This window comes from Streptomyces sp. NPDC026500 (assembly GCF_055567635.1).
In genome coordinates, this window is sequence record NZ_JBVHQB010000012.1 from 114,324 (window position 1) to 171,838 (window position 57,515).

The window sequence follows — 57,515 nt, forward strand, 5'->3', positions numbered from 1 at the left end:
CGGGCCCTGGCGGGAGCAGAGCCACAGCATCGTCCGGACCGTGTCGTTCGTGGAGGGAGGCACCTCCCACGCGGGCGAGGCCGGGGGCGGGAAGGGCTCCGGGCGGCTCACCGTGGCGTACGGCGGCTTCGAGCTGCCGCTCAGCGACTCGATGCTGGACCGGGCCTTCGAGTGCTGGGTGCACGCGGGGGACATCGCGGACGCCGTGGACTACCCGTACGAACCGCCCGCTCCCCGGCACCTCCACCGCATGATCGACCTGGCCGCGCGGATGCTGCCCGTCTCGCTCGCCGGGCGGCGCCGGGCCGGGCTGTCGGCCCCACCGGCCCGCCATCTCGTCGCGGCGGGCACTCCGGGGCGCAGCCTGCGCCTCGAGATCGAGGGCTCCGGGGGCGGCGAGTGGCTCATCCCGCTCGATTCGCCCGGCTCCGTCGGCTCCGCCGAGCGCGAGGTGGCCCATGTCGCACTGGACGGGGTGGAGTTCTGCCGCCTGGCCGCGGGCCATGTGTCCCCGGAGGAAGCGGCCGCCGGACAGGACGGCGACCGCGAGGCCATCAGGGACGTGCTGTTCGCGGCGGCGTCACTGAGCCGGATGTAACCCGGCCGCGGCGGCGAACCCACGACCGCCCGACACCCGTGCCGGTACGTCCCCCTACGCCCTTGCGGGGTCACGCGGTCACGCGAAAATGACCGTCCGGCGACCGTTCAGCAGGATGCGGCGTTCCGCGTGCCACTTCACCGCGCGGGCCAGCGCCTGACACTCCACGTCACGGCCGATGGCGACCAGCTGGTCGGGGGTGACGCCGTGGCCGACCCGCTCGACCTCCTGCTCGATGATCGGGCCCTCGTCGAGGTCGGCGGTCACGTAGTGCGCGGTGGCGCCGATGAGCTTGACCCCGCGGGCGTGCGCCTGGTGGTACGGCTTGGCGCCCTTGAAGCTCGGCAGGAAGGAGTGATGGATGTTGATGATGCGGCCGCTGAGCTGCTTGCACAGGTCGTCCGAGAGGACCTGCATATAGCGGGCGAGGACGACCAGCTCGACGCCCTTCTCGCGCACCAGCTCCAGCAGCTGCGCCTCGGCCTCGGCCTTGGTGTCCCTCGTCACCGCGATGTGGTGGAAGGGCACGTCGTACGACCCCACGAGCTCCGCGAAGTCCGTGTGGTTGGAGACCACTGCGGCGATGTCGACGGGCAGCGCACCGATCCGCGCGCGGAAGAGCAGGTCGTTCAGGCAGTGGCCGAACTTGCTGACCATGAGGACGACCCGCATCCGGTCCTCGGCCCGGTGGATCTGCCATTCCATGTGGAAGGCGTCACCGATCGCCGTGAAGCTGGCGCGCAGCTTTTCCACCGTCACCGGCGACTCCGCCGAGAAGTGGACGCGCATGAAGAACAGACCCGTGTCGGGGTCGCCGAACTGCTGACTGTCCTCGATGTTGCAGCCGGTCATGAACAAGTAGCTCGACACGGCGTGCACGATGCCCTGCTTGTCGGGGCAGGACAGGGTCAGGACGTACTGCTCGGCGGCGGGCGCGCTCCCGCGGACGGACGGCTCATTCATGCGGGACAGGGTCCCATACCAGGCCCCCGCGGCGGAGTGCCGTCCCGCCACGCGGACGCCATGGAGGCACCCCCCGACCGCCGGCCCCCGGTCGAACCGCTAGGCCGACCGCGTAAGGATCCTCAGGACCTCGAGGGTGCGCGGAGGCGCGTCCGGGTCCTCGCCGTCGCTCGACGCCAGCCGTACGTGCGCGGCGCGCGCGGCCTGCAAGGCGTCCGGCCACCCCTGGTGGTCGAGATAGGCGGAGACGGGCGCGTCCGGTCCGACCTGGTGCATGATCCGCAGGACCCGCAGGACGGCACTGTCCACGAGGGCCGCCTCCTGGGAGTCCCGGAAGATCGTGCCGACGTACTTCTCGGCCGACCAGTTGTCCAGCCAGGTGTCCTCGACCAGGCGGTACACGGCGTCGGTGACGTCGCCGTACCCGTCGACGCCGGCGAGCCAGACGTCTCGTTGGAAGGCGGGGTCGGAAAGCATGTGCAGCGCGGAGCGCACATTGCTGCGCCAGCGCCACCAAGGCATGTCGTTCAGTGGCATGCCGCCCATGGTGGATGAGCGACGCCCGCGGCGGGAAGAGTTCTCCGAGTCTTGCACGGTCACCGATCGTACGTTCCCTGTGAAAATCAGTTCATCGACCCCTGTAATTCACCTCTACGTCACCCGGTGTCGACCACGGGTCACACAAGGGTTTTTCGTGTGGCGGAATCGTGCATGTCCATGACCGGTAGGCGACGTACTCGCACCACCACCCCCCTTTCGCCCCGGCCCCGCAAGGCCAAGCTGCTGTACGCGAGCGCGCTGGTCGCGTGTGCGTCGGTTGCCGTCGGATGCGGGGTCGTCCCTGGTGCCACGGGGGGCTCCGGGGATGGCCCCGTCAAGGTGATGACCTGGGCGCCGGAGAAGACCAACGCAACGAACAAGCCCGGAATGCCGGCGTTGGCGAAGGCCTACGCGCGCTGGGTCAACGCCCACGGCGGCATCAACGGCCGTCAGCTGGAGGTCCTCACCTGCAACGATCACAACGACTCCGTCGCCGCCGCGCACTGCGCCGAGCGGGCGGCCGACGAGAAGGTCGTCGCGGTCGTGGGTTCCTACAGCCAGCACAGCCGCTCGTTCCTCGCCCCGCTGGAAAGCGCGGGCATCCCCTACATCGGGGGCTTCGGCGTCACCGACGACGAGTTCACCAGCCCCGTCTCCTACCCCGTCAACGGCGGCCAGCCCGCGCTGCTGGCGGGCCTCGGCGAGCAGCTCGGCAAGAGCTGTGGTCCTGTCTCGCTCATCCGCCCCGACACGATCGCGGGTGACGAGCTGCCGGTGCTGCTCAACTCCGGCCTGAGGGCGCTGGGCCACTCGCGGGCCGCCGACCAGCGGGCGGCCGAGGACGCCACCGAGTACTCCCGGCCGACGCGGCTGGCGCTTCAGCACGCGACCTCCGAGTCGGCCGAGCAAGGCTGTGTGGTTCCCGCGCTCGGCGACCGCACGAACACCTTCATCGACTCCTTCCGGCGCGACAGCGCGGACTACCCGAAGGTGCACACCGGAACCGTCATCAGCAACGTCGACCAGTCGCAGATCGACGCCACCGGCGGCAGGTCGGGCCCCTACGAGGGTTCGTACGTCACCGGCTGGTACCCGACCGCGAACGACGCGCGCTGGAACGCGATGCGCAGTGTGATCAAGGAGGAGGCCTTCGGCGACAACCGGATCGATCCTGCCGACGCCGGAGTGCAGACCACCTGGATCGCCTACACCGTGCTGAAGAAGGTCATCGAGTCCCTCGGCGCGGGCGAGGTCTCGTCGCTCACCGTCCGGCGCGAACTCGACAGCGGCCTCAAGGTGACCACGGGCGGGCTCACGCCGACGCTCAGCTGGCGCTTCGACGACCTGACCTCGACCGGCGACTTCGCGCGCCTCGTCAACGCCGATGTCACCTTCCAGGTCATTCGCGACGGTCAACTGACAGCGCAGCGAGACGGGTTCATCAACATGGCGAAGACGCTGGCGAAAGCGGAATAGCCGCCCCGACCAACCCGGAAACCGGGACCAGGGACCCGAGACCAGGGACCCAGAACTCGGAACCCGGAACAGCGCTCACAACAAAGCCCGGCCCCCTCGCCGTTCAGCGAAGGAGCCGGGCTTTCGTGTGGATCAGAGCTGGGTGCGCATCACAGCCGAGTGCGGGTCACAACTGAGTGCGGGTCACAGCTGGGTGCGGGTCCGCTGCGTCAGTCCGTACTTGGACGCGATGGCGTTCCACAGCCTCGCGGCCTTCTCCTTCTGCGTGGAGGCCGTGCCGCTGGCCTGGTTGCCCGCCAGGGTCTGCCCGGTGGTGCGGCCGTGGCCCTTGTGGCAGCCCTTCTTGTCGTTCTTGACCTGGTCGGCCCAGGCCGCGTAGTGGTTGTCGGCCGCCGCGGAGGCCTTCCAGCCGTTGGTGAGGGCGGCGGCCAGCTCGTCGTGGTTCGGCAGCTTGTCGACCGCGAGGGAGGAGAGCCGGGTGACCAGCTCGCCGCGCTGCTTGGCGGCGTCCCGCAGATCACTGGCCGCCTGGTCGAGGTTGTTGCACACCTTCACGTCCGCCACGGCGTTGATCACCGAGTCACGGCTGCTGGTGCTGTCCGCGAGGAGCTTGTCCAGCTCGACGGCCTGTGCCTTCACCGGGTCGCCGGCGGCCGCCGACGAACCCTGCGTGGCGGGCGCGGTCGCGGCCACCGTCTTGCCGGTGTCGTCGTTGCCGCCGCCTCCGCCGCCGCCACTGAGCAGGGCGCCCGCGCCGACACCGAGCACGATGATGCCGATGCCGACGGCCGCGATCACCGGGACGCGTGAGCCGCTGCGGCCACCGCCGCCCGCTTCGTCGCCGTCGGAGGGGCCACCACGCCGGGCGGCGGCCCGGCCACCGGGCGCGCCCGGAACGGACTGCGCGCCGTACAGGTCGCCCCCGCCGCGCGGGGCCTGCGGGGCGGCCGCGTCGATACGCGGCAGCATCTGCGTCGATCCGGCCACTTCCGGCTCACTGCGGAAGAGATTGTCGAACTCCGCAGGGGGCTGCCGCTCCTCCGGCGCCCCGGCGGGCATCCCGTAGGACCCGGACGGCTGCGCGGGCACGGGCGGGATGTACTGCGTGGCGTCGGCGTCCGAGCTGGCGGCGGACGGCAGCGATCCGGTGCCGGGAACGCCCTGCGGCGTCCGGCCGAGGTACTGCGTCGCTTCGGACCGGACCTCAGGCGGCAGCGCGCCGGGGCCCACCGGCGGTATGAACTGCGTCGCTCCCTCGTCGCCCCCCGGGGCGGCCGGTATGTACGGAATGTACCGAGTCGCCCCGTCTTCGCCTCCGGGCGGCAGCGACGCACCCTGCTGTCCTGCGTGCCCACCCTGCTGCTCATGGGCCCCGTAGTTGCCGTAGCCGTCGTATCCGGCAGCGGCTTGCGAGTCGTGCGCCCCCGGCGCATAGCCGTTCTGGGCGCCGTACGACGAGGACTGCGGGTTCTCGGGCGGCAGCGGTCCGGAGCCGGATCCCTGCTGCGCGTAGCCCTGCGCCTGCTGTGCGCCGTGCGGGTCCGACGCCGGCCAGCCCTGGGGCTCGGAGGACGCGGAGGCCTCCCACGACTGGGTGGCGTTCACGGGCGCCCCCCAGCCGTCACCGGGCTGCGGGGCCGGGGCGGCCGACTGGTCGGGGCCCCACTGTCCGCCCCAGGCGGGAGCACTCGCCGGGGTCACCCGGTCACCCGTCGTACCCGGCAGCAGCGGCTCGCCACCGTCGGAGGGCAGCACGATGCCTTCGCGCGCGGGCCGCGCCGAGGGCTCCTCGCCCTGTCCACTCTGCGTCACCGGGACTCCTACGAATGGGGGACCTTCGGAATCATCGGCTCACGCTACCGGGTCCCCACAACCCCGTGCTACGCAGCACCTGCAGTGACCCCCGCACCGTGTGACACGGGTAACGAAACCGTCCCCGAATGCGCTGTATCTCACCTCCTTCGCGCACGGCGCCCCCGTTTTCCCGGCGTTCACGCCAGTACAGGCCATATGTTCATGCGCGCGGACCCGAAGGTGCGGAAGAGAAATGATCACACCCGCGCCGGACCCCAGGCGATCGCGCCACCGCTCCGCGACGACTCCCCAGGCCCTCGCAACAAGCTCACGCCGGAGCGCGCGGGGCACGGCTCGCACGGGGCACGGCTCGCACGGGGCACGGCTCGCACGGGGCACGGTTCTCATGGGGCGCACGCGGCGTGCGCCCCCAGCGGGACGCACACCGGTCCGGCCCCGCCGGGCGGCGGACGCTCAACCCACCTGCCCCACGCGTGCGTTCACGCCGCCGCCTGCAACTCCATGCGCGCCCCGAACTCCCGCACCACGGCCTCGTCCTGGAACGGCTCCAGGCGCTGCTGCAGGTCCTCCAGGTACTCGGAGCCACGGTTGGAGCGGAGGGTGCCGAGCAGTTCGACGGCGCGCAGGCCGGTGTGGCAGGCCTGCTCCACCTCGCGCTGCTGGACCTGTGCCGTGGCCAGCAGGACGTAGCCGATGGCCCGGCGGCGGGCACGCGACTCGGGATGGCCGGCCAAGGACTCCTCGGCGCACCGCGCGGCGGCCTCGGCCTGGCCGAGGTCCCGGTGGCAGTGGGCCAACTCGTCGGCCAGATAGGCCTCGTCGAAGTGCGCGATCCACGTCGGGTCGTCCCCGGAGGCCTCGTCGGCGTTCTCCAGGGCCGTGACGGCCCGCCCGGACGCCACCTGCGCGGCGCGCGCGTCGCCCATCAGCGCGTGCCCGCGCGCCTCGGCGGCGTGGAACATCGACTCCGCCCGCGGCGTCACCCGCCCGCGCGCCCCCTCCTGGGCCGCGCGCGCCAACTGCGCGATCTCGCGCGGGTTGCCGAGCTGAGCGGCCAGGTGGCTCATGGACGCGGCGAGGACGTAACCGCCGTACCCGCGGTCGCCGGCCGCCTGAGCGAGCCGCAGCGCCTGGATGTAGTAGCGCTGGGCGAGCCCCGGTTGACCGGTGTCGATGGCCATGTAGCCGGCGAGTTCCGTCAACCGGCTCACGGCGGCGAACAGTTCGCGTCCGACCGCCTCCCGGTAGGAACCGGCGAGCAGCCCGGAGACCACGCTGTTCAGGTAGTGCACGACGACCGGGCGCACATGCCCGCTGCCGTACTGGTGGTCGAGCTCGACGAGGGCCTGCGTCATCGCGCGGACCGCCGCCACGTCCGAGAGCCCGACGCGCGGGCCCGCCGAGCGGGCGACCTGCGAGTCCGGCGACGAGATCAGCCAGTCGCGGCTCGGCTCGACGAGCGCGGAGGCGGCGACGGACGACCCGGACAGGAAGTCCCGTCGCCCCACGTCGCTGCGCCACAGCTCGCAGACCTGCTCGATGGCCCCCAGTATGGTCGGCGAGAACTGGAGACCGACGCCGGACGCCAGGTTCTTGCCGTTGGCCATGCCGATCTCGTCGATCGTGACCGTCCGGCCGAGCTTGCGGCCGAGCGCCTCGGCGATGATCGCCGGAGCCCGTCCCCTCGGCTGCTGACCGCGCAGCCAGCGCGCGACGGACGTCTTGTCGTAGCGCAGATCGAGTCCGTGCTCCGCGCCGCACATGTTGACCCGGCGGGCCAGCCCGGCGTTCGAGCAGCCCGCTTCCTGGATGAGTGCCTGCAGTCGTTCGTTCGGCTGCCTGGCGATGAGAGGCCTTGCGGCCATGGCGTACCCCCTGTGGCTGCGGTGCCTGCCCACGCACCGAGTTGACGTGTCCTCACCGGCCGAGCACCGAAAGAAGCCGGCCAGGAAGATCAATGCCCCGCAGACATGCCAAAGATGCGAGACATGTGAGGATTGCCGGGGTAAGGGCGGTTGCCCGACCCCACCCCTGATTACCCACTACCGGCTGCCGTTCCCCCTGCGCGCCCCCACACGTGCATCCATGCGCCCCAGGCGGGGAATCGATGCTCCTCCCCCGCGCGCGTGTCCCCCGTAACCCGAGGTGGACGCGGGAGTTGAGATCCACGTGGAAGAGACCATCGCAGGCACCGAGTCCGCACAGATCCCCCAGCAGCGTGGCGAATCGCTGCAGGAAGCCGCCGTGCGCTATGCCGAGGAACGCCACTGGGACGTGTTCCCCGGCACCTGGCTGGAAGTGGCCGGCGGGGTGCAGCTCTGTTCCTGCGGCGAGCCTGCCTGTCCCGTGCCCGGGGCGCATCCGGCGCGCGAGGACTGGGCGACCCAGGCGACGGGCAGTGCGACCGTCGCGCGGCGGCTCTGGTCGATGCAGCCGACGGCGTCGATCCTCCTGCCCACGGGGCGTACGTTCGACGCGATCGACGTGCCCGAGACGGCCGGGTTCCTGGCACTCGCCCGCATGGAGCGGATGGAGCTCACCCTCGGGCCGGTGACGTGCACACCGGACCGGCGCATGCACTTCTTCGTGCTTCCCGGCGCCGCGGCGAAAGTCCCCGATCTGGTACGGACGCTGGGCTGGCCGCCCGCCTCGCTCGACCTGGTCGCGCTCGGCGAGGGAGCCTATGTCGCCGCGCCGCCGACCCGGTTCGGCTCCCAGGGGGCCGTGCAGTGGGCCTGCCGGCCGACGCCCGCGAACCGCTGGCTGCCGGACGCGGAGGAGCTGATCTCGCCGCTGGCCTACGCCTGCGGACGGGATCGGTAGAGGTACGCAGGGTTTCGTGGAGGTCCGCAGAGATCGGCAAAGGTCCGCAGTGATCGGCGGATGCCGCGGAGGGCCGCAGTGATCAGCGGGGCTCCGTGGAGATCGACAGAGACTGGCAGGGACGGGTAGCAGGCGGCCGTGGGCCCTTAGGGTGCCTGTATGAGCGAGGGAGCGAAGGACGGCGGTGTGCCCGCCGTACGTGTGCGGGGGCTCTGGAAGCGGTTCGGGGAGCAGGTCGCCGTGGCCGGGATCGATCTGGAGCTTCCCGCGGGGCAGTTCATCGGACTCGTCGGGCCGAACGGGGCCGGCAAGACCACCACCCTGTCGATGGTGACCGGGCTGCTCAGGCCCGATCAGGGCACCGTCGAGGTCGTCGGTCACGACGTGTGGCGCGACCCGGCGGAGGTGAAGGCGCGGATCGGCGTGCTGCCCGAAGGGCTGCGGCTCTTCGAGCGGCTCTCGGGGCGCGAACTGCTCGGCTACACCGGCCGGTTGCGGGGTCTGCCCGGCGACGAGGTCGACAAGCGCGCCGCCCAGCTCCTCGACGTCCTCGACCTCGCGGGCGCGCAGCACAAACTCGTCGTCGACTACTCGACCGGCATGCGCAAGAAGATCGGTCTGGCCTGCGCCCTCCTCCACAACCCCGAAGTCCTCTTCCTCGACGAGCCGTTCGAGGGCGTCGACCCGGTCTCCGCGCAGATCATCCGCGGTGTACTGGAGCGGTACACCGCGTCCGGCGCCACCGTCGTCTTCTCCTCGCACGTGATGGAGCTGGTCGAGTCGCTGTGCGACTGGGTCGCCGTCATGGCCGCCGGACGCATCCGCGCGCACGGTCCGCTCGCCGACGTACGCGGCAGCGCGCCCTCGCTCCAGCAGGCCTTCCTGGAGCTGGTCGGCGCGCACGGCCGGGGCACCACGGCCGACCTGGACTGGCTGGGCGGCGGGGCTCCCCGGTGAGCGCCGGCACCGGTGTCTCCGCCGCGTCGATCACCCCCGTCGTCGTACGCCTGAAGCTGTCGCTCCTGCGCAACGGGCTGCGGCAGTCGGCCGGGCGGCGGGCCGCGTTCATCGTGTCCACGGTGCTCGTGCTGCTCTTCGCCGCGCTCCAACTGCTCGGCCTGATCGCGCTGCGCGGCAACGCGCACGCCGCCGCCGTCGGCGTCCTGCTCGTGGCGATCCTGGCGCTCGGCTGGGCCGTGATGCCGCTGTTCTTCCCCAGCGGCGACGAGACGCTCGATCCGACGCGGCTGGTGATGCTGCCGCTGCGGCCGCGGCCGCTCGTCCGGGCGCTGCTGGCCGCCTCCCTGGTCGGTGTCGGGCCGCTCTTCACGTTCTGTCTGCTGCTCGGTTCGGTGATCTCGGTCGCGCACGGGGCGGCGGCCTACGCGACGGCGGTGGTCGCCCTCGCGCTCGCCCTGCTGGTCTGTGTGGCACTCGCGCGGGCCGTCGCGGCCGCCAACATCCGGCTGCTGTCCAGCCGCAAGGGCCGCGATCTGGCGGTGCTCAGCGGCCTGGTCGTCGCCGTCGGCGCGCAGCTGGTCAACTTCGGCGCGCGGCGGCTCGGTTCGGCGGGCGGCCTGTCGAAGCTGGACCCGGCGACGGACGTCCTGCGCTGGATCCCGCCCGCGTCGGCGATCGGCGCCGTGGACTCGGTGAGCGACGGATCGTACGGGGCCGGCATCGCCCAACTCGCGCTGTGCGCGGCCGCCCTGGCGGGGCTGCTGGCGCTCTGGTCCCGTCATCTGACGCGGCTGATGACCTCGCCCGACGGGTCCACGCTCCAGGCAGCGGAGCCCGCCGGCCGGGAGCGCGGCTCGTCGGGGATCGCGCGGCTGCTCCCGGCCGGGCGTACCGGGACGGTCATGGAGCGCAGCCTGCGGTACGTGTGGCGCGATCCGAAGACCAAGGCGGCGTGGGTGACCTCGCTGGCCATCGGGCTGATCGTGCCGGTGTTCAACGCGCTCCAGGGCACCGGCTCGGTCTACTTCGCGTGCTTCGCGGCGGGGATGCTCGGGATCCAGATGTACAACCAGTTCGGGCAGGACACGTCCGCGTTCTGGATGGTCGCGCTGACGATCTCCTCGACCCGCGACGCGTACGTCGAACTGCGTGGGCGGGCGCTGGCCCTGCTGGTGATCACCCTGCCGTACGCGACGCTCGTGACCGCCGTGACGACCGGACTGCTCGGCGAGTGGGGGAAGTTGCCCGAGGTGCTCGGCCTGTCCTTCGCGCTGCTCGGCGCGATGCTGGCGACCGGCGCCTGGTCCTCGGCCCGCTTCCCGTACTCCATCCCCCAGGAGGGCTACAAGAACGTGGCCCCCGGTCAGGCCGGCCTCGCCTGGATCGCCATCTTCGGCGGCATGGTCTCGGCGGCCCTGCTCGCCGCCCCCGTCATCGCCCTCACGATCTGGCTGAACGTGAGCGCGGACGGGGACCGGTGGAGCTGGCTGCTGCTGCCCGCGGGGGCCGTCTACGGAGCGCTGATCACGCTTCTCGGGCTCCGGCTGGCGGCACCCCGGACGGCCCAGCGCCTGCCGGAGATCCTGGCGGCGGTCAGCAAGGGTTGAAACCTCCCCTCCCTGATGGGAGGGGATTCCTGGCTCAGGCCGCCTCCTGGAGCAGCGCTCCAGGAGGTCTTGCGCCCTCGACGCCAGCCGGGTCGAGACCGGCCCGGATGAGCATCACGCGTGCGGAGTTCTTGTCCCTGGGGGACACGGCTTTGCACGCGGTGCAGGTGTAGGTACGTTGCGACAGCGGCAGTGCGTGCTTGGTTCTCGCTCCGCACTGTGCGCAGTCCATGGTGGTGTGCGCGGGGTGCACGAGGCGGACGTCCCGCCCGTGCTTGCGGCCCATCTCGATCAGGGCCTTCTTGGTGGCGCCGATGGCTGCGTCGGCGGCCTTGCGGGCCATGGTCGACTTGGCGAGGAACTTCGGCCGGAAGTCCTCCACCGCGATGGCGTCGTGGTCGTGCACGACCTTCTTCGCCCTTCCCCAAGCTCTCCGACAAGCTCCGAGCAGGGGAGACCCCATTCGTCCGGTGTCCTGCCGCTGCCGGGCGACCTTCTTGTGCGCCTTGGCGCGCAGATGCTTCGCCTCGCGGTAGCCCTTCGACGCAGCCTGCCCCCTGGCTGGTCTGCGGCGGGCCGTCATCCGGTCGTACCGGGTCAGCTTCGCCCGGGCCTTCCTGCCGTGTTCGGGGTGGGGCAAATCGTGGGCGTCCGGCGTGGTGGTGGCGGTCTCCTTCACACCCCAGTCGATCCCGATCACCCGGCCGGTCTGCGGCAGCGGCCGGACTTCGGCGGGGACGACGAACGAGGCGTACCAGTGGCCGAGTCCTCGCAGCGGCTCTGCGGGCGCTCCGCGCCCCAGGAGACCGCACACGGCGACGCCCCACACGGCCGTCACGGGACGCGATTCCTCCCCGGCGTGAACGCCGGAACATCCTCGCAAGAGTCAGGTGAACGCGTGTCGGCGGCGCCGTTCCTGTCCCGCTCCGGCGTGCTCGGCCGGGCAGGTCCTAACCGGTGAGCACGCCGTCCAGGAACGGCTCGATGGCGGCGCGCCACGCCTCGGGCTGGTCGTAGTGCACGAGATGGCCGGCGTCGGCGACCTCCGCGTACTGGCCGCGCGGCAGGACCCGGACCATCTCCTGGGACTCCGCCCGGCCGAGTTCGCCGTCGAGTCCCCGTACGACCAGGGCGGGGCACCGGACCTGGGCGAGCTCCTCCCAGTGGGCGTCGTACACCCATGTCTGGCGGGACTTGAGCATCTGTTCCGGTTCGAAGACCGGGCGCCAGCCGTCGGACGACTCGTGCATCACCTCGGCGTAGAACTCGCCGCGGGAGGGATTGCGGCGCTCCACCCAGGGGTCGTCCTCGCCGAACCACTTCCGTACGTCGGCGAGCGTGGCGAAGGGGACGGGCCAGGCCTTGAACCAGTCCTCCCACTCGCGCTGCGAGGCGGCACCCAGTGCCGAGGCCCGCATGTCGCAGATGATCAGGGCGCGGACGAGATCGGGGCGTTTGGCGGCGAGCTGCCAGCCGGTCAACGCGCCCATCGCATGGCCGATGAGGACGGCCGGTCCGAGACCGAGCTGGTCGAGGGCGGCTTCGGCGTCCTCGACATAGACCTCACGGGTGTACTCGGCCTCCGGGGCCTTGTCGCTCTGGCCGTGTCCTCGCTGGTCGAGGGCGATGGCTCGGTGCCGCTCGGAGAGCCAGCGGGCGGTGGACGCCCAGTGCGAGGCGCGGCCCATGAGACCGTGCAGTAACAGCACGCCGGGTGCCTCGGAGGCCCTTGGCGGGTCGCTCTTGGGAGGATCGGCGAACTCCCAGGCAGCGAGGCGTACGCCGCCCGCTCCCGTCACGTCGATGCGCCGCACCATCGGTAATGGCACCCCCCTAGCTCGCTCGGACCGACCCGCTCCCGCACGTGCCGGCCGGTCCACTCGTACCGCTTCCTGCCGCTGTTCCTGCCGTGTTGCCCGGTGTCCCTATGTGTACTCCCGCCACATCGCCACGTTATCGAATGGGGTTTCGAAACTGGCCCTTCCCGCCGCAACACCCCTCGTTCGAGTGACCACCCGCAAGGATTGATCGCCGCCCCCGCGGGGAGATCTTCTGCGGGAGGCGGACCGCTCGGGGAAAACGGTCCGAGGGGAATGACCCTGGGAGCTCGGGGCTCCGGGTCAGCACAGGGGAGGACAGGCCCCGGCGCCGGATGGCGCCGGGGCCCTCTCCACATCTGCGGCACATCCTTACGCCCCCTCCCCGACCGCGCACCATCGCTCTCGGACACGGTCAAGAGCCCTCAGGTCATATGCCTCACGCGACAGCCTCGCACGCAAACGGTCCGGGCGCTGCGATTCCGCACACTGAATCTTCGTATCGACCAGGTCGCGAAAACATCACAACTGCCTCTGCTGTCACAGCAGTTGACACACCCGGGGTGCGGCGGACCGCGTGCGCCCCACGGTGTCCGGCGAGCGCCCGGACGCCGACGTGGAGGTCAGCGACCGCTGACCCCTCGGCCGGCGCCCGGGAGCTGCCCCTCGCGGGCACCGGAAGCGCGGATGGAGAAAAAAGCCGAGATCCGGAACCTCGGATACCGGAACCATGGATACCGGAGGCCCGGACACCGGACGCCCGGGACCGGGAGCGCGGACACCGGAACAGCGCATACCGGAGGCCCGGATACCGGAAGCATCGCTACCGGTACGCCCGCCGACGGTGTCAGCGCTTGGCGACGAACACATGGGAGGCAACGTCGGCCTCCAGCTCCGCGGCCTCGCCGCCACTGCCCACGAGGACCCCGCCGGCCGACTCGGTCACGCTGACCACGGAACCGGGCTGCACGCCCGCCCGCCGCAGCGTGTACATCAGCTGCGCGTCCGTCTGGATGGGCTCACCGATCCGCCGTACGACCACGGTCTTGCCGTCCAGACCCGGGTCCAGCTCGGCCAGCGACACCATGCCCTCGTCCAGGAACGGGTCCGCGCCGTCCTTCTCGCCCAGCTCCTCCAGGCCCGGGATCGGGTTTCCGTACGGCGACTCGGTCGGGTGGCGCAGCAGCTCCAGCACGCGCCGCTCCACCGCCTCGCTCATCACGTGCTCCCAGCGGCAGGCCTCCGCGTGCACCTGCTCCCACTCCAGACCGATCACGTCGACGAGCAGACACTCGGCGAGGCGGTGCTTGCGCATGACGCGCGTGGCCAGCCGCCGTCCCTCGTCGGTGAGCTCCAGATGCCGGTCGCTTGCCACCGCGACCAGACCGTCGCGCTCCATCCTCGCCACGGTCTGGCTCACCGTCGGGCCACTCTGGTCGAGCCGCTCCGCGATCCGGGCGCGCATGGGGACAACGCCTTCCTCCTCCAGCTCGAGGATGGTGCGGAGATACATCTCCGTGGTGTCGATCAGTCCGGACATTCGTGCCCCTCGATTAGCTCTGCCGGAGACTCGATGGCCCACCGGCGTGTGCGCTGGCCCTGAACTCAATTCTGACGCATAGCACTGACAACCGTGCCTCGCCGTTGAAACCGCTTGGTGCCCAATGCCCTGGAATCCGTGGGGGCGACGGACCCGGCCGGCCCGCGCGCGCCCCGGCGGCCGTGCTCGGCAGCGCCCCCGAAGGCCGTATTGACAGGGCACTGGTCCAGACCGCAACGTGATCCGCGACACGACGGGAGTACGGCCGCACCGGGGCGACCCGTTCAGCCGCCCACCCGCCCTGCGCCGATCCGACGCCGACGAGACGTCCAAGCCGACGAGACTTCTAAGGGGCTTCGCCGATGAGCGACAGCAAGCTGGCCGGGCAGTTCTTCGACGCCGCGATCGGCCTGCTGCGGCAGGTACGGGACGAGGACGCCGGGGAGATCGAGGCGGCCGGGACCCTGATCGCCGACACCGTCGTCGACGGCGGCCGGCTCTTCGCCTTCGGCGCCGGGCACTCCTCGCTGGCCGCGCAGGACATCGTCTACCGCGCGGGCGGCCTCGCCCTGATGAACCTGCTCGCCGTGCCGGGCGTGGTGGGCGTCGACGTCATGCCCGCGACGCTGGGCTCCGCCCTGGAGCGGGTCGACGGTCTGGCCGCCGCGGTCCTCGACTGCAGCCCGCTGCGTTCCGGCGACCTGCTGGTGATCATCTCGCTCTCCGGCCGCAACGCGCTCCCCGTGGAGATGGCCATGAACGCCCGCGCCCTGGGGGTCAAGGTCATCGGCGTCACCTCCGTCGCCTACGCCACCGAGACGACGTCCCGGCACGTGTCGGGCACCTACCTGAAGGACCACTGCGACCTCGTCCTCGACTCGCGGATCCCGGTCGGCGACGCGGAGCTCACCATGGACTCCATCGAGGCACCCTTCGCCCCCGCCTCGACCGTCGTCACCTCGGCCCTGCTCCAGGCCGTGATGGCCACCGCCGCCGGAGCCCTCGCGGACCGCGGCATCGAACCGCCCCTGCTCCGCTCGGGCAACGTCGACGGCGGCCACGAGTGGAACGGACGGGTCATGACGGAGTACGGGGACCGGATCTTCTACCGGCGCTGAGGGGCTCTTCCGTCTGCCGGCGCCGAGGGGACAGGGCGCCGGCGGACACGACGCCGACGGGGCTCCGAAGGCGTCCTCAGGCCTTCCTGGTCAGCTCCTCCAGGTCCAGGGCCATCGCGATCCGTACGGCCACGTCCTCCGCGTACATCGCGTCCGCGCGCTCGAACCGGTTGCGGCCCGCGCTCCGCAGGAAGGTCACGACTCCCAGCGTCCGCCCGCGGCTGCGCAGCACCGCGCACAGGGCGTGCACGGAGTCCCGCGGCCACTGCCGGGCGAGCGCCCACTCGCGTGCCTGCTCGGCGTCGGCGGCGGCCGCGTCGGCCCGTACCGATCCGGCGCGTTCCACGCACTGGAGCGCGGGGTGCCCCTCCCCGTAGCGCAGGGGCAGTCCGGCCTTCCCGGTGATGAGGCTCGGTCCGGGCGACCCGGCGGGGGTGGCGACGGTCCGGACGAGCCGCACGGGCCTCTCCCCGTCCGCGATCCGGCCCCCGGCCACCCGGTCGACCAGGGCGTGGTCGGCGAAGCCCGCCAGGGCGAAGTCGAGGTGGACGGTGGCGGCCTCGCCAGGGTCCTCGCACTCGGCCGCGGCCCGCGCGGCGCGATGCAGCTGGTTGGCGCGGAAGCGCAGCAGCGCCGCCTCCTGCTCGGTCTGCTTGGCCTCGGTCACGTCCTGGAAGAGCCAGCCGACGCCGAGCGGTACGGGTTCCTCCGCGAGCGGCGAGGCGAGCCGCAGGAAGCCGCTCAGCCAGCAGCGCCGCTTCTCGCCCTCCGGTGTGCGGACGCTCACCCACATCTCCGCGGGTGCCGGCGGCGCGCCTTCGGACAGGACGTGCGTGAGGGCGCTCTCCAGTTCCTCGACGCCCTGGGAGAGCAGCTCTCCCAGAGGCCGGCCGAGGACGGAGGTGCGGCCGGTCCCGAGGGCCTGTGCGGCGTGCGCGTTGACCACGGCGGGCCGCAGGTCCGCGTCGACCAGGACCACGCCCCAGCCGGCGTCCTCGAAGAGCGCCTCGCTCAGGGCGATGGACCGTTCCAGGTCGATCTGTGTGTGCACCTCGCTGAAGGCGCAGTACACCCCGGCGGGCTTGCCGTCCGGTCCGCGGACGGCGGCGGACTGGGTGCGGACGAGCACCCGGCCGCCGTCCTTGGTGAGAAGCGCGAACTCATGCACCTGGCGGCCGGGGGCCTCCATGGCGGACATCAGCCGGGCCTCGACCTCCTCGGCGTCCGCGGTCCGCACGGCCCAGCCGGCGAATCCGCGCCGCCCCACGGCCTCGGCCGTCGTCCACCCGAGAATGCGCTCGGCCTCGCGGTTCCAGTGCGTGAGGACGCCGTCGGCGTCGAAGGCGCACAAGGCCGCGTCCATGCCGTCCAGCAGGGCGGCAAGCAGATCCGAGCCGTCCCGCTCGGGCTCGTCCGGCCCCAGCTCGTCGGTGGTCCCACTACGCCGGGAAGCACTCACCTGGACCCCCTGCAGGCTGCGTCCGCGTGTACGGCGCGACAGTTCACTCGCTCGTCACTATTCAACTCGAACGTGACCCAGCCCACACCTCGTTCCCCGAAGATGGGAAGAAATCGCTGTACGCCGGATTTCCGCACCGCCCGCCCCGGAGGCCCCCGTCCGGTACTTCTCCGTGAATCGCTTCCCGGTAAATCGCTTGAGGCTCCTCGGATGTCTTCCTAGAGTGCTGCCCACGTAGGAGAGGAGGTGGTTCGGCTCATGACGGAAACCCGGACATACGAGGTGGCTGCGGGCTAGCGGCCCGTTGTCGGACTCGGTTCGGCGCCGGACCAGCATGTGTGATGTGCATGCAGCCGGCCCAATCCAACGCAGTCACCCGACCCGCGAGCTCGCCGGTGCGTCCGGCCGGCCCCATCGCCGCCAGGCGGAGGGACCCGAGCTCGCGGGTCGTCTGCGTTCGGCCCCGGGGAGCGTTCGGCCCGGGGAGCGTTCGACCCGGATGAGCGGTCGGCCCTGATGGGCGTTCGACGGGAGTGATCCAGGTCACAGGTGGATCGCGGGGACGGCAGTACGCTGTGGCCATGCCTCCGATGCTCGTTCGACGCCGCCACGTGGACTACGTGCGCGTCACGAGCATGGGCTGTCGGCGCTCCGCCTGACCCAGCCCCTTCGCACGTTCACCCGACACCCGTTGGCCCCCGCCCCATCCCTGGCGGCCGCCCGGGCACCCGTACACCCCGCGGACGCATCTCATGACGACTGACATGTCTTCCACGCCTGCCCCGACCGGGCGGAGCATCCCCTCGTACCAGCAGCTTCCGATCATCGATCTCTCCGCGGCCGACCGCGGCCCCCAGGCACGGGCGCTGCTGCACGCGCAGTTGCACAGCGCCGCCCACGACGTGGGGTTCTTCCAGCTCATCGGGCACGGCGTGAGCGAGGCCGAGACCGGCGCGCTGCTGCGGGCCATGCACCGGTTCTTCGCGCTCCCCGAGGCCGACCGGCTGGCCATCGACAACCTCGGCTCGCCGCACTTCCGCGGGTACACACGGACGGGTGACGAGCGGACCGGCGGCAGCCGGGACTGGCGGGACCAGCTCGACATAGGCGCCGAGCGGCCCGCGCGGACACCCGGTCCCGGTGAGCCCGCGTACTGGTGGCTCCAGGGGCCGAACCAGTGGCCGGCCGCGCTGCCGGAGCTGCGGACGGCGGCGCTGGTCTGGATCGAGCGGCTGAGCGCGGTCGCCGCGCGGCTGCTGCGCGAGCTGCTGACCGCCATCGGGGCGCCGGCGGGCTTCTACGACCCGGTCTTCGGCGAGCGGGCGCATCCGCACCTGAAGCTGGTGCGGTATCCGGGGAGCGCGGGCGACGGCGCCGACCAGGGCGTGGGCGCGCACAAGGACTACGGGTTCCTGACGCTGCTGCTCCAGGATCAGGTCGGCGGCCTTCAGGTGCAGCGCGAGGACGGCCGCTTCCACGACGTGCCGCCGCTGCCGGGCGCCTTCGTGGTCAACCTGGGCGAGCTCCTGGAGGTCGCGACCAACGGGTATCTCGTGGCGACCAACCACCGGGTGGTGAGCCCGGCCGGGGCCACCGAGCGGTTCTCGGTGCCGTTCTTCTACAACCCGCGCCTCGACGCCCGGATCGAGCCGCTGCCCTTCCCGCACGCGTCGGCCGCGCCCGGCGTCACCGACGATCCGTCGAATCCGCTGTTCGCGGAGTACGGCTTCAACGAGCTGAAGGGCAAGCTGCGGGCGCACCCGCTCGTCGCCGCCCGCCACCACGCGGAGCTGCTCACTCCCGCGTGATGACCGGCGGCGGGCGCGGGTCGGTGCGCGGGGTCAGCGCGCGATGCCCCCGTAGCCCTCGATCTCCTGTGGGCTCCGCGAGCCGGGGCCCACGTAGTGCGCGGAGGGGCGCACCAGGCGGCCCGTGCGCTTCTGCTCCAGGATGTGCGCCGACCAGCCCGCGGTACGGGCACACGTGAACATGGACGTGAACATGTGCGCCGGGACCTCGGCGAAGTCGAGGACGATGGCCGCCCAGAACTCGACGTTCGTCGCGAGGACACGGTCCGGGCGGCGGGCGTGGAGCTCGGCGAGGGCGGCCTTCTCCAGGGCCTCGGCGATCTCGAAGCGGGGGGCGCCCAGCTCACGCGCGGTGCGGCGCAGCACCCGCGCGCGCGGGTCCTCGGCGCGGTACACGCGGTGACCGAAGCCCATCAGGCGTTCGCCCTTGTCGAGGGCGTGCCGGACGTAGGCGTCGGCGTCCCCTGTGCGCTCGATCTCCTCGATCATGCCGAGGACGCGGGAGGGGGCGCCGCCGTGCAGCGGACCCGACATGGCTCCCACGGCGCCGGAGAGCGCGGCGGCGACGTCCGCGCCCGTCGAGGCGATCACGCGCGCGGTGAAGGTGGAGGCGTTCATGCCGTGCTCGGCGGCCGAGGTCCAGTAGGCGTCGACGGCGGCGACGTGCTTGGGGTCGGGCTCGCCGCGCCAGCGGATCATGAACCGCTCGACGACGGAGTGGGCCTTGTCGATCTCGTTCTGCGGGACCATCGGCAGGCCCTGGCCGCGGGCGGACTGGGCGACGTACGACAGGGCCATGACGGCGGCGCGGGCGAGGTCGTCGCGGGCCTGCTGCTCGTCGATGTCGAGGAGGGGTTTGAGGCCCCAGACGGGGGCGAGCATGGCGAGCGCGGACTGCACGTCGACGCGGATGTCGCCGGAGTGGACGGGGATCGGGAACGGCTCGGCGGGCGGCAGGCCGGGGTTGAAGGCGCCGTCGACGAGGAGTCCCCAGACGTTGCCGAAGGAGACATGGCCGACCAGGTCCTCGATGTCGACGCCCCGGTACCGGAGAGCGCCGCCCTCCTTATCCGGTTCGGCGATCTCCGTCTCGAACGCGACGACTCCTTCGAGTCCGGGTACGAAGTCGGACATCAGGCGGCTCCTCGTGATGTGTACGACGGATGGTGTTGTGGGGGGGTGTGCCTGCCCCTGTGCCCTTGTCCGGGCGACGGTCGACAATGTGCGGTCCGCGCACCGGTTCCACGGTCGTTCACGAAGACTCCCGAATGCTCTTCGAACAGTCTTCGCCGACTCGCGGTCCGAAAGCGGTCACCCCGGTGATGCCCCGTACGGCTGGTCCTCCAACCGGAACGGCACCAGCACGATATCTCCGAGTGCCACCTTTGGGGAGAGTACGCGGCACTGAGTGCCATTGCGTGATGAAGCACACCGCCCCCGGGAACAGGCCCGGATACGGCAGGATGACGGCGTGAACGATCGTTTCCCGGACGAATCCACGACAGAGCCCCTCATCCAGCGCGCGGCCGCGGCCGCCGAGGCCGCCGACGAGGAAATCGCCGCCGACCCGGCCGCCATGCGGGCGCACTACCGCGCCGAGGGCCTCGACGAGGGCGATCTCGCCGCGCACCCCATGGAGCAGTTCTCCCGCTGGTTCAAGCAGGCGGCGCAGGCCGCGGTGCACGGTTTCGTGCACGAGCCGAACGCGATGGTCGTCTCCACGGCGGACGCCGAGGGCCGGCCCAGCTCGCGCACGGTGCTGCTCAAGCAGTACGACGAGCAGGGCTTCGTCTTCTACACCAACTACGACTCGCGCAAGGCCGAGGAGCTGGCCCGGAACCCGTTCATCTCGCTGCTCTTCCCGTGGCACCCGATGGCCCGCCAGGTGATCGTCACCGGGACGGCGCGGCGCACCGGCCGGGACGAGACCGCCGCGTACTTCCGCACCCGCCCGCACGGCTCCCAGCTGGGCGCCTGGGCGAGCACGCAGTCCACGGTCATCTCCTCGCGCACCGAGCTGGACGTCTCGTACGCCGAGTTGAGCGCCCGCTACCCGGAGGGCGAGCAGGTACCGGTGCCGCCGCACTGGGGCGGTTTCCGGATCGCCCCGCAGGCGGTCGAGTTCTGGCAGGGCCGCGAGAACCGCCTCCACGACCGGCTCCGCTACGTGGCAGAGCCCGACGGAAGCTGGCGGATCGAGCGCCTGAGCCCCTGACCGGCGGGCAAGGGCGGAACACCCCGCCGCTCAGCCCAGCGCCTCCTCCACGATCGCCCCCCACTGCGCCACGACCCGCTCACGGCGTGCGGCGTCGTCGGTGAGCAGGTTCGCGAGGCCGAGGCCGCGCGCCATGTCGAGCAGGCCCTGCACCGTCTCGCGCACCCCGGGCCGGGATTCGTCCGCGCCCAGCAGGTCCACCGCGATGCGGTGGCTCTCGCGGCCGACGCGGGCTTCGAGCTCGGTCACGCGGGAACGGAGCTGGTCCTCGTTCGAGGCCGCGACCCACAGGTGGAGGGCGGCGCGGAACAGCGGCCCGGTGTAGAGGCCGACGAGCGCGGCGACGACAACACGCCGGTCGGCGGGGCCGTCGGGGAAGAGATCGCGCAGGGCGGAGGAGCGTTCCTCGGCGACGTACTCGACCGCCGCCGTGAAGAGGTCCTCACGGGTGGGGAAGTGGTGCTGGGCGGCGCCCCGGGACACACCGGCGCGCTCGGCGACGACGGAGACCGTGGAGCCCGCCCAGCCGTGTTCGGCGAGGCAGGCCACGGCGGCGGCCAGGAGCCGCTGCCGGGTGGCCCGGCTGCGGTCCTGTTTTGGGACGTGCGGAGTACGTGCCGCGTGTTCCGTCGTGCTCACACCACCCATGCGGGATCCCGTCGTTCGAGGAAGGCCGTCATCCCCTCGCGGGCCTGCGCGGAGGAGAACAGCCGGGCCGAGAGAGCGGTCAGGTCCGCCGCGTCCCGGTCGAAGGCCTCCAGCACCTTAGCCGTGAGCAGCGCTTTCGTCTCGGCGAGGGCTTCGGGGGCCGCTCTGCGCAGCCCGTCCAGAACGGGCGCGAGTACGGCGTCCACGTCGTCGCCGGCCGCCGTCAGGAGCCCGGTGCGGACCGCCTCCGCGGCGTCGAAACGCTCGCCGGTGAGGTAGTAGCGGGTGAGTGCGCGCGGGTCGGCGCGGGGCAGCAGCGGCAGCGAGATGACGGCGGGGGCGACCCCGATGCGTACCTCGGTGAAGGCGAAGCTCGCCGCCGGGCCGGCCACCGCGATGTCGCAGGCCCCGAGCAGGCCGAGGCCGCCCGCCCGGACGTGCCCCTCCACCCGGGCCACGACGGGCTTGCCCAGCTCGACGGTCCGCCGCAGCAGGCCGACGAAGGCCTCCGGTGGCGGGGGGTCGCGCAGGTCGGCGCCCGCGCAGAAGGTGTTCCCGGTGTGGGTCAGGACGACCGCGCGTACGTCGGCGTCCTTGCCGCAGCGGTTGAGCGCGTCGGCGAGCTCGCCCACGAGCACCGCCGACAGGGCGTTGCGGGTGTCCGGCGAGTCCAGGGTGAGGGTGGTGACGGCGCGCTCGTGCGACGCGTGGACGACGGTCATGACAGGCCTCGCAGTTCGCGGCGCAGGATCTTCCCGGAGACCGCCCTCGGGATCGCGTCGATGAAGGTGACGAGACGGACCCGCTTGTACGGGGCGACGCGCTCGGCGACGTGCATCATCACCTCTCCCTCGGTGAGGTCGGCGGCGGAGGGCTGGCGCACCACGAAGGCGTGCGGGACCTCGTTGTGGTCCTCGTTGTAGGCCCCGATGACGGCGGCGTCGGCGATGCCGGGGTGGGTGAGCAGCAGGGCCTCCAGTTCGGCCGGGGCGACCTGGAAGCCCTTGTACTTGATGAGTTCCTTGACCCGGTCCACGACGAACAGCCAGCCGTCCGCGTCCACATGACCGACGTCGCCGGTGTGCAGCCAGCCGTCCGGGTCGATCATCGCGGCGGTCGCGTCGGGGCGGCCCAGATAGCCCTTCATGACCTGGGGACCCCGGACGACGATCTCGCCGGCCTCTCCGACACCGAGGTCCTTGTCCGGGTCGTCGAGGGAGACGATGCGCATCTCGGTGCCCGAGACCAGCTTGCCGACCGTCCCCGGGGGCGGGTTCACGGCGTCCAGCGGGACGACGTGCGTGCCGGGCGACAGCTCCGTCATGCCGTACGCCTGGCCCACCGGCGGCAGCCCCAGCCGGGCCGAACAGGCGGCCGCCAGCGCGGCGTCCAGGGGTGCGGCAGAGCAGACGATGTACTCCAGGGACGACAGGTCGTACTCCGCGACGGCCGGGTGCTTGGCGAGCGCGAGGACGATCGGCGGCGCCACGTACAGGCCGGTGATGCGGTGCTCCTGGATGGCGCCCAGGAACGTGTCGAGGTCGAAGCGGGGCAGCACCACGACGGTGGCGCCCTCCCGCAGGGGCGCGTTCATCAGGGCCGTCAGCCCGTAGATGTGGAAGAACGGCAGCACGGCGAGGATGCGGTCGCTCGGGTTCATCGGCATGGCCGGCGCGAGCTGGGCGAGGTTGGTGGCTATGGAGCGGTGGGTGAGCATCACGCCCTTGGGGACGCCGGTGGTGCCCGAGGAGTACGGGAGCGCCGCCACGTCCTGAACGGGGTCGATGTCGACCTGCGGTTCGGGCGCGGTGCTGCCCAGCAGGTCGGCCAGCGACCGGTGCCCCGGTGCCGGGTCGCACACGAAGATCTCCCGTACACCGCCCGCGAGTTCGGCGGCCTGCCGGGCCGCCTCCAGCAGGGGTGAGACGGTCACGATCCAGCGGGCCGACGAGTCCCGAAGCTGTTTGGCGAACTCCTCCGGCGTGGCGAGCGGGTGCACGGTCGTGACCGACGCCCCCGCCCGCGTGGCCCCGTAGAAGACCGCCGGGAAAGCGATGGTGTTGGGGCTGTGCAGGGCGAGCACATCGCCCTTGCGCAGCCCCGCGTCGGCGAACGCGGCGGCCAGCCGGCGGTGGTACTGGTCGAGTTGGCCGTAGGTGAGCGTGGTGCCGTCGACGCCGTCGATGAGCGCGGGCGTCTCACCGCGCTCGGCGGCGTGGCCCAGGACGGCGTCGTGGATGGGTTCCTCGACGGCCGGTACATCTGCGTACTCGCTGCGGAACACGGTTTCTCCTAGAGCGCTCAGTACGACTTGGGCAGGCCCAGGGTCTGGTGGGAGACGTAGTTGAGAATCATCTCCCTGCTGACCGGTGCGATACGAGACACGCGCGCCGCCGTAATCAGGGAGGCGAGGCCGAACTCCCGCGTGAGGCCGTTGCCCCCGAGGGTGTGCACCGCCTGGTCGACGGCCCGCACACAGGCCTCTCCGGCCGCGTACTTGGCCATGTTGGCCGCCTCCCCCGCCCCGATGTCGTCCCCCGAGTCGTACAGGAACGCCGCCTTCTGCATCATCAGCCGGGCCAGTTCGAGTTCGATGTGGGCCTGCGCCAGAGGGTGGGCGATGGCCTGGTGGGCGCCGATCGGCGCCTTCCAGACGGTACGGTCGCGCGCGTACTCGACGGCCCTGGCGAGCGCGAAGCGGCCCATGCCGATCGCGAACGCGGCCGTCATCACCCGCTCCGGGTTGAGCCCGGCGAACAGTTGCAGCAGTCCCGCGTCCTCGTCGCCGACGAGCGCGTCGGCCGGCAGCCGCACCTCGTCCAGGGTGAGCTCGAACTGCTTCTCGGCACTGGCCAGTTCCATGTCGATCTGCCGCCGCCCGAATCCCTCGGTGTCGCGCGGGACGATGAACAGGCAGGGCTTGAGACTGCCGGTGCGCGCGTCCTCCGTGCGGCCCACGATGAGCGTCGCGTCGGCGATGTCGACGCCGGAGATGAACACCTTGCGACCGTTCAGGACCCAGTCGGTGCCGTCGCGGCGGGCCGTCGTGGTGATCCGGTGCGAGTTGGAGCCGGCGTCCGGCTCGGTGATGCCGAACGCCATGGTGCGGGTGCCGTCCGAAAGGCCCGGCAGCCACTGCCGCTTCTGCTCCTCGGTGCCGAAGCGGGCGATGACCGTGCCGCAGATGGCGGGCGAGACGACGAGCATCAGCAGCGGGCAGCCCGCCGCGCCCAACTCCTCCAGCACGATGGACAGTTCCGCGATGCCGCCGCCTCCGCCGCCGTACTCCTCCGGGAGGTTCACCCCGAGGTAGCCGAGCTTGCCCGCCTCGGACCAGAGCTCGTCGGGGTGGCCGCCCTCGGCGACGACCTTGGTGAGGTACTCGCGGCCGTAGCGCTTGCCGAGAGCGGCGACCGCGGAACGGAGCGCCTTGTGTTCGTCGGTCTCTGTGACAGGGCTCATGACGGCTCCTCGGTACGGAGGTTCAGTACGGAAATTGCGGCCTGTACGTAGCTGTTCGCGCCCGCGCGGCGGACAACCGCGCGGTGGTGCGGCCCGGCGCCCCGGAGGTCCAGCGGTCCGGCGGTGGGGCTGTGGGGCCGTCCGACGGTCCGTTGGCCGGCGGTCCGTCGGCGGGGCGTGCTGTCACCGGGTGTCGTCGCCCGGAGCGTCCCCCGGCGCCGTCTCCTCCCGCACGACGGCCAGCAGCGCGCCCACCTCCACCTGCTGCCCGACGACGGCGTGCAGGGCGCTGAGCGTCCCCGCCGTCGGCGCGGAGATCCTGTGCTCCATCTTCATCGCCTCCAGCCACAGCAGGGGCTCTCCGGCCCGCACGGCGGCGCCCTCGGCCAGTCCCTCGGCCACCCGGACCACGGTGCCGGGCATCGGCGCGAGCAGCGAACCCGGAGCCCGGTCCGCGGCCGGATCGGGGAAGCGGGGGAGCTCGGTCAGCGCGGTGGCGTTCACGAAGACCTGGCCGTCGGCGTACCGCGTGACCTCGAACGTCCGCCGCACACCGGCCACTTCGAGGACGACACGGCCCGCGTCGGCGTGCACCACACGCACCCCGTCGGCCGCGAGTCCCTCACGCGTGTGCCGGTAGCAGGCCTCGTGCTCCTCGCCGTGCATCCGGTAGCGCTTGGTCTGCGGCTGCGACGCCAGGTTCCGCCAGCCGCCGAACCTCGACCGGCCGTGCGCGTCGGCCAGGGCGGCGGCCAGCGGGGCGTACGGGTCCGGGGCCGGCTCGGTCAGCGCGGCGAGGTGACGGTCGTAGAACCCCGTGTCCATCCGGGCTCCGGTGAACTCCTCGTGCCGCAGCGACCGTACGAGGAGGTCCCGGTTGGTGACCGGGCCGTGGACCGTGGCCCGCTCCAGGGCGCCGGCCAGTTTCCGCACGGCCTCCGCGCGCGTGGCTCCGTGCGCGACGACCTTCGCGAGCATCGGGTCGTAGTGGACGGAGACGGAGTCCCCGTCGGTGAACCCCGTGTCCAGGCGGACCCCGTCCGGGACGGCGATCCGGTGCAGGGTGCCCGTCTGCGGCGCCCACGCGCCCGCCGGGTCCTCCGCGTACAGCCGGGCCTCCACCGCGTGGCCCCGCGCGGGCGGAGGCTCGCTCTCCAGCCGCTCCCCCTCCGCGACCCGGAGCTGCAGGGCCACCAGGTCGACCCCGAACACCGCCTCCGTCACCGGGTGTTCGACCTGGAGGCGGGTGTTCATCTCCAGGAAGTGGGCGGTGCCGTCGGCGACCAGGAACTCGACCGTGCCGGCGCCGACATAGTCGACGGCGCGCGCGGCACGCACCGACAACTCGTACAGCGTGTGCGTGAGTTCGTCCCCGAGACCGGGAGCCGGCGCCTCCTCGATGACCTTCTGGTGGCGCCGCTGGAGGGAACAGTCACGCGTGCCCAGCGGCCAGACCGTGCCGTGCGCGTCGGCCAGGATCTGCACCTCGACGTGCCGGCCGCCCTCGACGTACGGCTCGACGAACACCTCCCCGTCCCCGAAGGCACTCAGCGCCTCCGCGCGGGCCGCCTCCAACTCGGCTTCCAGATCCGCCAGTTCGCGGACGATCCGCATGCCGCGCCCGCCGCCGCCCGCGGCGGCCTTGACCAGCACCGGCAGGTCCCCGGCGGTGACCCGCTCCAGGGGCGCGAGTCCCATCAGCTTCTTCGCCCGGGTCTTGGAGGCCATCGCCTCGATCGCCTCGGGCGACGGACCGACCCACACGAGCCCCGCGTCGATCACCGCCCGCGCGAAACCGGCGTTCTCCGACAGGAACCCGTACCCCGGGTGCACCGCGTCCGCGCCCGCGTCGAGCGCGGCCCGCACGATCAGATCGCCCCGCAGATACGTCTCCGAAGGCGTCGCGCCCGGCAACCGCACCGCCGCGTCCGCCACCCGCGCGTGCAGGGCGTTCTCATCGGCGTCCGAATAGACCGCGACGGTGCGCACCCCCGCCTCGCGGCAGGTACGGAAGACCCGGCAGGCGATCTCGCCCCGGTTGGCGACCAGCAGACTCGAAATCACGTGATTCCTCACATCCGGAAGACGCCGAAGCCACCGCGCGCGCCCTCGAAGGGCGCCGTGTGGATCGCGGACAGGCACAGGCCGAGGACGGTGCGGGTGTCGCGCGGGTCGATGACCCCGTCGTCGTACAGCCGCCCGGACAGGAACATCGGCAGCGACTCGGACTCGATCTGCTGCTCCACCATGGCGCGCAGCGCCGCGTCGGCGTCGTCGTCGTACGGGTGCCCCTTCGCGGCGGCCGACTGCCGGGCGACGATCGACAGGACGCCCGCGAGCTGCTGCGGGCCCATCACGGCCGACTTGGCGCTGGGCCACGCGAACAGGAACCGCGGGTCGTAGGCGCGCCCGCACATCCCGTAGTGGCCGGCCCCGTAGGAGGCGCCCATCAGCACCGACAGATGCGGGACCCGCGAGTTGCTCACCGCGTTGATCATCATCGCGCCGTGCTTGATGATGCCGCCCTGCTCGTACTCCTTGCCGACCATGTAGCCGGTGGTGTTGTGCAGGAAGAGCAGCGGGATGTCGCGCTGGTTGGCCAGCTGGATGAACTGGGCGGCCTTCTGGGACTCGGCGCTGAACAGCACGCCCTGGGCGTTGGCGAGGATGCCGACCGGATAGCCGTGCAGGCTCGCCCAGCCGGTGGTCAGGCTCGTCCCGTAGAGCGGTTTGAACTCGTCGAAGTCCGAACCGTCGACGATACGGGCGATCACCTCGCGCGGATCGAACGGCTGCTTGAGATCCCCCGGAACGATCCCCAGGAGCTCGTCCTCGTCGTACTTGGGGGGCACCGCCGGACCCGGATCGCCGTACGCCTTGCGGTGGTTCAGCCGGGCGACGACCCGCCGGGCCTGCCGGAGCGCGTCCTGCTCGTCGACGGCGAAGTAGTCCGCGAGTCCCGACACGCGCGCGTGCATCTCGGCACCGCCCAGCGACTCGTCGTCGCTCTCCTCGCCCGTGGCCATCTTCACGAGGGGCGGCCCGCCGAGAAAGACCTTCGCCTTCTCCTTGACCATGATCACGTGGTCGGACATTCCGGGGACGTACGCGCCTCCGGCCGTCGAGTTGCCGAAGACCACGGCCACCGTGGGGATTCCGGCCGCCGACAACCGGGTGAGGTCACGGAAGATCGCGCCCCCGGGGATGAAGATCTCCTTCTGCGAGGGCAGATCCGCACCGCCCGACTCGACCAGGCTGATACAGGGCAGCCGGTTCGCGAGGGCGATGTCGTTCGCCCGCAGCGCCTTCTTCAGGCTCCAGGGGTTGCTGGCGCCGCCGCGCACGGTCGGGTCGTTCGCCGTGATCAGGCATTCGACCCCCTCGACCACGCCGATACCGGTGACGAGCGAGGCGCCCACCGCGTAGTCGCTGCCCCAGGCCGCGAGCGGCGACAGCTCCAGGAAGGGCGTGTCGGGGTCGAGCAGCAGCTCGATCCGCTCCCGGGCCAGGAGCTTGCCGCGCTTGCGGTGCCGGGCGACGTACTTCTCGCCGCCGCCCGCGAGCGCCTTGGCGTGCTCGGACTCCAGGTCCGCGAGCTTGCCGAGCATGGCCTCGCGGTGGGCCGCGTACTCGGGACTCCTGAGGTCGAGCGCGGAGGAAAGCACGGTCACAGCAGGGCCTCCGGAATATCGAGGTGACGGGAGCGGAGCCATTCGCCGAGGGCCTTGGCCTGGGGGTCGAAACGGGCCTGGGAGGCGACGCCCTCGCCGAGGATCCCCTCGACCACGAAGTTCAGCGCGCGCAGATTGGGCAGGACGTGCCGGACCACGTTCAGATCACGGCTCTCCGGCAGCAGACTCCGGAAGGTTTCCGTCGTCAGGTGATGGGCCAGCCACCGCCAGGCGTCGTCCGTACGCGCCCAGACACCGACATTCGCGTTCCCGCCCTTGTCCCCGCTGCGCGCCCCCGCGACCAGCCCGAGCGGCACCCGCCGGGTCGGTCCCACGGGCAACGGCTCGGGCAGGGCCGGTTCTTCGGGCGTTTCCAGTACGAGTGTGTCCTCGACCGGGGGCACATTGACCCGGCGCCCGTCATGGAGGACCGCGATGTGGTCCACGGCGCCATGGGGGACGTACACATCCTCGAAGACCCCATAGGGCGAGCCCGCTCCAGGTGGGGCCATCACATGGAATCCGGGGTAGCTGGCCAGCGCCAGTTCCACGGCGGCTCCGCTCAGGGCCCGGCCGACCGCCGTCTGGTCCCGGTCGCGCACGACGAGGCGGAGCAGGGCGCTCGCGGTCTCCTCGGTGGGTGCGTCGGGGTGATCGGTGCGGGAGAGGTCCCAGCGAACGTCAGCCGGGCGGGACTTGGCGGTGTCGAAGGCGGCCTCCAGCTGGGCCCGTACGAGTTCCGCCTTGCGTTCGATGTCGAGGCCGGTCAGGACGAAGACGACCTCGTTGCGGAAGCCGCCGAGCTTGTTGAGGCCGACCTTGAGGGTGGGCGGCGGGGCCTCGCCGCGCACGCCCTCGATCCGTACCCGGTCCGGGCCCTCCTGGGTGAGCGCGACCGTGTCGAGGCGGGCGGTGACGTCGGGTCCCGCGTACCGGGCGCCCTGCGTCTCGTAGAGGAGCTGCGCGGTCACCGTGCCGATGTCGACGAGGCCGCCGGTGCCGTCGTGCTTGGTGATGACGCTCGACCCGTCCTCGTGGAGTTCGGCGAGCGGGAAGCCGGGGTGGCGCAGCCGAGCGGGGTCGTGGTCGGCGAAGAAGGCGTAGTTGCCGCCGGTGGCCTGGGTGCCGCACTCCAGGACGTGCCCGGCGACGACCGCGCCCGCGAGCCGGTCGTGGTCGCCCGGCCCCCAGCCGAAGTGGGCGACGGCGGGCCCGGTGACCAGCGCCGCGTCGGTGACGCGCCCGGTGACGACGATGTCCGCGCCCTCGCGCAGACAGGCGGCGATGCCGGCACCGCCCAAGTAGGCGTGCGCGGCGAGGCTGCCGACGGGGGTCCCTCCTGGTAGAGCGGAGTCGAGAGCTTGGGGGCGCCGCGTGAGGTCGTCGCCCTCGACGTGGGCGACGCGGACCGGGATGCCGAGCCGACCGGCCAGTTCCCGCACGGCGTCGGCGAGCCCGGCCGGATTCAGACCGCCCGCGTTGGTGACGAGGCGTACGCCGCGCTCGTGGGCGAGGCCGAGGCACTCCTCCAACTGGCCCAGGAAGGTCTTGGCGTAGCCGCGTCCGGGGTCCTTCAGCCGGTCGCGGCCGAGGATGAGCATGGTCAGTTCGGCGAGGTAGTCGCCGGTGAGGACGTCGAGCGGGCCGCCGGTGAGCATCTCGCGCATCGCGTCGAAGCGGTCGCCGTAGAAGCCGGAGGCGTTGCCGATACGCAGCGGGCGGACCGGGGTCGCGGCTTCCGGGGTCACCGGTTGGTCTCCTTCGGGTCCCGCCCGGCACCCGGCGGGCCGGCGAAGGCCTGGGCGATGTCCAGCCAGCGGTCGGCGTCGGGGCCCGTCGCCCGTACGGCGAGGTCGGCGCGGTGGGCCCGCTGGGTCACCAGCAGGCAGAAGTCGAGGGCGGGGCCGGTGACGCGCTGCGGGGCGTCCGCCGGGCCGTAGGCCCACAGCTCGCCGGAGGGGCTCTCCAGCTCCACGCGGAACTCTTCGGCGGGTGCGGTGACGCCGTGCACGGCGAAGGCGAAGTCACGGGCGCGCACCCCGATGCGGACCACATGCCTCAGCCGGTCAGTGGGTTCGCGCACCACACCCAGCGCATCGGCCACGTCGTGACCGTGGGCCCAGGTCTCCATGAGGCGCCCGGTGGCCATGGAGGCGACCGACATGGGCGGCCCGTACCAGGGGAACCGGGTTCCGGTGGGTGCCGCGCGCAGGGCCGTCTCCAGGGCGGTCCGCCCTTCGCGCCAGCCGGCGAGCAGCAGGGCGGGCGGCTGGGCGGCGCCCGTCTCCGCGCCCTCGTCCACGAAGCCGTCGGGTGAGGCGAGCGCCTTCTCGACCTCCTTCGCGAAGGCCTCGGCGTCGGTGACGGCGAGCAGGGCCGACCGGTCGGTCCAGGCGAGATGCGCGATCTGGTGGGCGACGCTCCAGCCTGCCGCGGGCGTACCGAGCGCCCACTGCTCCTCGCTCAGATCCCCCACCAACCGGTCGAGTTCCTCACTCTCCCGGTGCAGATCGTCGATCACGGAGACCACGGACGACGCGTCGGACACGATGCGCTCCCCTCGGGACACGACGGTGTGTGGCACGGAGCATGACAGCGACCCAAGAAACAATCAAGCATGCTTGCATTAATTCAGGCCGACTCCTGGTCCGGGGTTCGGCGCGGGGTACCCGGGGCGCCCCGCCTGTTTCTCTGGGACAGTTGCATGACGAGTTCACACGCCTGACCGAGTCCATTACTCTGGACCGGCAGGTGCAGCATGATGAACGAACGCGTCGATCCCCTGGAAGGCCCCGTGAACACCCCCAGCGCCGCCCCGTCCTCCCCGGCGTCAGCCGCCCCCGCCCTGGCACCCGTGCCCGCGGCAGGCGCGCCCACGGCGGACGGTCCCGGCCGGCGCGGTGCCCTCGGGCCGGTGGGCCTGGTGCTCGCCGGAGGGATCTCGGTGCAGTTCGGCGGGGCCCTCGCGGTGAGCCTGATGCCCCGGGTGGGCGCCCTCGGCGTGGTGACGCTGCGGCTGCTGGTGGCCGCGATCGTGCTGCTGCTGGTCTGCCGTCCGAAGGTGCGCGGGCACTCACGCGCCGACTGGAGCACGGTGGTCGTCTTCGGCTTCACCATGGCCGCGATGAACGGCCTCTTCTACCAGGCGGTCGCCCGCATCCCGCTCGGGCCTGCCGTCACGCTCGAAGTGCTCGGCCCGCTCGCGCTCTCCGTCCTCACGTCCCGCCGCATCATGAACCTGCTCTGGGCCGGCCTCGCCCTCGGCGGGGTCTTCCTGCTCGGCGGCGGAGGCTTCAGCAGCCTCGACCCCGCAGGTGTCGCCTTCGCCCTGGGCGCGGGCGCCATGTGGGCGGCGTACATCATCTTCAGCGCGCGTACGGGCCGACGCTTCCCCCAGGCCGACGGCCTCGCCCTGGCCATGGTGGTCGCGGCGGTGGCGTTCCTGCCCCTCGGGATCGTCGAGTCGGGTCCGAGACTCCTCGTCCCGACGACGGTCGCCCTGGGGGCAGCGGTGGCCATGCTCTCCTCGGTCCTCCCGTACACCCTGGAACTCCTCGCCCTGCGCCGCCTCCCCGCCGCCACCTTCGCCATCCTGATGAGCCTGGAACCGGCCGTGGCCGCCGTCGCCGGCTTCCTCGTCCTGGACCAGACCCTCTCCCTCACCGAGTCCCTCGCCATCGCCCTGGTCATCGCGGCGAGCATGGGCGCGGTGCGCACCCAGGTGGGCCGCGGGAAGGCCACGGGGCTCGAAGCGAAACTGGACGGTTAGCGGCCCCTCGCGCCGACGCCCGTCCCCGGCCGCCTGTGGGCGGATCAGCGGCGAGCCATATACATGTCGAGCGCCTTGTGCAGCACCCGGTTGATGGGGAAGTCCCACTCCCCGAGGTACTCCGCGGCCTCGCCGCCCGCGCCCGCCTTGAAGCGGAGCAGGCCGACGAGGTGGTCGGTCTCGTCGAGGGTGTCCGTGATGCCGCGGAAGTCGTAGACGGCGGCGCCCAGTGCGTGGGCGTCGGTCATCATGCGCCACTGGATGGCGTTGTTGGGCTGGACCTCGCGCTTGTGGCTGGTGGAGGCGCCGTAGGAGTACCAGACGTGGCTGCCGACGGTGATCATGGTGGCCGCGGCGAGGACGTCGCCGTCGTGGTGGGCGAGATAGAGCCGCATGCGGTCGGGGTCCTCGGCCGTCAGCGATGTCCACATCCGCTGGAAGTAGGGCAGCGGACGCGGGATGAAACGGTCGCGTTCCGCCGTCTCCGCGTACAGCTCGTAGAAGGCGGGCAGGTCGTCGTAGCCGCCCCGGACCACCTGGACGCCGGCCTTGTCGGCCTTCTTGATGTTGCGCCGCCACTGCTGGTTGAGGCCCTTGTGGATCTCCTCCAGGGACCGTCCGGCGAAGGGGACCTGGAAGACGTAGCGGGGCTGTCCCGCCGCGAAGCCGTCCTCGCCGCCCGGCTCGGTCCGCTGCCAGCCCATGCCCCGCAGCCGGTCGGCGATCTCGGCGGCCCCCGGCTCGTACGACGTCGCCGTCACCTCGCCCAGCCGCCGCGCCGCCGGATCGGCGATGGCCGTCTTGACCGCGTCCGCGCTCCAGCGGCGCGCGACCACGGGCGGGCCCATCTTCACGGTGAACGCGCCGCGTGACTTGAGATGCGCCAGCATCGGCCGGAGCCAGCGTTCGGCGAGGTCGGGGTCGTACCAGTCGATGACGGGGCCCTCGGGCAGATACGCGAGGTAGCGCTTGACCTTCGGCAGCGGGCGCAGCAGCACGAGACCGGCCCCCTGGAGCCGCCCGTCCGCGTCGAACCAGCCGAGGCTCTCCGCACGCCAGTCCGGTTTCACGTCGCCCCACGACGGCACCTGCATATGGCTGGCCGAGGACCGCGAGCGGACGAACGCGAGGTGTTCGTCACGGGTGATCGCCTGCAGGCGGAGGGTCATGCGCGTTGCTCCTCGAAGTCCTCGGACCGGTGGAATCGTCAGCGTACTTACGCGGGTCCCGCGGACCCGCCCTCCTGCGGACCGTTCTCCAGCGCCTCCGCCAGTACCTCCGCCAAGTGGCGGCCCCGCCGGTCGGCCAGGTGAGCCAACTGGGTGCGGCAGGAGAAGCCGTCGGCGAGGATCACCGCGGTGTCGTCGGCCGCCCGTACCGCCGGGAGCAGCTGTTCCTCCGCGCAGGCCCGCGACACCTCCTCGTGGCCCTTCTCGAAGCCGAAGTTGCCCGCGAGTCCGCAGCAGCCGCCGGCGAGGGTGCCGGTCAGGCCCGCCGCGTCGCGCAGCCGGCGTTCGGCCCCGTCGCCGAGGACCGCGTGCTGGTGGCAGTGCGTCTGGCCGACGGCCGGGCGGTCCAGGCGCGGCGGCGTCCAGCCCGGCGCGTGCCGCTCCAGTGCCTCCGCGAAGGTCAGGACCGCCGCCGCCAGCCGCGCCGCGCGCGGGTCGTCGTGCAGCAGCTCGGGGAGGTCCGTGCGCAGCGCGGCGGCGCAGCTCGGCTCCAGGACGACGACCGGGAGGTCGTCCATGGCGAGGTAGGGCTCCATGAGGTCGAGGGTGCGGCGGAGCACGGTGCGGGCGCGGTCGAGCTGGCCGGTCGAGACGTACGTCAGTCCGCAGCAGACGCGGTGGCGGCGGCGCGGCAGCAGCGTGCTGAGGCGGAGGGGGCCCCGGGTGACGCCGTCGCCGATGGGCCCGTGCCGCATCGCCGTCCTCGGGGGCAGCAGCACGGCCAGTCCCGCGGCCTCCAGGACTCGTACGGCCGCGCGTCCCACGGACGGTTCCAGGTGTTCGGTGAAGGTGTCCGGCCACAGGAGGACCGTCCTCCCGCCGAAGCCCGGGAACAGCTCGTCCGCGAGCCGCCTCCCGCCGCGCCCTCCCTCACCCGGACCGCTAGGACCGTGCTCCTCGCCGTTGCGCCTCTCGCGCACATACGCCCGCACGCGGTCCCGGAACCGGGTCGACCACCACTGGCTGAACGTCTCCGGAGCCAGTCTCGGGATCTCCCGTTCGGGCGCGACACCGGCCAGCCGCTTGGCGAGGGCGGCCAACGGCCGCATGGACGCGAGGGAGTTGACGAGCCGTGCCGAGCGGGTGCGGGTCACCGCGGCTAGCCAGAAAGGGAGCCGGCCCAGGGCGTAGTGCGCGGCGGGGCGGCGGCGGCCCGCGTAGTGGTGGTGCAGGAACTCCGCCTTGTAGGTGGCCATGTCGACGCCGACCGGGCAGTCGGACCTGCATCCCTTGCACGACAGACACAGGTCCAGCGCGTCGCGGACCTCCGTCGAGCGCCACCCGTCGGTGACGATCTCGCCGGCGAGCATCTCGTGCAGCAGCCGGGCCCGCCCGCGCGTGGAGTGCTCCTCCTCGCCGGTCGCCCGGAAGGAGGGGCACATGACGTCCGCGCCGCCCGGCACCGATGTCGTACGGCATTTGGCGACGCCCACGCAGCGGCGCACCGCCGCCGAGAAGTCGCCGCCGTCCGCCGGGTAGCCGAACTCCACGTCCACCGGTCGGTGCGGCAGGACCGCGAACCGCAGGTTCTCGTCCAGCCGGTGCGGGCGGACGAGCATGCCGGGGTTGAGCAGGCCGTCCGGGTCCCAGAGGTCCTTCGCCCGTTCGAAGAGGCGGACCATCTCGGCGCCGTACATCGCGGGCAGCAGTTCCGCGCGTGCCTGCCCGTCCCCGTGCTCCCCGGACAGCGAGCCGCCGTGGGAGACGACCAGGTGGGCGGCCTCCTCCGAGAAGCGCCGGAAGCGGGCGACGCCCTCCGTGGAGATCAGGTCGAAGTCGATGCGGACGTGGATGCAGCCGTCGCCGAAGTGCCCGTAAGGCGTTCCGTGCAGGCCGTGGGCCGCGAGCAAGGCCCGGAAGTCCCGCAGGTAGGCGCCGAGCCGGGCGGGCGGCACCGCGCAGTCCTCCCAGCCGGGCCAGGCCTCGCCGCCGAGCCCGCGGCCCCCGCCGGGCAGGGAGTCGCCCCCGGCGTACGGCATACGGGTCGCCGTGCCGCTCGCGTCCTCGCGCAGCCGCCACAGTGCCCGCTGCCCCGCCGGGTCGGTGACCACCAGGGCGCCTTGCACGTCCGCCGCCCGCACGATCGTGTCCGCACGCGCGCGTGCCTCCGACGGCGATCCGCCGCCCGTCTCCACGAACAGCCAGGCCCCGCCGCGCGGCAGCCCCGCGTCGGCGGGTACGAGATCGGCGGCCATCCCCTCCACGGTCAGCGGCCCCAGCGGCAGCAGACCGGCGGCGGCGTCCGCCGCGGCGCTCTCGTCGGGGTAGGCGAGGACGGCCAGCGCCCGCGCGCGGGGGGCCTCGACCAGCCGCAGGACCGCCTCGGTGAGGAGGCCCCACGTGCCCTCGGAGCCGCAGAAGGCGCGGGCCACGTCCGCGCCCCTCTCGGGCAGCAGCGCGTCGAGGGCGTACCCGGAGATCCGCCGCGGGAGGTCCGGGAAGCCGGTCCTGAGCAGCGCCAACTCGCCTTCGACCAGGGCCCGCAGGCCGTCCGGGGCGCCCTGCCAGTCCCGGCCGAGGCGGCGCGTGTCGCCGCCCGCGCCGACGACCGACAGTTCCCGCACGCTGTCCGCCGTGGTGCCCCAGGCGACGGAGTGGGAGCCGCAGGAGTTGTTGCCGATCATTCCGCCGAGGGTGCAGCGGCTGTGGGTGGAGGGATCGGGGCCGAAGCGCAGGCCGTGCGGGGCGGCGGCTTCCTGGAGGCGGTCGAGGACGGCACCCGGCTGGACGACGGCGGTACGGGCGTCCGGGTCGAGCGCGACGATCCGGTTCATGTGGCGGGTGAAGTCCAGGACGACGCCGGTACCGGTGGCCTGTCCGGCGATCGAGGTGCCGCCGCCGCGCGCCACGACGGGCACCGCGTGGGCGCGACACACGGCGAGGGCCGCAGCCACGTCGTCGGCGTCGCGCGGGGCCACGACACCCAGTGGTACGCGCCGGTAGTTGGAGGCGTCCATGGTGGTCAGCGCCCGCGCCGTCGCGTCGAAGGAGACCTCTCCGCGCACGGTTTTCGTCAGCTCCGCCCGCAACTCCTCGGCGAGCCCGACCGGCGCCCTCTCGGGAAGCGTGTCCGGCGCGCCCCCGGGTGGTCCGCCGAGCCGTCCGGCGGCGCGTCCCCGGGCTCGTCCGCCGGGCCGCCCTTCCGGCCGTCCGTCCGGCCGTCCCTCCGGCCGTCCACCCAGATCCGTCATGCCTCCAGGATGCCGCCGGGCACCGGCGCCGGCCGCCCGGCCGCGCACCCGAAAGGCCCCGATATGCCGAGGCGATCATGAAACCGCTTCCCGAAGCTGCCCAATCGGATCACGAACTCTCATATAGTGACGCCGAGTTGAGCATCAGGTGTCGCTTCTCGCCCAGGACCGACCGAGGACACGACCGAGGACACGTTCTCCCCCAAGAACACGACCGAGGACCGATTGATGACCCCGCCCCTGCCCTCCGGCGAACGACCCACCCTGCGCGCCACAGCAAAAGCAGCGCTGACCGCCGCCGTCCCGGCCGCGGTCGCGGTGGTGGCCGCCGTCCTGCTGGCACCCGAGCCGGCCCGCGTGCCCCTCGCCTGGGGCACCGGCGTCGCCGCGGTGCTGCTCTGCACGGCCGTCACGGTGGCCGCCCGCGCCGTACAGACCAAGCGACTGATGATCCGTCGCCTCGACAACGTGACCAAGGACGCCGGCCGGCTCCTGCAGGAACGCGCCCGGCTGACCGAGGAGTTCGACCAGGGCCGGGCCCGGTTCGCCGACGAGGCCGCCCGCGATCGCGCCCGCGCGGCCGAGGCCGCGGCCCAGGAGCGGATCCGCCTCACCGAGACCGCGGCCCAGGAACGGATCCGCCTGACCGAGAGCGCCGCACGCGAACGCGCCCGCCTCACCGAGGAGTTCGCCGAGGAGCGGGAGCTGCTCATCGGCGAACGCGACCGGCTCGCCGCGCTCAACACCGAACTCTCCGAGCGCGCCCGGCTGGCCGACAGCAACCGGACCGCCGCGGTCTCGGCGACCGCCAACGCGGCCGCCCGCATGCAGGCGTTGTCCACGGGCATGCTCGCCGACCTGCGGGCCATGGAGGAGAGACACTCCGACGAGGACGTCCTCGCCGACCTCCTCCACCTCGACCACCGCACCGCGCAGGCGGGCCGCCTCGCCGACTCCGTCGCCGTCCTGACGAGTGCGCGCTCGGGGCGCCGCTGGGCCCGCCCGATCGTCATGGAGTCGATCCTGCGCGGCGCCATGGGCCGCATCGGCGGCTACCAGCGCGTGCGGGTCCACTCCACCAGTGGGGCCGCCGTCGCCGGACACGCCGCCGAGGGCGTCATGCACGCGCTCGCCGAACTCCTCGACAACGCCGCCAACTTCTCGCCGCCCACCGCCGAAGTGCATGTGTACGTCGAAGAGGTCCCGGCGGGTGTCATCGTCTCCGTCGAGGACAGCGGACTGGTGATGGGCGACGTCCAGCTGCGGCGCGCCGAACGCGCCGTCACCGGGGACATCGTGAACGCGTCCGATCTCGGCGGACTCACCGGCACCCGCCTCGGCCTCGCGGTGGTCGGCCGGCTGGCCCGCAAGTACGGCCTGAAGGTGTCCTTCCGGCCCTCCGCCCGCGGCGGCACCGGCGTTCTCGTCCTGATCCCGCAGGACCTGCTCACGCCGGCGAACACCCCGCACGGCACGGCCCCGCTGCCGTCCGGGCCGGAGTTCGTCCCGTCGGCCCCGAAAGCCGCCGACGGCCGCGTCTCCGGGCCACGGTCCCGGGCCGACCAGGAATCGCCGGAACCCCGGGGGTCACACGGCTCGCAGGGCTCGCAGGAGTCCCGGTCGCCCCAGGAAACCTCCGCGTCCCCCGTGTCGTACACCGCCGCCCGCGCGGCCGACGACCTCGACCCGGACCCCGTCCCGACCCACGACTCGCCCCGGCACGAGCAGGGTCCCGCCTCCACCGGCGGCCTCCCCAAGCGCCGTCGCGGACGCACCCTCGCCCACGCCGAGCGCAGCCGCTCGCACGCCACGCCCCCGGCCACCCCGGAATCCCGTACCGGCGACGACCCCAAGACCCGGTCGGCCGCCCGTTTCGGCACCTTCCGCCAGGCGGTACGGGGCACGGCGCCGGGCACCCCCGCACCCGTAGATCCCCCACAGGCCGAAGAACGTGAGCGACCCGAGGACCGCGTACCCGCCGAGGACCGTGTACGGGCCGAGGACCGCCGCGAACGTGCCGAGGACGCGCATCCCGTACGGGACGCGGACGACGTCCGTGACGAAGCCGTCGTACAGGGCGCCGCCCCCGCCGCTCCCACCAGTTCCACCACCCCCACCACGCACGCGCTCCCGGAAGGCGACACCACCCCATGACCGGCACCATCACCGCCGACGAGAAGCTCACCTGGCTCATCGAGGGCCTCCTTGAGCGCACCCCGGGCGCCCGGCACGCGCTCGTGCTCTCCCGCGACGGCCTGAAGCTGTGCCGCACTCCGGAGCTGTCGGTCGACCAGGCCGACCAGCTCGCCGCCATCGCCGCCGGCATCCAGTCGCTGTCCCACGGGGCGTCCGTGGAGTTCGGCGACGGCAGCGGGGGTGTGCGCTCGGCGATGGCCGAGTTCTACGGAGGGGTGCTGTTCATCGTGGAGGCCGGCGACGGCGCTCATCTCGCCGTCGTCACCGCCGAGGACGCAGACGCCGGACTGGTCGGGCACAACATGAGCGAACTCGTGGAACAACTCGGCGAGCACCTGAGCACGCCGCCCCGGTCGTCATGAGCCGTCCTGGCAGGGACGACGCGCCCGACCGGCTGTACACCCTCACCGGAGGGCGCAGCCGGTCCGGGCCCGACACCCCCTTCGACCTGGTGACGCTGGTGGTCGCCGAGTGCGATCCGGTGGCGGGCATGCAGTCCGAGCACGCCGCGATCCTGCGGTTGTGCGAGCGGCCGACGGCGGTCGTGGAGATCGCGGCGGTGCTGGGACTGCCGGTGTCGATCACCCGCGTCCTGCTCTCCGACCTGCTCTCCACGGGCCGCGTCAGCGCCCGTCACCCGCACACCACTGTTCCTTCCGGTCTTCCCGATCCCGACATCCTGGAGCAGGTGCTCGTTGGACTCCGTAACCTCTGACGCCCGTGCGCCCCTGTCCGCGTCGGCCGACAACGGCCTCAAGATCGTGATCGTGGGTGGCTTCGGCGTCGGCAAGACGACCCTGGTCCGCTCGGTCAGCGAGATACGTCCCCTCAACACCGAGGAGACGATGACGCAGGCCGGCGAGGCCGTCGACGACATCAGCGAGGTGCGCGGCAAGTCCGCGACCACCGTCGCCTTCGACTTCGGGCGCATCACGCTGGACACGCACAACATCCTGTACCTGTTCGGCGCACCCGGGCAGGAGCGGTTCTGGTTCCTGTGGGACCGGCTGTTCTCCGGAACGCTCGGGGCGATCGTCCTGGTCGACACCCGTCGTATCGACGACTCCTGGTACGCCATCGACCGGCTGGAGCACCACGGCACGCCCTTCATCGTGGCCTGCAACGACTTCGGCGGGCCCCCGCACACCCCCGCGCAGATCCGCGAGGCCCTCGACCTCGACCCGCACGTTCCGCTGCTCGACTGCGACGCCCGCTCCCGGGAGTCCAGCAAGCGGGTGCTGATCACCCTGGTGGAACACCTCCAGTCCCGCTACGCCCGTCACGGCGCCGCAGCCGCGGAAGGCGCCCTTCAATCACCGGAGTTGGCGCTGTGACCCCCACCACCGCATCCGCGCCCGTCCCCCTCGGCGGGGCGCGGTTCCAGACCGAACCCGCCGAGCTGTACCGGGAGATGCGGCGCGACCACGGTTCCGTCGTACCGGTCGTCCTCGACGGCGACATCCCGGCCTGGCTGGTGCTGGGCTACCGCGAACTGCACCAAGTAACCGGCGATCCCCAGCTGTTCAGCCGGGACTCGGACCTGTGGAGCCAGTGGGACCGCATCCCCGACGACTGGCCGCTGCTGCCGATGATCGGCCGCAAGCAGCCGTCCATCCTGTACACCGTCGGCGAACGTCACCGTGAGCGCGCCGCGATGATCAGCGACGCCCTCGAAGCCGTCGACGCCTTCGAACTGCGTTCCCAAGCCGAGAAGTTCGCCGACGAACTGATCGACGCCGTCTGTCCCAAGGGCGAGACGGACCTCGTCGGCGACTACGCGGCCCTACTGCCCGTACGGGTCCTCGCGACGCTCTACGGCTTCGCGGACGAACAGGGTCCGGGCCTGGTGACCGCGCTGAACGACATGATCAACGGACGCGAGGGCGCGCTGGCCGGACAGCAGCATCTCGCCTCCTCCATGGCCGAGTTGATCACCGACCGCAAGGAGACACCGGCCAACGACGTCGTCTCCCGGATGCTCGCGAACACCGCGGGTTTCAACGACGAGGAGATCGTCCAGGACCTGATGGTCATGATGGCCGCCGGCCACCAGCCGACCGCCGACTGGATCGGCAACTCGTTGCGCCTGATGCTCACCGACGAGCGGTTCGCGGCCTCCCTGTTCGGCGGTCGGCACAGCGTCGCCGAGGCCATGAACGAGGTGCTGTGGGAGGACACCCCCACTCAGAACGTGGCCGGGCGCTGGGCCTCCCGCGACACCCAGCTCGGCGGCCGCCGGGTCCGCTCCGGCGACCTGCTGCTGCTCGGCCTCCAGGGGGCCAACTCCGACCCCCAGGTCCGCACCGACAGTTCCGCGCTCACCGGCGGCAACAACGCCCACTTCTCCTTCGGTCACGGGGAGCACCGCTGCCCGTTCCCGGCTCAGGAGGTCGCCGAGGTCATCGCGCGGACCGGGATCGAGGTCGTCCTGGACCGGCTGCCGGACATCGACCTGGCCGTACCCGCCGAGGCGCTGACCCGGCGCCCCTCCCCGTGGCTGCGGGGCCTGAGCGAACTGCCCGTACGGTTCACGCCCGTCCCCGTCCTCTGAGACGCCGTTGCGCCCGGCCGACGTCCTGTCCGGCCGGGGTCCGGGGCCGTCCCCTGCCCCCGGGAAGCAGTACTCCTACCCCAGCCCCTGGAGGCACCCCCGCATGACCACCGGTACCGAAGAGACCCGCATAGTCCTGGACCCCTTCGTCACCGACCTGGACGGCGAGAGCGCCGCGCTGCGCGCAGCGGGGCCGCTCGCCGCCGTCGAACTGCCCGGCGGTGTGCCGGTGTGGGCGGTCACCCACCACGCCGAGGCGCGCGCCCTGCTCACGGACCCCCGTCTGGTGAAGGACATCAACGTCTGGGGCGCCTGGCAGCGCGGCGAGATCGCGCCCGACTGGCCGCTGATCGGACTCGCCAACCCCGGCCGCTCCATGCTCACCGTGGACGGCGCGGACCACCGGCGGATGCGCACGCTGGTGGCGCAGGCGCTGACACCGCGCCGGGTGGAGCAGATGCGGGAGCGGATCTCGAAGCTGACGGAGAGTCTGCTCGACAACCTCACCGGGGATGTCGTCGACCTGAAGGCCGACTTCGCCTACCCCCTGCCCATGTACGTCATCGCCGACCTCATGGGCATCGAGGAGTCCCGCCTGCCGCGCCTGAAGGAGCTCTTCGAGAAGTTCTTCTCGACGCAGACCCCGCCCGCCGAGGTCATCGCGACGCTCACCGAACTGGCCGGGATCATGGCGGAGACGGTGGCGGCGAAGCGCGCCGAGCCGGGCGACGACCTGACCAGCGCACTGATCCTGGCCTCCGAGGACGGCGACCACCTCACCGACGCGGAGATCGTCTCCACCCTCCAGCTGATGGTCGCGGCGGGCCACGAGACGACGATCTCCCTGATCGTCAACGCGGTGGTCAACCTCTCCGCCCACCCCGACCAGCGCGCCCTCGTCCTGTCCGGCGAGGCCGACTGGTCCGCGGTCGTCGAGGAGACCCTGCGCCACTCCACCCCGACCTCCCACGTCCTCATCCGCTTCGCGACGGAGGACGTCCCGGTCGGCGACACGGTGATCCCGGCGGGCGACGCGCTCATCGTGTCGTACGGCGCGATCGGCCGCGACGAGAACGCCCATGGTCCCACCGCGGGCGACTTCGACATCAGCCGCACCAGCCAGAACCGGCACATCTCCTTCGGCCACGGACCCCACGTCTGCCCCGGCGCGGCCCTGTCCCGCCTGGAAGCGGGCGTCGCCCTGCCCGCCCTGTACGAGCGCTTCCCGTCCCTGGACCTCGCCGTCCCGGTGTCGGGACTCCGCAACAAGCCGGTGGTGACGCAGAACGACCTGTTCGAACTGCCGGTCCGGCTGACCGCCGAATGAGGTGAACCGCCCGTGAGCCACCCGTGCGGCTGATCGCCGAACGAGGCGAGCTGACGGAGCGGCAGCTCGCCGGAGGGGCCGGTCACGGCCCCTCCGGCGACGATGGCCGCCGGCCCGCGTCAACCCGCCCGTCTCAGCCGACGGACGACGTTTCGCCGAGGTTTCCCCGAACGGCTAGGCTCCCGGCGTGGCTGATATCCAGATCCCCGCTGACATCAAGCCCGCCGACGGACGATTCGGCGCTGGCCCCTCCAAGGTGCGGACGGAGGCACTGGACGCGCTCGCCGCGACCGGTAGCTCTCTGCTCGGCACATCCCACCGCCAGGCCCCGGTCAAGAACCTGGTCGGCAAGGTGCGCGAGGGCGTGCGCGAGCTGTTCTCCCTGCCCGACGGGTACGAGGTCGTCCTCGGCAACGGCGGCTCCACCGCGTTCTGGGACGTCGCGACGCACGGCCTGATCGAGAACAAGTCGCAGCACCTCACGTTCGGCGAGTTCTCCTCCAAGTTCGCGAAGGCGGCGAAGCTCGCCCCGTGGCTGGCCGAGCCCACCGTGGTCGCCTCCGACCCGGGCACGCACCCCGAGCCGGTCGCCGAGGCGGGCGTCGACGTCTACGCCTTCACTCACAACGAGACCTCGACCGGTGTCGCCGCCCCGATCAAGCGGGTGCAGGGCGCCGACGAGGGCTCCCTCGTCCTGGTGGACGCCACCTCCGGCGCCGGCGGCCTGCCCGTCGACATCGCCGAGACCGACGTCTACTACTTCGCCCCGCAGAAGTCCTTCGCCTCCGACGGCGGCCTGTGGATCGGCGTGTTCTCCCCGGCCGCGATCGAGCGCGCCGAGCGGATCCACGCCTCCGGCCGGCACGTCCCGGAGTTCTTCTCGCTGCCCACGGCGATCGACAACTCCCGCAAGAACCAGACGTACAACACCCCGGCCCTCGCCACGCTCTTCCTGCTCAACGAGCAGCTGGAGTGGATCAACGGCCAGGGCGGTCTCGCCTGGTCGGCGGCCCGGACGAAGGACTCCTCGACCCGCCTCTACCGCTGGGCCGAGGACAGCAAGTACGCCACCCCGTTCGTGACCGACGCGGCCAAGCGCTCGCAGGTCATCGGCACGATCGACTTCGCCGACGAGATCGACGCCGCCGCCGTCGCCAAGGTCCTGCGCGCCAACGGCATCGTCGACACCGAGCCCTACCGCAAGCTCGGCCGCAACCAGCTGCGCGTCGCTATGTTCCCGGCGATCGACCCGGCGGACGTCGAGGCGCTGACGCACTGCATCGACTACGTGATCGAGAAGCTCTAACCGTTCCGTTCCCGCGAGTTGAGGGGCGTCCGACGCGCGAGCGTGCCGGACGCCCCTCAGTCGTGGGCGCGCCCGTCAGTCCCGGCGCAGCAGCCTCTTGAAGCCGAAGACGACGGCGAAGAGGGCGGCGACCGCGATGGCGCCGATCTTGACCCCGCCGCTCATTCCGCCGCCGCTCCCGTCCCCGGCGGCGGATGAACCGCCGCCCTTGGAGGGCGACTTGGAGTCGGATCCGCCGGTGCCCGGCGCGTCCTCCGGCTGCACGGGGCTGTCCGCGCCCTCGCTGCCGTACATGAGCTTCGATCCGTCGGGGGTGTACGTGATGGACTCTCCCTGGCCCTGGAGGGGCACGTCCAGGCGGCCCTGGCGTTTGATCCGGCCGTCGTTCCAGGCGTAGGCGATGCCGCCGAGGTAGCCGCGTACGGCGAGCTGCCGGCCGTCGGGGGAGAAGGCGCCGTCGGTGACCCAGAGGTCGATGGTGGCGACGGGCTTGAAGATGTTGGTGCCGGTGGCGGAGAGATGGGCGGGGCCCTCGTAGAGGTGGCCGCCGTCCTCGTTCTTGTCGGCGATGTAGACGCGCCCCGTCTTGGGGTGCACCATCAGCGCCTCCGCGTTGCGGGGGCCGTCGGAGTACTTCACGACGTACTGCGTGGCACGGATCGTCTGGTCCTTGAGCACCTTGGGCTCGGGAAGCTTGTAGATCCACACGTGGTCCCACTTGCCGCCGAGGTTGTCGCCGATGTCGCCGGCGTAGAGGTCGCCGTCGGGGCCGATGGAGATCGCCTCGACGTCCCTGGGCGCGCCGACCCCGCTCATGGTGATCGTGGCGACCGTCCGGCCGCTCCTGCTGTCGACGGCGTACAGATAGGGCCCGTCGTCGCTGTCGTTGTGGGTCCAGTAGATGCCCGGGTGGATGCGCGAGGCGGCGAGGCCGCTGGACTCCTTGATCCGGGGGTCCTTGATGGTGAATCCGCCGTCCCCGCCGTCGGCGAGAGCGGGCGCCGCGAGGGCGACGGCAAGGGCGGCTCCGGCAAGGGCTCCGGCGGCGGCTCCGGACACGAACGAAGGCGATCGGCGCATGGGCCCAAGCCTGCCACCCCATCGGCCCGTTCACGCCGTCGCGGTCCACCAGGACCCCCACCGGCCCGCCCCTGCGCCCACCCGGCCCCGTGAACCTCGCCGGACCGCACGTGAGCGTGTCCAGCTTCACACCTTCAGGGCTCATGGCACCCGGACCGATCGTCCATGATGAGCGGATGCTCAGGTTCATGCCCGTCGGCGACTCCATGACGATCGGTAGCGCGGGCGAACACACATGGCGTTACCGGATGTGGCAGCACCTGCGCGCGACGTACGGGGGCCCGTTCAAGATCGTCGGACCGCGCGAGACGCTGTACGACAAGGCGACGGAGTCCCCCGACTCGCTCGAGTACGCGGACCCGGAGTTCCCCCGCGCCCACCTGGCCGGCTGGGGCGAGGGCTGGCTGCACATGGCCCCGCTGATCCGCGAGGCGGTCCGTGCGCAGCGCGCAGACGTCCTGCTGGTCTCCCTCGGCCTCATCGACCTCGGCTTCTACACGAACGCCGTCCAGACCGCCGACAACGCCCGCGCCTTCGTCGAGGAGGCCCGCGCCGCGAACCCGCGCATCCGCATGGTCCTGCTCCCGGTGATACCGAACGTCCGCGCCGAGTCCGACGCCCCCTTCGCCGCCCAGGTCGCCGCGTTCAACGAACTGCTCGCCAAGGCGGTCGCGGACCTCGACGAGCCGCGCTCCCCGCTGCTGCTCGCGTCCCCGCCCCCCTCGTACGACACCACCTTCGACACGTACGACGGCACCCACCCGAACGCGAGCGGCGAGCACAAGATCGCGGAGGGTTTCGCGGAGGCGATGTACCAGGCCTGGGACCTGGGCGAGCCGTACACGGCCCAACCGTCCTGACCGAAAAAGGGCCTTGCCCGGTCACCGTGCGTATCGTTGTTCCGCGCGGCTGCACTCGACCGGTTGCGGCCGGGGATCGACTTCCCTCGGCCTCCCGTGCCGTCCCGCCCCGCTCTTGCCTAGAGCGCACTCCACGCCGTTGGCTGGTGAGTCATGAAGTACACACAGCTCGGACGCACGGGGCTCAAGGTCAGCCGGCTCGTCCTCGGCACCATGAACTTCGGGCCGCAGACCGACGAGGCCGGCAGCCACGCCATCATGGACGCGGCGTTGGACGCGGGTATCAACTATTTCGACACGGCGAACGTGTACGGCTGGGGCGAGAACAAGGGCCGTACCGAATCGATCATCGGGAACTGGTTCGCGCAGGGCGGCGACCGGCGTGAGCGGACGGTTCTCGCCACCAAGGTGTACGGGAACATGGCCGCCGAGGGCGAACCGTGGCCCAACTCGGACAAGCTCTCCGCCCTCAACATCCGGCGGGCGGTCGACGCGAGCCTGAAGCGCCTGCAGACCGACTACATCGACATCTACCAGTTCCACCACGTCGACCGGTCGACGCCGTTCGACGAGATCTGGCAGGCGATCGACGTCCTGGTGCAACAGGGGAAGATCCTCTACGTGGGATCCAGCAACTTCCCCGGCTACAAGATCGCCCAGGCCAACGAGATCGCCGCCCGCCGGGGCGGCACCATCGGCCTTGTCAGCGAGCAGTGCCTCTACAACCTCGCCGAACGCCGCGCCGAGATGGAGGTCATCCCGGCCGCTCAGGAGTACGGACTCGGTGTCATCCCCTGGTCCCCGCTGCACGGCGGACTTCTCGGCGGTGTGATCAAGAAGGAGGTCGAGGGCGGCCGACGGGCGAGCGGCCGGTCCGCCGACGCCCTCGCCAACACGGCCGTACGCGCCCAGATCCAGTCGTACGAGGATCTGCTGGAGAAGCACGGTCTGGAGCCCGGAGAGGCCGCGCTGGCCTGGCTGCTGACCCGTCCCGGTGTCACCGGCCCCATCGTGGGCCCGCGCACCGCGGAGCAACTGGAGTCGGCGCTGCGCGCGGCGGAACTGGAACTGTCGGAGGAGGTCCTGGAGGGTCTCGACGAGATCTTCCCGGGACCGGGGCCGTCCCCCGAGGCGTTCGCCTGGTAGCAGGGCAACGCGCCCCGCGTCCGGCGGTGGCGGTCGCTCTCCGACCGCCCCCCGACGTCCGGCGGTGGCGGTCGCTGTCCGACCGCTGTCGGCGTCCGGCGGTGGCGGTCGTTATCTGACCGCCGCCGCCATGGCCACGACGAAGAACATCAGCACGAGCACACCGGCCATGATCCGGTTACGGGTCTTCGGGTTCACGCCATCGAGGTTAACCGTCCGCCCCGCCGGTCCCGTCGCCCGCCCCCAGCGGCCGGCTCGCCACCGTTTCGTATCGGGGCTGCTCACCGGGCACTCCCGACGTCGGCAGGTTGCTGCGGACGAGACACAGCTCACCCACCGTCCAGGACTTCCCGGCGAACGTGTCCAGGGCGGCGACGTAGGGCTTGAAGTCCGTGGAGTCGCGGCTGCGGGCCACCGTCAGATGCGGCCGGTAACGGCGGTGCTCCTCCATCTCGACGCCCGCCTTCCGGCCTGCGGCCTCCGCCCGGTCGGCCAGCAGCCGCATGGTCTCCACATCCCCCGCCGCCCCCACCCACAGGGCACGGCCGCCGAAGTGCCCGCCGCCGTGCAGGGACAGCGGGAACGGGTGGGTGCGACGGGCGGCCCGCAGCAGCCGTTCCGCGAGGTCCGGGACGATGTCCTCGGCCACCTCTCCGTAGAACGCGAGGGTGAAGTGCCAGCCCGGGCGGCCCGTCCAGCGCAACGCGTCCGCACCCGGCATCCGCCACAACGCGTCCACTTCCGGGGCCAGTTCACGCACCACATCGGCAGGGGGCAGTACCGCCGCGAAGAGTCTCATGGGGCCAGCCTTCCAGGGAACGACGATCAGCACACGGGAGCCGGCGAGACGGCCCGCTCCCGTGTGCTGATCGCTTCCCTGCGTACGCGTGAGGCGGCCGGCCGCGTGAGCGGACCGACCGCCTCCGGGGCGCCTGGTCACACCGCGGTGGCCAACTGCTCCTCGCTCCGCACGCGCGGGACGAAGCGGATCCGGGGGTGTCCGTGGTGCCAGCCGAAGGAGACACGCAGGCCGCCGAGGCGGGCCAGGACCAGACCGATCGTCGTCGCCGCGGTCATCGAGACCAGTCCGCCGAGCGCGAAGCCCACCCGGGGGCCGTAGACGTCGGTGACCCAGCCGATCAGCGGCGCGCCCAGCGGTGTGCCGCCCACGAAGACCATCATGAACAACGCCATGACACGGCCGCGCATGGCCGGGTCGGTGGCCATCTGGACCGAGGTGTTCGCGGTGACGTTCACCGTCAGTCCGAAGATGCCGATCGGGACCATCAGGAGCGCGAACAGCCAGAGCGTGGGGGCCGTCGCCGCCACCACCTCCAGCGCGCCGAAGGCCACCGCCGCCGCGATCAGTACGCGCAGCCGGGCCGTGCCCCGCCGGGCGGCGAGCAGCGCGCCGGCCAGTGAGCCGATCGCCATCAGCGTGTTGAAGAGGCTGTAGGCCCCCGCGCCCGAGTGGAAGATGTCGTCCGCGTACGCCGACAGCCAGACGGGGAAGTTGAAGCCGAAGGTGCCAATGAAGCCGACGAGGACGATCGGCCAGATCAGTTCGGGGCGGCCGGCGACGTAGTGGAGGCCTTCGCGGAGCTGGCCCTTGGCGCGCGGCGCCCGCTCGACGACGTGCAGTTCACGGGCACGCATCAGCAGCAGGCCCGCCATGGGGGCCGCGAACGACAGACCGTTCAGGAGGAAGGCCCAGCCGGTGCCGACGCCGGTGATCAGCAGGCCGGCGACGGCGGGGCCGACCAGACGCGCGGACTGGAAGTTGGCCGAGTTCAGGCTGACCGCGTTCTGCAGCTGGCCCGGGCCGACCATCTCGGAGACGAAGGACTGGCGCGCCGGGTTGTCGACGACGGTGGCCACACCGACGGCGAAGGCGGCGAGATAGACGTGCCAGACCTGGACATGGCCGGAGAGGGTGAGGAAGGCGAGCGCGAGGCCGGTGAGGGCCATCGCCGTCTGGGTCACCAGCAGCGTGGGGCGCTTGGGGAGCCGGTCGACGAGGACACCGCCGTACAGGCCGAAGAGCAGCATCGGCAGGAACTGGAGCGCGGTGGTGATGCCGACCGCTGCGGAGGAGCCCGTCAGGCTCAGCACCAGCCAGTCCTGGGCGATGCGCTGCATCCAGGTGCCGGTGTTGGAGACGACCTGGCCCAGGAAGAACAGACGGTAGTTCCGGATCTTCAGCGAGCTGAACATCGAGGAGGAGCGGGGGGAGTCGCGGGTGGCTGCGGGGTCGTGGGTGGCTGGTGCGGGGGCGGAGAATGCTCCGGGTCCCGTACTCAAAAGGGCTCGCCTCCAGGGCAGTCGTGGACGTCGGCGTCATGGGGGTGCGCCGGCGCTTGCGGGGAGAGGGCGGCCCTCGGTGATCCGGGATCGGGGATCGTCACCGTGCTCTGCGATCGGGGATCCGAGGCCGGAGTCCGTGATCGGGGATCCGTGATCGGGGATCGGAAGAGGGCCGCCGGCGGTCAGATGTGCGCGAGCTTTTCCAGGACGGGGGCGGCTTCGCGAAGCTTGGCCCATTCGTCCTCGTCGAGGCCCTCGACCAGTCCGGCCAGGAACGCGTTTCGCTTGCTGCGGCTCTCTTCGAGCATCGCCTCAGCCTTGTCGGTCTGCGTCACGACCTTCTGGCGCCGGTCCTCGGGGTGCGGCTCCAGCCTGACGAGCGCCTTGGCTTCGAGCAGCGCGACGATACGGGTCATCGACGGCGGCTGCACATGTTCCTTGCGGGCGAGTTCGCCGGGCGTGGCGCTGCCGCAGCGGGCGAGGGTGCCGAGCACCGACATCTCGGTGGGGCTCAGCGACTCGTCGACCCGCTGGTGCTTGAGTCGACGCGACAACCGCATCACTGCGGAGCGCAAGGCGTTCACGGCGGCCTCGTCGTCGCCATGGGTGAGGTCAGGCATGTTCTTTAGCGTAACTCATTACCCTCGCTAAAGAACAATGGGATGCCCGTGAAACGCGCCATCCAATCGGCGGATCACTCATACGAGTGAGATCGCTCCGGAAAGTGACCCTGATCCGGTCGGGAAGCGGCGACCCTCGACTCCATGGGGACCAGCGTGCTCAGCCTGCGTATGGACGGGGAGCTGCTCGACCGGCTCCGACAACATGCCGCGAAACGCGGAATGAGCGTCCAGGACTATGTGGTCCGGACGCTCATTCGCGACGACTTCGACGAGCGGTTCCAGACCGCCGTCGAGGAGACGGAGAAGTTCTACGGGGTCACCTGAGGCGGGGGCACGTGAGACCCCGTACGGCAGGTGCCGCTCAGGTCAGGCCGAGGGCCGGCATGAGGTAGTAGAAGGTGAACACCGCCGACACCACATACATGGCGACCGGGATGTCACGGCCGCGGCCCGCCGCCAGGCGCAGCACGACGAAGGTGATGAAGCCCATCCCGATGCCGTTCGTGATCGAGTAGGTGAACGGCATCAGCATCATGGTCACGAAGGCCGGGATGGCGATCGTGTAGTCCGCCCAGTCGATCTCCTTGACCGAGTGGGACATGATCAGGAAGCCGACCGCGATCAGCGCGGGGGTGGCGGCCTGGGACGGGACCATCGTGGCGACGGGGGTCAGGAAGAGGGCGACGGCGAAGAGCGCGCCGGTGACCACGTTCGCGAAGCCCGTGCGAGCACCCTCACCGACACCGGCCGTGGACTCCACGAAGCACGTGGTGGCCGAGGAGGAGGTGGCGCCGCCCGCGGCGACGGCGATGCCGTCGACGAAGAGGACCTTGTTGATGCCGGGCATGTTGCCCTGCGCGTCCGTCAGCTTGGCCTCGTCGCTGATGCCCATGATCGTGCCCATCGCGTCGAAGAAGCACGACAGCAGCACGGTGAAGACGAAGAGGACGCCGGTCAGCACGCCGACCTTGCCGAAGCCGCCGAAGAGGCTGAACTGGCCGACGAGACCGAAGTCCGGACTGGCGACCGGGTTGCCGGGCCACTTCGGGGTGGTCAGACCCCAGGACGGGACGGTGGTGACGGCGTTGATGATCAGCGAGACGACCGTCATGGTGACGATCGAGATGAGGATGGCGCCGGGCACCTTGCGCACGATCAGCGCGAGGGTGAGCAGAGTGCCGAGGACGAAGACCAGGACGGGCCAGCCGTGGAGGTGACCGTCGGTGCCGAGCTGGAGCGGGACCGTCGTCTGGGCGATGTCCGGGATGCGCGTGACGAAGCCGGAGTCCACCAGGCCGATCAGCATGATGAACAGGCCGATGCCGATCGCGATGCCCTTGCGCAGGCCGAGCGGCACCGCGTTCATGACGCGCTCACGCAGACCGGTGGCGACCAGGAGCATCACGATGAAGCCCGCGAGGACCACCATGCCCATGGCGTCCGGCCAGGACATCCGGGGCGCGAGCTGGAGGGCGACGACCGTGTTCACGCCGAGGCCCGCCGCCAGCGCGATCGGCACGTTGCCGATGACGCCCATGAGGAGCGTGGTGAAGGCCGCGGTCAGCGCGGTCGCGGTGACCAGCTGCCCGTTGTTGAGGTGGTGCCCGTACATGTCCTTAGCGCTGCCCAGGATGATCGGGTTCAGCACGATGATGTACGCCATCGCGAAGAAGGTGGCGAAACCGCCGCGGATCTCGCGCGGGAGGCTGGAGCCCCGCTCCGAGATCTTGAAGTAGCGGTCGAGGGCGCTCTGCGTGGGCCGGGACTCCGGCTCCTGCGGGGCGGGGGCCTTGGTGGCGGCCGAGGTGGACATGCGGGTCCTCAAACGTGCAGGGGGACGGGGACGTGATCGAGCCTGGTCAGTGGTCGCTCACCAATCAGGTTCCCCCAGGTCGCTGTTGGTGTTTTATACGAATACAACTGGCCAGACTCGGACGGTTTCAGTATGAACATATGAGTCAGAAATCGCTATCTCCGCGCGTAGACCCTTGCCGTACAAGGGGAGAGCGGGTGCGAACACAACCGGTCCTCGGTCCTCGTAAGCTGTGCACATGGCGAAGTGGACCCCCAAGCACGAGGCGCCGGAGCCCCTGGAGGGCCCCGTCGTCGCCACCATCACGGGCGGCACGATCCTCTGGTTCGTCCTCTTCCTGGTGCAGCTGCCGTTCTACGGCTGGTTCGACGACCACGGACACCTGTGGTGGCTGTGGACCTGTCTGGCCGGCGCCGGCCTCGGACTGATCGGCATCTGGTACGTCCGCAAGCGTGACGCCGCGATCAAGCGCGCCCACGCCGCCGGCGCTCCCGTGACGGAGTAACGGGGCTCCCCCGCCACCCCCGTGACGGAGTAACGGGGCTTCACCTCCACCCACGGCAGCATTCCCCGCCGCGCCCCGTCCTCCCCAGGTCGGAAGTTCGGCGCACTCGGCGGGTGAAGCCGCATATCCGCACGTACCGTCGAATGCATGACCCACATCGACGCGGGCGCCGGACTCGATCCCGTTCACCCCGTGCCCATACCCGCCTCCCGGCGGGTCGAGGGGTTGTCGGCCGCCGAGGTGGCCGAGCGGGTCGCGCGCGGCGAGGTGAACGACGTCCCGGTGCGCAGCAGCCGCTCCGTGGGCGAGATCGTCCGGGCGAACGTCTTCACCCGGTTCAACGCGATCATCGGCGTGCTCTGGCTGATCATGCTGTTCGTGGCGCCGTTCCAGGACAGCCTGTTCGGCTACGTGATCATCGCCAACACCGGGATCGGCATCATCCAGGAATGGCGGGCCAAGAAGACCCTGGACTCACTCGCGGTCATCGGCGAGGTGAAACCGACCGTCCGCAGGGACGGGGTCGCCGCCGAGGTGAGATCGTCGGAGATCGTGCTCGGGGACCTCATCGAGATCGGGCCGGGCGACAAGGTCGCCGTCGACGGCACCTGCGCGGAGGCGGACGGGCTGGAGATCGACGAGTCACTGCTCACCGGTGAGGCCGACCCCGTGGTCAAGCACGCCGGCGACCCGGTGATGTCGGGCAGTTTCGTGGTCGCCGGCACCGGCGCCTTCACCACGACGAAGGTGGGCCGGGAGGCGTACGCGGCACAGCTGGCGGAGGAGGCCTCACGGTTCACGCTGGTCCACTCCGAGCTGCGCAGCGGTATCTCCACGATCCTCAAGTACGTGACGTGGATGATGATCCCGACCGCCATCGGCCTCGTCATCAGCCAGCTCGTCGTCAAGCAGCACGGCTTCAAGGACTCCATCGCGCGGACCGTCGGCGGGATCGTGCCGATGGTCCCCGAGGGGCTGGTCCTGCTCACCTCCGTCGCCTTCGCGATCGGCGTCATCCGGCTTGGCCGAAAACAGTGCCTCGTTCAGGAACTCCCCGCCATCGAGGGCCTCGCCCGCATCGACACCGTCTGCCTCGACAAGACCGGAACCCTCACCGAGGGCGGCATGGACGTCACCGAGCTACGGCCGCTGAGGGGCACCGACGAGTCGTATCTGCGCAGGGTCCTCGGCGCGCTCGGCGAGTCGGATCCGCGGCCGAACGACTCCCTCCGGGCGATCATCGCCGCCTACCCGGACAGCGAGGAGTGGCGCTGCACCCAGTCGCTGCCCTTTTCCTCCGCCCGCAAGTACAGCGGCGCCGGGTTCAGCGAGGGCAACGGCGAGTCGAGCACCTGGCTGCTCGGCGCTCCCGACGTGCTGCTGCCCGCCGGGGACGCGGCGCTCGCCGAGACCGAGCGGCTGAACGAGGCGGGTCTGCGGGTGCTGTTGCTCGCGAAGACCACCAAGGACCTGGACGACCCCGGCGTCGCGGAGGCCGCCCGGCCCGCCGCGCTGGTCGTCCTGGAGCAGCGGTTGCGCCCGGACGCGGCCGACACCCTGCGCTACTTCGCCGACCAGGACGTCAAGGCCAAGGTCGTCTCCGGGGACAACGCGGTGTCGGTGGGCGCGGTCGCCGGCAAGCTCGGGCTCACCGGCGAGGTCGTGGACGCGCGCCGACTGCCGGACGGGCCGACGGAGATGGCGGAGTCCCTGGAGAAGGGCACGGTCTTCGGACGGGTCACCCCGCAGCAGAAGCGCGACATGGTCGGCGCCCTGCAGTCCCGCGGGCACACGGTGGCGATGACCGGCGACGGCGTGAACGACGTCCTGGCGCTGAAGGACGCCGACATCGGGGTGAGCATGGGCTCGGGGTCCGAGGCGACCCGCGCGGTGGCCCAGATCGTGCTGCTCAACAACAGCTTCTCGACACTGCCCTCGGTGGTCGGGGAGGGCCGCCGGGTCATCGGGAACATCACCCGGGTCGCGACGCTCTTCCTGGTGAAGACGGTCTACTCGGTGCTGCTGGCCGTCCTGGTGGCGTGCTGGCAGGTCGAATACCCCTTCCTGCCACGCCACTTGACTCTGCTGTCCACCCTGACGATCGGCATTCCGGCGTTCTTCCTCGCCCTCGCCCCCAACAAGGAGCGCGCCCAGCCCCACTTCGTGCGGCGGGTGATGCGGTACTCGATCCCGGGCGGAGTCGTCGCGGGAGTGGCCACCTTCGTGATGTATCTGATCGCGCGCCATCACTACACGGGAAGCGGCTCGCTGGAGGCGGAGACGAGCGCCGCGACGCTGACGCTCTTCCTGGTATCGATGTGGGTGCTCGCGATCATCGCCCGGCCGTACACCTGGTGGCGGATCTGCCTCGTCGCCTCGATGGGCGGGGCGTTCCTGCTGGTGCTCGTGGTGCCGAAACTGCAGCACTTCTTCGCGCTGAAGCTGGTCGGCGCGACGATGCCGTGGATCGCGGTGTTGATCTCGGTGGTGGCGGCGGCCGTCCTGGAGTTCCTGTGGAGGTGGGTCGACCGCCGCGTTCCCGCGTAGGGGCTGCTTCAGGTGTTACTGCACGTCGACGTAGTCACCCGTGGCGCTGACGGCCGAGGTGGTCGTGGTGCCCGCGAAGCTGTAGCGGTAGTAACCGTCGACGGTGGCCGTCGTGGTCGTCTTCAGGTTGCCGGAGCTGTCCGTGTTGATCGTCTTGAGGGTGGTGTAGGTGCTGGTGCCCGCCTTGCGGAACTGCAGCTTCACCGGCTGGGTGCCGTAGCCGTAGTACTTGGCGACGTCCCAGCTGGCGCGGGTCAGCGCGCCGGTGACCGTGATGGTCTTGCCCTTCACGACCGGCTCCGGGGAGGCGTTGACCGTCAGCTTGGAGTAGCGCTGGAGGTTCTTGGTGCCCAGGTCGCCCTGCCACTTGAGGTTGTTGTCGGCGTCGGCGGCGACCGACCCGACCTTCCAGGCGCCGGCCTCGGCGCTGAACAGGTCCTCGGTCTCGTCGGAGGAGGCCGGACGGAACTGGAGCTTGGCCGTGCACTTGAGCACGGTGGAGGAGGAGGCGGTGCAGGTGCCGGGGTCGTCGCCGCCGAGGACGTCGCTCGGCGAGGTGATCGAGGTGCCGCGGTAGAGCACCGGGCCGGTCGCGAAGGAGCTCGCGCTGACGGTCGAGGGGTGCGTCACGGTGTAGGTCGCGCTGACCGTGACCTCCGCGGAGGCGCCGACCACGATGTTCTTGCCACTGTTGATCACGACGTTGGAGACGGTGACGCCGGACACCGAGTTGCCGGCGGCCTGCGCGGCCGGCACGGCGAGAGCGGAGAGGGCCAGGGCGCCGGTGACGGCGGCCACGGTGGCTCGTATGCGCATGTGGGGTTCCCCAAGTGGAGAAAGGGGTCCCGGCGGTGGTCGTTCCTCACGGCTCGTCGTCAGCACGGGACCCAAGTGATCAGTGAGTCTGTTGACTCACGAGTGAGATTAGTGAGAGGCGCGACTGGTTGTACGGGCGGGGTGAGGAAGCCGTAGTTTTTGTGATCGCGTTACGGACCGATGGTGAAACACAGAGAAACGCCCGGCCCCGGAATGCCACGGGACCGGGCGGAACGTGCCGATCGTCCGGACCGGCCGGTCCGGACGATCGGCCCCGTCAGTCGAACCAGCGGTCCCGGGCCAGTTCCTCGGTGCGGGACGGGTCCTCCAGCAGTGCCGCGACCTCGAAGCGGCGCGGCCACTGCCTCGCCGACCAGGCGAGTCCGGCGGCGACGCCCTCCAGGGTGGCGGCGTGCAGCACCCCGTCCCGGGTGCGGCGCCAGTCGAGTTCGGTGCCGTCGACCACGAGCTCCTCGTGCTCGACGTACGAGGCGGGGGTCCCGGGGCCCAGCAGGACCCGTACGGACTCCGGTACGTCGTGCTCGGTGCCCTCGGAGGTCACCTCTCCGGTGACGGACTCGCTGAGCCGTCGTACCTGGAACAGCTCGGCGAGCTCGGCGGCCCGTGAGGGCGGCACCGGCAGCAGCGGCACCCCGTCGGTGAACGCCAGCAGGTCCGGTGAGTCCACGACCACCGCGTCGGCCGCGTCCACGACCCGCACCTCGCCGTCCACGACGGCCCTCAGCTCGTCAGGCAGCGTCACCTGCTCGGGGTCGAGGTCGGCCAACGCGCCGTAGAGGGCGTGCAGTTGGGTGCCGGAGACCTCGCGGTCCGGGTCGGCGAGCCGGTCGAGCAGTTCGGCGGCGCCGCCGGGCTCGTCGAGCAGGGCGGCCACGGACGTACGGACGCCGAGCGCCCGCAGCACCTGTTCGTCGTCGAAGCCGGTCGCGTCGGCCTCGTCGTACAGGCCGCGCAGCAGCGGATCGCCGCCGGCGGCCCGCAGACCGGCCGGCCGGCGCCCGTCGAGCACCGGATGCCCGCGCAGCCACCAGGCCGTGTACGGCCGGACGATCTCGTGCGTTCCGTCCGGCAGCAGGATGCGCACCTGCTGGGTGATCGCGTCCCGCAGCGGCGGCTGGGCGAGCAGGGCCAGGGCCTGCGGCCACCGGTCGTCGTCCACCAGGTCCAGATCCCGTACGGCGACGATCTCGGTCGCGACGGGCGGCACCGGCGAATCGGGCAGCCGGTCCAGAACGTCCTCGCACCACACGTCCACCGCGTCCAGCAGACCCGCGTCGTCGGGCTCGGCGAAGTCCGCGTCGCGCGGCTCCAGTTCGTCCGGATCGAGCACGATGTCGGTGGCGCGCACCAGGGCGAAGCCCGCGAGGACGCCGCAGGCGGCGAGCGGCTGCTCGCCCCACCGGTCGGCCAGTTCGGAGTCGACGAAGGCGAGTTCGCCCTCGCGCATGATCCGGGCGAACGGGCTGCCGGGCAGCACCAGTTCACCGGCGGGCACGAGCTCCCCCTCGTCGTCCGGCAGGGCGAGAGCGCCGAGCCAGGGCTCGTCGCCCGGGTCGAGAGCGGCGTCACGGACCAGCGCGAGGACGGTGTCCGCCAGCTCCTCCGCGTCCGGGGTGTCCTCGTCCCACGCCCCGCCCTCGTCGTCGAGCGAGGCGGCCACCGCGGCCCGCACCTGCGGGGTGGTGAGCACCGCGCGGGGTGAGGCCGGCAC

General features: G+C 71.6%; 46 protein-coding genes and 1 pseudogene (2 of these 47 cut by a window edge). 21 read left to right on the forward strand and 26 right to left on the reverse strand.

What is annotated here, in order from left to right:
* A protein-coding gene (locus tag ACZ4N5_RS22545; RefSeq protein ID WP_467758984.1) for a zf-HC2 domain-containing protein crosses the window boundary here: on the forward strand, window positions 1-598 show its 3' portion. Its footprint begins 698 nt before the window's first position; only the last 598 of its 1,296 coding nucleotides appear in the window; the start codon falls outside the window, past its left edge; the stop codon is at window positions 596-598.
* Window positions 599-676: 78 nt separating this feature from the next.
* On the opposite strand, the gene purU is transcribed toward ACZ4N5_RS22545, so the two are convergent.
* Window positions 677-1,561, reverse strand: a complete 885-nt coding sequence (purU, locus tag ACZ4N5_RS22550) for a formyltetrahydrofolate deformylase (protein WP_467758848.1) — start codon at window positions 1,559-1,561, stop codon at window positions 677-679.
* Between the two features lie 99 nt (window positions 1,562-1,660).
* Window positions 1,661-2,161, reverse strand: a complete 501-nt coding sequence (locus tag ACZ4N5_RS22555; protein WP_361678488.1) for an SCO4402 family protein — start codon at window positions 2,159-2,161, stop codon at window positions 1,661-1,663.
* A gap of 117 nt (window positions 2,162-2,278) precedes the next feature.
* Between ACZ4N5_RS22555 and ACZ4N5_RS22560 the strand changes: the two genes are divergently transcribed.
* A complete protein-coding gene (locus ACZ4N5_RS22560) occupies window positions 2,279-3,577 on the forward strand; it encodes an ABC transporter substrate-binding protein (protein WP_467758849.1) in 1,299 nt (432 codons plus the stop codon).
* Between the two features lie 183 nt (window positions 3,578-3,760).
* Here ACZ4N5_RS22560 and ACZ4N5_RS22565 read toward each other — a convergent pair whose 3' ends face one another.
* On the reverse strand, window positions 3,761-5,389 hold the full coding sequence (locus tag ACZ4N5_RS22565) for a hypothetical protein (protein WP_467758850.1): 1,629 nt from the start codon (window positions 5,387-5,389) through the stop codon (window positions 3,761-3,763).
* Window positions 5,390-5,871: 482 nt separating this feature from the next.
* Window positions 5,872-7,257, reverse strand: coding sequence for a transcriptional regulator (locus ACZ4N5_RS22570; RefSeq protein ID WP_467758851.1), 1,386 nt, complete (start codon window positions 7,255-7,257; stop codon window positions 5,872-5,874).
* A 304-nt stretch (window positions 7,258-7,561) separates the two neighbouring features.
* Here ACZ4N5_RS22570 and ACZ4N5_RS22575 point away from each other — a divergent pair, with 304 nt between their 5' ends.
* The 3 genes from ACZ4N5_RS22575 (at window position 7,562) to ACZ4N5_RS22585 (ending at window position 10,782) form a co-directional block, all read left to right on the forward strand.
* On the forward strand, window positions 7,562-8,215 hold the full coding sequence (locus ACZ4N5_RS22575) for a bifunctional DNA primase/polymerase (protein ID WP_467758852.1): 654 nt from the start codon (window positions 7,562-7,564) through the stop codon (window positions 8,213-8,215).
* Between the two features lie 159 nt (window positions 8,216-8,374).
* Entirely contained in the window at window positions 8,375-9,172 is a 798-nt protein-coding gene (locus ACZ4N5_RS22580; protein ID WP_467758853.1) for an ABC transporter ATP-binding protein, read from the forward strand.
* Entirely contained in the window at window positions 9,169-10,782 is a 1,614-nt protein-coding gene (locus ACZ4N5_RS22585; protein WP_467758854.1) for a transporter, read from the forward strand. Before ACZ4N5_RS22580 ends, ACZ4N5_RS22585 begins: the two co-directional genes overlap by 4 nt.
* A 34-nt stretch (window positions 10,783-10,816) precedes the next feature.
* Here the strand turns inward: ACZ4N5_RS22585 and ACZ4N5_RS22590 are convergent.
* The 3 genes and pseudogenes from ACZ4N5_RS22590 to ACZ4N5_RS22600 all read right to left on the reverse strand — a co-directional run.
* A pseudogene (locus ACZ4N5_RS22590) lies at window positions 10,817-11,578 on the reverse strand (RNA-guided endonuclease InsQ/TnpB family protein); the annotation flags it as partial.
* 154 nt (window positions 11,579-11,732) lie between these two features.
* On the reverse strand, window positions 11,733-12,599 hold the full coding sequence (locus ACZ4N5_RS22595) for an alpha/beta fold hydrolase (protein ID WP_467758855.1): 867 nt from the start codon (window positions 12,597-12,599) through the stop codon (window positions 11,733-11,735).
* 847 nt (window positions 12,600-13,446) lie between these two features.
* Window positions 13,447-14,139, reverse strand: a complete 693-nt coding sequence (locus tag ACZ4N5_RS22600) for a metal-dependent transcriptional regulator (protein ID WP_261701816.1) — start codon at window positions 14,137-14,139, stop codon at window positions 13,447-13,449.
* A 362-nt stretch (window positions 14,140-14,501) separates the two neighbouring features.
* Between ACZ4N5_RS22600 and ACZ4N5_RS22605 the strand changes: the two genes are divergently transcribed.
* Window positions 14,502-15,257: an SIS domain-containing protein gene (locus ACZ4N5_RS22605; protein WP_467758856.1), complete on the forward strand. Its 756-nt coding sequence runs from the start codon at window positions 14,502-14,504 to the stop codon at window positions 15,255-15,257.
* A 76-nt stretch (window positions 15,258-15,333) separates the two neighbouring features.
* On the opposite strand, the gene ACZ4N5_RS22610 is transcribed toward ACZ4N5_RS22605, so the two are convergent.
* Window positions 15,334-16,716, reverse strand: coding sequence for a PAS domain-containing protein (locus ACZ4N5_RS22610; RefSeq protein WP_467758857.1), 1,383 nt, complete (start codon window positions 16,714-16,716; stop codon window positions 15,334-15,336).
* A 764-nt stretch (window positions 16,717-17,480) separates the two neighbouring features.
* Here ACZ4N5_RS22610 and ACZ4N5_RS22615 point away from each other — a divergent pair.
* Window positions 17,481-18,524: an isopenicillin N synthase family dioxygenase gene (locus tag ACZ4N5_RS22615; protein ID WP_467758858.1), complete on the forward strand. Its 1,044-nt coding sequence runs from the start codon at window positions 17,481-17,483 to the stop codon at window positions 18,522-18,524.
* A 33-nt stretch (window positions 18,525-18,557) separates the two neighbouring features.
* Here the strand turns inward: ACZ4N5_RS22615 and ACZ4N5_RS22620 are convergent, their stop codons facing one another.
* Window positions 18,558-19,658, reverse strand: a complete 1,101-nt coding sequence (locus ACZ4N5_RS22620) for a citrate synthase 2 (RefSeq protein WP_467758859.1) — start codon at window positions 19,656-19,658, stop codon at window positions 18,558-18,560.
* Between the two features lie 442 nt (window positions 19,659-20,100).
* Between ACZ4N5_RS22620 and pdxH the strand changes: the two genes are divergently transcribed.
* Window positions 20,101-20,739, forward strand: coding sequence for a pyridoxamine 5'-phosphate oxidase (pdxH, locus tag ACZ4N5_RS22625; RefSeq protein WP_467758985.1), 639 nt, complete (start codon window positions 20,101-20,103; stop codon window positions 20,737-20,739).
* 30 nt (window positions 20,740-20,769) lie between these two features.
* Here pdxH and ACZ4N5_RS22630 read toward each other — a convergent pair whose 3' ends face one another.
* The 8 genes from ACZ4N5_RS22630 to ACZ4N5_RS22665 all read right to left on the reverse strand — a co-directional run bounded on the left by ACZ4N5_RS22630 (window position 20,770) and on the right by ACZ4N5_RS22665 (window position 31,068).
* On the reverse strand, window positions 20,770-21,387 hold the full coding sequence (locus ACZ4N5_RS22630; RefSeq protein ID WP_467758860.1) for a TetR/AcrR family transcriptional regulator: 618 nt from the start codon (window positions 21,385-21,387) through the stop codon (window positions 20,770-20,772).
* Complete coding sequence (locus ACZ4N5_RS22635; protein ID WP_467758861.1) at window positions 21,375-22,109, reverse strand: enoyl-CoA hydratase family protein; 735 nt, start codon at window positions 22,107-22,109, stop codon at window positions 21,375-21,377. The genes ACZ4N5_RS22630 and ACZ4N5_RS22635 overlap by 13 nt, the downstream gene beginning before the upstream one ends.
* The gene (locus ACZ4N5_RS22640; RefSeq protein WP_467758862.1) at window positions 22,106-23,671 is read right to left on the reverse strand and encodes a 4-coumarate--CoA ligase family protein; all 1,566 of its coding nucleotides are present in this window, start codon (window positions 23,669-23,671) and stop codon (window positions 22,106-22,108) included. The genes ACZ4N5_RS22635 and ACZ4N5_RS22640 overlap by 4 nt, the downstream gene beginning before the upstream one ends.
* A gap of 17 nt (window positions 23,672-23,688) precedes the next feature.
* Complete coding sequence (locus ACZ4N5_RS22645) at window positions 23,689-24,849, reverse strand: acyl-CoA dehydrogenase family protein (RefSeq protein WP_467758863.1); 1,161 nt, start codon at window positions 24,847-24,849, stop codon at window positions 23,689-23,691.
* A gap of 183 nt (window positions 24,850-25,032) precedes the next feature.
* Window positions 25,033-26,913, reverse strand: a complete 1,881-nt coding sequence (locus ACZ4N5_RS22650) for an acetyl/propionyl/methylcrotonyl-CoA carboxylase subunit alpha (RefSeq protein WP_467758864.1) — start codon at window positions 26,911-26,913, stop codon at window positions 25,033-25,035.
* A gap of 8 nt (window positions 26,914-26,921) precedes the next feature.
* On the reverse strand, window positions 26,922-28,520 hold the full coding sequence (locus ACZ4N5_RS22655) for an acyl-CoA carboxylase subunit beta (protein WP_467758865.1): 1,599 nt from the start codon (window positions 28,518-28,520) through the stop codon (window positions 26,922-26,924).
* Complete coding sequence (locus tag ACZ4N5_RS22660; protein ID WP_467758866.1) at window positions 28,517-30,268, reverse strand: acyclic terpene utilization AtuA family protein; 1,752 nt, start codon at window positions 30,266-30,268, stop codon at window positions 28,517-28,519. Before ACZ4N5_RS22660 ends, ACZ4N5_RS22655 begins: the two co-directional genes overlap by 4 nt.
* Window positions 30,265-31,068 (reverse strand): TIGR03084 family metal-binding protein, encoded by an 804-nt coding sequence (locus tag ACZ4N5_RS22665; RefSeq protein ID WP_467758867.1) that lies wholly within the window; start codon window positions 31,066-31,068, stop codon window positions 30,265-30,267. The genes ACZ4N5_RS22660 and ACZ4N5_RS22665 overlap by 4 nt, the downstream gene beginning before the upstream one ends.
* Before the next feature lie 246 nt (window positions 31,069-31,314).
* Here ACZ4N5_RS22665 and ACZ4N5_RS22670 point away from each other — a divergent pair, with 246 nt between their 5' ends.
* Entirely contained in the window at window positions 31,315-32,289 is a 975-nt protein-coding gene (locus tag ACZ4N5_RS22670) for an EamA family transporter (protein ID WP_467758986.1), read from the forward strand.
* 44 nt (window positions 32,290-32,333) lie between these two features.
* Here the strand turns inward: ACZ4N5_RS22670 and ACZ4N5_RS22675 are convergent, their stop codons facing one another.
* Both ACZ4N5_RS22675 and ACZ4N5_RS22680 read right to left on the reverse strand, forming a co-directional pair.
* Window positions 32,334-33,458 (reverse strand): lipid II:glycine glycyltransferase FemX, encoded by a 1,125-nt coding sequence (locus ACZ4N5_RS22675; protein ID WP_467758868.1) that lies wholly within the window; start codon window positions 33,456-33,458, stop codon window positions 32,334-32,336.
* A 47-nt stretch (window positions 33,459-33,505) separates the two neighbouring features.
* Entirely contained in the window at window positions 33,506-36,475 is a 2,970-nt protein-coding gene (locus tag ACZ4N5_RS22680; protein WP_467758987.1) for an FAD-binding and (Fe-S)-binding domain-containing protein, read from the reverse strand.
* A gap of 462 nt (window positions 36,476-36,937) precedes the next feature.
* On the opposite strand from ACZ4N5_RS22680, the gene ACZ4N5_RS22685 reads away from it, so the two are divergent.
* The 7 genes from ACZ4N5_RS22685 (at window position 36,938) to serC (ending at window position 44,089) form a co-directional block, all read left to right on the forward strand.
* Window positions 36,938-38,863 carry a sensor histidine kinase gene (locus tag ACZ4N5_RS22685; RefSeq protein ID WP_467758869.1) on the forward strand — a complete coding sequence of 642 codons (1,926 nt, stop codon included), beginning with the start codon at window positions 36,938-36,940 and terminating at the stop codon, window positions 38,861-38,863.
* The gene (locus ACZ4N5_RS22690) at window positions 38,860-39,267 is read left to right on the forward strand and encodes a roadblock/LC7 domain-containing protein (protein ID WP_355213327.1); all 408 of its coding nucleotides are present in this window, start codon (window positions 38,860-38,862) and stop codon (window positions 39,265-39,267) included. The genes ACZ4N5_RS22685 and ACZ4N5_RS22690 overlap by 4 nt, the downstream gene beginning before the upstream one ends.
* Window positions 39,264-39,620: a DUF742 domain-containing protein gene (locus ACZ4N5_RS22695; RefSeq protein ID WP_467758870.1), complete on the forward strand. Its 357-nt coding sequence runs from the start codon at window positions 39,264-39,266 to the stop codon at window positions 39,618-39,620. Before ACZ4N5_RS22690 ends, ACZ4N5_RS22695 begins: the two co-directional genes overlap by 4 nt.
* Complete coding sequence (locus ACZ4N5_RS22700) at window positions 39,601-40,239, forward strand: GTP-binding protein (protein WP_389284716.1); 639 nt, start codon at window positions 39,601-39,603, stop codon at window positions 40,237-40,239. The genes ACZ4N5_RS22695 and ACZ4N5_RS22700 overlap by 20 nt, the downstream gene beginning before the upstream one ends.
* Window positions 40,236-41,456 (forward strand): cytochrome P450, encoded by a 1,221-nt coding sequence (locus ACZ4N5_RS22705; protein WP_467758871.1) that lies wholly within the window; start codon window positions 40,236-40,238, stop codon window positions 41,454-41,456. The genes ACZ4N5_RS22700 and ACZ4N5_RS22705 overlap by 4 nt, the downstream gene beginning before the upstream one ends.
* 103 nt (window positions 41,457-41,559) lie before the next feature.
* The gene (locus ACZ4N5_RS22710) at window positions 41,560-42,783 is read left to right on the forward strand and encodes a cytochrome P450 family protein (protein WP_467758872.1); all 1,224 of its coding nucleotides are present in this window, start codon (window positions 41,560-41,562) and stop codon (window positions 42,781-42,783) included.
* 187 nt (window positions 42,784-42,970) lie between these two features.
* Entirely contained in the window at window positions 42,971-44,089 is a 1,119-nt protein-coding gene (gene serC / locus ACZ4N5_RS22715) for a phosphoserine transaminase (RefSeq protein ID WP_467758873.1), read from the forward strand.
* A 75-nt stretch (window positions 44,090-44,164) separates the two neighbouring features.
* On the opposite strand, the gene ACZ4N5_RS22720 is transcribed toward serC, so the two are convergent.
* Window positions 44,165-45,169 carry a WD40 repeat domain-containing protein gene (locus ACZ4N5_RS22720; RefSeq protein WP_467758874.1) on the reverse strand — a complete coding sequence of 335 codons (1,005 nt, stop codon included), beginning with the start codon at window positions 45,167-45,169 and terminating at the stop codon, window positions 44,165-44,167.
* Window positions 45,170-45,345: 176 nt separating this feature from the next.
* Between ACZ4N5_RS22720 and ACZ4N5_RS22725 the strand changes: the two genes are divergently transcribed.
* Both ACZ4N5_RS22725 and ACZ4N5_RS22730 read left to right on the forward strand, forming a co-directional pair.
* Entirely contained in the window at window positions 45,346-46,029 is a 684-nt protein-coding gene (locus ACZ4N5_RS22725; protein WP_467758875.1) for an SGNH/GDSL hydrolase family protein, read from the forward strand.
* 153 nt (window positions 46,030-46,182) lie between these two features.
* The gene (locus ACZ4N5_RS22730) at window positions 46,183-47,175 is read left to right on the forward strand and encodes an aldo/keto reductase (protein WP_467758876.1); all 993 of its coding nucleotides are present in this window, start codon (window positions 46,183-46,185) and stop codon (window positions 47,173-47,175) included.
* A gap of 208 nt (window positions 47,176-47,383) precedes the next feature.
* Here ACZ4N5_RS22730 and thpR read toward each other — a convergent pair whose 3' ends face one another.
* From thpR to ACZ4N5_RS22745, 3 genes are all read right to left on the reverse strand, one after another.
* Window positions 47,384-47,974, reverse strand: a complete 591-nt coding sequence (thpR, locus tag ACZ4N5_RS22735) for an RNA 2',3'-cyclic phosphodiesterase (RefSeq protein ID WP_467758877.1) — start codon at window positions 47,972-47,974, stop codon at window positions 47,384-47,386.
* 137 nt (window positions 47,975-48,111) lie between these two features.
* On the reverse strand, window positions 48,112-49,476 hold the full coding sequence (locus tag ACZ4N5_RS22740; protein WP_467758878.1) for an MFS transporter: 1,365 nt from the start codon (window positions 49,474-49,476) through the stop codon (window positions 48,112-48,114).
* Between the two features lie 185 nt (window positions 49,477-49,661).
* On the reverse strand, window positions 49,662-50,099 hold the full coding sequence (locus ACZ4N5_RS22745; RefSeq protein ID WP_467758879.1) for a MarR family winged helix-turn-helix transcriptional regulator: 438 nt from the start codon (window positions 50,097-50,099) through the stop codon (window positions 49,662-49,664).
* 144 nt (window positions 50,100-50,243) lie between these two features.
* Here ACZ4N5_RS22745 and ACZ4N5_RS22750 point away from each other — a divergent pair, with 144 nt between their 5' ends.
* On the forward strand, window positions 50,244-50,426 hold the full coding sequence (locus tag ACZ4N5_RS22750; RefSeq protein ID WP_261701844.1) for a BrnA antitoxin family protein: 183 nt from the start codon (window positions 50,244-50,246) through the stop codon (window positions 50,424-50,426).
* 37 nt (window positions 50,427-50,463) lie between these two features.
* On the opposite strand, the gene ACZ4N5_RS22755 is transcribed toward ACZ4N5_RS22750, so the two are convergent.
* Window positions 50,464-51,915, reverse strand: coding sequence for an NCS2 family permease (locus ACZ4N5_RS22755; RefSeq protein WP_467758880.1), 1,452 nt, complete (start codon window positions 51,913-51,915; stop codon window positions 50,464-50,466).
* Between the two features lie 238 nt (window positions 51,916-52,153).
* Here ACZ4N5_RS22755 and ACZ4N5_RS22760 point away from each other — a divergent pair, with 238 nt between their 5' ends.
* Together ACZ4N5_RS22760 and ACZ4N5_RS22765 are read left to right on the forward strand one after the other, a co-directional pair.
* Complete coding sequence (locus ACZ4N5_RS22760) at window positions 52,154-52,420, forward strand: DUF2530 domain-containing protein (RefSeq protein ID WP_467758881.1); 267 nt, start codon at window positions 52,154-52,156, stop codon at window positions 52,418-52,420.
* 147 nt (window positions 52,421-52,567) lie between these two features.
* The gene (locus ACZ4N5_RS22765; RefSeq protein ID WP_467758882.1) at window positions 52,568-54,967 is read left to right on the forward strand and encodes a cation-translocating P-type ATPase; all 2,400 of its coding nucleotides are present in this window, start codon (window positions 52,568-52,570) and stop codon (window positions 54,965-54,967) included.
* Window positions 54,968-54,982: 15 nt separating this feature from the next.
* Here ACZ4N5_RS22765 and ACZ4N5_RS22770 read toward each other — a convergent pair whose 3' ends face one another.
* Both ACZ4N5_RS22770 and ACZ4N5_RS22775 read right to left on the reverse strand, forming a co-directional pair.
* Window positions 54,983-55,783: a hypothetical protein gene (locus ACZ4N5_RS22770; protein WP_467758883.1), complete on the reverse strand. Its 801-nt coding sequence runs from the start codon at window positions 55,781-55,783 to the stop codon at window positions 54,983-54,985.
* A 277-nt stretch (window positions 55,784-56,060) separates the two neighbouring features.
* Window positions 56,061-57,515 carry the 3' end of a sacsin N-terminal ATP-binding-like domain-containing protein gene (locus ACZ4N5_RS22775; RefSeq protein ID WP_467758884.1) on the reverse strand. The gene runs 1,707 nt beyond the window's last position, so 1,455 of the gene's 3,162 nt are visible here — the last part of the coding sequence; its start codon lies beyond the right edge, outside the window; the stop codon is at window positions 56,061-56,063.

Excerpts from the sequence above, each read along its gene's own strand:
- purU (WP_467758848.1), bottom strand. The coding sequence starts at position 1,561 with ATGAATGAGCCGTCCGTCCGCGGGAGCGCGCCCGCCGCCGAGCAGTAC.
- ACZ4N5_RS22560 (WP_467758849.1), top strand. The coding sequence starts at position 2,279 with ATGACCGGTAGGCGACGTACTCGCACCACCACCCCCCTTTCGCCCCGG.
- ACZ4N5_RS22570 (WP_467758851.1), bottom strand. The coding sequence starts at position 7,257 with ATGGCCGCAAGGCCTCTCATCGCCAGGCAGCCGAACGAACGACTGCAG.
- ACZ4N5_RS22580 (WP_467758853.1), top strand. The coding sequence starts at position 8,375 with ATGAGCGAGGGAGCGAAGGACGGCGGTGTGCCCGCCGTACGTGTGCGG.
- ACZ4N5_RS22595 (WP_467758855.1), bottom strand. The coding sequence starts at position 12,599 with ATGGTGCGGCGCATCGACGTGACGGGAGCGGGCGGCGTACGCCTCGCT.
- ACZ4N5_RS22600 (WP_261701816.1), bottom strand. The coding sequence starts at position 14,139 with ATGTCCGGACTGATCGACACCACGGAGATGTATCTCCGCACCATCCTC.
- ACZ4N5_RS22605 (WP_467758856.1), top strand. The coding sequence starts at position 14,502 with ATGAGCGACAGCAAGCTGGCCGGGCAGTTCTTCGACGCCGCGATCGGC.
- ACZ4N5_RS22615 (WP_467758858.1), top strand. The coding sequence starts at position 17,481 with ATGTCTTCCACGCCTGCCCCGACCGGGCGGAGCATCCCCTCGTACCAG.
- ACZ4N5_RS22620 (WP_467758859.1), bottom strand. The coding sequence starts at position 19,658 with ATGTCCGACTTCGTACCCGGACTCGAAGGAGTCGTCGCGTTCGAGACG.
- pdxH (WP_467758985.1), top strand. The coding sequence starts at position 20,101 with ATGCGGGCGCACTACCGCGCCGAGGGCCTCGACGAGGGCGATCTCGCC.
- ACZ4N5_RS22630 (WP_467758860.1), bottom strand. The coding sequence starts at position 21,387 with ATGGGTGGTGTGAGCACGACGGAACACGCGGCACGTACTCCGCACGTC.
- ACZ4N5_RS22635 (WP_467758861.1), bottom strand. The coding sequence starts at position 22,109 with ATGACCGTCGTCCACGCGTCGCACGAGCGCGCCGTCACCACCCTCACC.
- ACZ4N5_RS22645 (WP_467758863.1), bottom strand. The coding sequence starts at position 24,849 with ATGAGCCCTGTCACAGAGACCGACGAACACAAGGCGCTCCGTTCCGCG.
- ACZ4N5_RS22675 (WP_467758868.1), bottom strand. The coding sequence starts at position 33,458 with ATGACCCTCCGCCTGCAGGCGATCACCCGTGACGAACACCTCGCGTTC.
- ACZ4N5_RS22680 (WP_467758987.1), bottom strand. The coding sequence starts at position 36,475 with ATGGACGCCTCCAACTACCGGCGCGTACCACTGGGTGTCGTGGCCCCG.
- ACZ4N5_RS22685 (WP_467758869.1), top strand. The coding sequence starts at position 36,938 with ATGACCCCGCCCCTGCCCTCCGGCGAACGACCCACCCTGCGCGCCACA.
- ACZ4N5_RS22690 (WP_355213327.1), top strand. The coding sequence starts at position 38,860 with ATGACCGGCACCATCACCGCCGACGAGAAGCTCACCTGGCTCATCGAG.
- ACZ4N5_RS22695 (WP_467758870.1), top strand. The coding sequence starts at position 39,264 with ATGAGCCGTCCTGGCAGGGACGACGCGCCCGACCGGCTGTACACCCTC.
- ACZ4N5_RS22710 (WP_467758872.1), top strand. The coding sequence starts at position 41,560 with ATGACCACCGGTACCGAAGAGACCCGCATAGTCCTGGACCCCTTCGTC.
- ACZ4N5_RS22720 (WP_467758874.1), bottom strand. The coding sequence starts at position 45,169 with ATGCGCCGATCGCCTTCGTTCGTGTCCGGAGCCGCCGCCGGAGCCCTT.
- ACZ4N5_RS22725 (WP_467758875.1), top strand. The coding sequence starts at position 45,346 with ATGCTCAGGTTCATGCCCGTCGGCGACTCCATGACGATCGGTAGCGCG.
- ACZ4N5_RS22730 (WP_467758876.1), top strand. The coding sequence starts at position 46,183 with ATGAAGTACACACAGCTCGGACGCACGGGGCTCAAGGTCAGCCGGCTC.
- thpR (WP_467758877.1), bottom strand. The coding sequence starts at position 47,974 with ATGAGACTCTTCGCGGCGGTACTGCCCCCTGCCGATGTGGTGCGTGAA.
- ACZ4N5_RS22745 (WP_467758879.1), bottom strand. The coding sequence starts at position 50,099 with ATGCCTGACCTCACCCATGGCGACGACGAGGCCGCCGTGAACGCCTTG.
- ACZ4N5_RS22750 (WP_261701844.1), top strand. The coding sequence starts at position 50,244 with ATGGGGACCAGCGTGCTCAGCCTGCGTATGGACGGGGAGCTGCTCGAC.
- ACZ4N5_RS22755 (WP_467758880.1), bottom strand. The coding sequence starts at position 51,915 with ATGTCCACCTCGGCCGCCACCAAGGCCCCCGCCCCGCAGGAGCCGGAG.
- ACZ4N5_RS22760 (WP_467758881.1), top strand. The coding sequence starts at position 52,154 with ATGGCGAAGTGGACCCCCAAGCACGAGGCGCCGGAGCCCCTGGAGGGC.
- ACZ4N5_RS22765 (WP_467758882.1), top strand. The coding sequence starts at position 52,568 with ATGACCCACATCGACGCGGGCGCCGGACTCGATCCCGTTCACCCCGTG.
- ACZ4N5_RS22770 (WP_467758883.1), bottom strand. The coding sequence starts at position 55,783 with ATGCGCATACGAGCCACCGTGGCCGCCGTCACCGGCGCCCTGGCCCTC.